This is a genomic window from Photorhabdus noenieputensis (assembly GCF_018448935.1).
GTDB classification, from domain to species: Bacteria; Pseudomonadota; Gammaproteobacteria; order Enterobacterales; family Enterobacteriaceae; genus Photorhabdus; species Photorhabdus noenieputensis.
On sequence record NZ_RCWC01000001.1, the window covers coordinates 173,015 to 230,685 of the forward strand.

The 57,671-nt window shown below is 43.4% G+C and carries 37 protein-coding genes, 1 other RNA gene and 1 pseudogene (1 of these 39 cut by a window edge); 34 read left to right on the plus strand and 5 right to left on the minus strand.

What is annotated here, in order from left to right; translation table 11 throughout:
- A protein-coding gene (gene mscS / locus EAE91_RS00810) for a small-conductance mechanosensitive channel MscS (protein ID WP_214086844.1) crosses the window boundary here: on the plus strand, positions 1 to 40 show its final stretch. 833 nt of this gene lie to the left of the window's left edge; only the last 40 of its 873 coding nucleotides appear in the window; its start codon lies beyond the left edge, outside the window; the stop codon is at positions 38 to 40.
- A gap of 111 nt (positions 41 to 151) precedes the next feature.
- Here mscS and EAE91_RS00815 read toward each other — a convergent pair whose 3' ends face one another.
- On the minus strand, positions 152 to 532 hold the full coding sequence (locus EAE91_RS00815) for a hypothetical protein (RefSeq protein ID WP_214086845.1): 381 nt from the start codon (positions 530 to 532) through the stop codon (positions 152 to 154).
- A 235-nt stretch (positions 533 to 767) separates the two neighbouring features.
- On the opposite strand from EAE91_RS00815, the gene argO reads away from it, so the two are divergent.
- A complete protein-coding gene (gene argO, locus EAE91_RS00820) occupies positions 768 to 1,391 on the plus strand; it encodes an arginine exporter ArgO (protein WP_214086846.1) in 624 nt (207 codons plus the stop codon).
- Between the two features lie 113 nt (positions 1,392 to 1,504).
- A complete protein-coding gene (locus tag EAE91_RS00825) occupies positions 1,505 to 2,227 on the plus strand; it encodes an oxidative stress defense protein (protein WP_214086847.1) in 723 nt (240 codons plus the stop codon).
- Here EAE91_RS00825 and EAE91_RS00830 read toward each other — a convergent pair.
- Positions 2,224 to 3,126: a LysR family transcriptional regulator ArgP gene (locus EAE91_RS00830; RefSeq protein WP_214086848.1), complete on the minus strand. Its 903-nt coding sequence runs from the start codon at positions 3,124 to 3,126 to the stop codon at positions 2,224 to 2,226. The two genes, EAE91_RS00825 and EAE91_RS00830, sit on opposite strands and share 4 nt — an antisense overlap.
- A 403-nt stretch (positions 3,127 to 3,529) precedes the next feature.
- Between EAE91_RS00830 and EAE91_RS00835 the strand changes: the two genes are divergently transcribed.
- The 4 genes from EAE91_RS00835 (at position 3,530) to serA (ending at position 6,787) form a co-directional block, all read left to right on the plus strand.
- The gene (locus EAE91_RS00835; RefSeq protein ID WP_214086849.1) at positions 3,530 to 4,084 is read left to right on the plus strand and encodes a hypothetical protein; all 555 of its coding nucleotides are present in this window, start codon (positions 3,530 to 3,532) and stop codon (positions 4,082 to 4,084) included.
- 188 nt (positions 4,085 to 4,272) lie between these two features.
- Positions 4,273 to 4,434, plus strand: coding sequence for a hypothetical protein (locus EAE91_RS00840; RefSeq protein ID WP_214086850.1), 162 nt, complete (start codon positions 4,273 to 4,275; stop codon positions 4,432 to 4,434).
- Positions 4,435 to 4,612: 178 nt separating this feature from the next.
- Entirely contained in the window at positions 4,613 to 5,272 is a 660-nt protein-coding gene (gene rpiA, locus EAE91_RS00845) for a ribose-5-phosphate isomerase RpiA (RefSeq protein WP_214086851.1), read from the plus strand.
- Positions 5,273 to 5,545: 273 nt separating this feature from the next.
- Positions 5,546 to 6,787 carry a phosphoglycerate dehydrogenase gene (serA, locus tag EAE91_RS00850; protein WP_214086852.1) on the plus strand — a complete coding sequence of 414 codons (1,242 nt, stop codon included), beginning with the start codon at positions 5,546 to 5,548 and terminating at the stop codon, positions 6,785 to 6,787.
- Positions 6,788 to 6,959: 172 nt separating this feature from the next.
- Here serA and EAE91_RS00855 read toward each other — a convergent pair whose 3' ends face one another.
- The 3 genes from EAE91_RS00855 to zapA all read right to left on the minus strand — a co-directional run bounded on the left by EAE91_RS00855 (position 6,960) and on the right by zapA (position 8,219).
- Positions 6,960 to 7,556, minus strand: coding sequence for a 5-formyltetrahydrofolate cyclo-ligase (locus tag EAE91_RS00855; RefSeq protein ID WP_214086853.1), 597 nt, complete (start codon positions 7,554 to 7,556; stop codon positions 6,960 to 6,962).
- 36 nt (positions 7,557 to 7,592) lie between these two features.
- Positions 7,593 to 7,779: non-coding RNA, 6S RNA (ssrS, locus tag EAE91_RS00860), on the minus strand.
- 110 nt (positions 7,780 to 7,889) lie between these two features.
- On the minus strand, positions 7,890 to 8,219 hold the full coding sequence (gene zapA, locus EAE91_RS00865; protein WP_036781297.1) for a cell division protein ZapA: 330 nt from the start codon (positions 8,217 to 8,219) through the stop codon (positions 7,890 to 7,892).
- A 185-nt stretch (positions 8,220 to 8,404) separates the two neighbouring features.
- Here zapA and EAE91_RS00870 point away from each other — a divergent pair, with 185 nt between their 5' ends.
- From EAE91_RS00870 to EAE91_RS01000, 27 genes and pseudogenes are all read left to right on the plus strand, one after another.
- Positions 8,405 to 8,980, plus strand: coding sequence for a YecA/YgfB family protein (locus tag EAE91_RS00870; protein ID WP_214086854.1), 576 nt, complete (start codon positions 8,405 to 8,407; stop codon positions 8,978 to 8,980).
- Between the two features lie 46 nt (positions 8,981 to 9,026).
- A complete protein-coding gene (gene pepP / locus EAE91_RS00875; protein WP_214086855.1) occupies positions 9,027 to 10,343 on the plus strand; it encodes a Xaa-Pro aminopeptidase in 1,317 nt (438 codons plus the stop codon).
- 7 nt (positions 10,344 to 10,350) lie between these two features.
- The gene (gene ubiH, locus EAE91_RS00880; RefSeq protein WP_214086856.1) at positions 10,351 to 11,529 is read left to right on the plus strand and encodes a 2-octaprenyl-6-methoxyphenyl hydroxylase; all 1,179 of its coding nucleotides are present in this window, start codon (positions 10,351 to 10,353) and stop codon (positions 11,527 to 11,529) included.
- A gap of 38 nt (positions 11,530 to 11,567) precedes the next feature.
- Positions 11,568 to 12,800, plus strand: a complete 1,233-nt coding sequence (gene ubiI / locus EAE91_RS00885; RefSeq protein ID WP_214086857.1) for an FAD-dependent 2-octaprenylphenol hydroxylase — start codon at positions 11,568 to 11,570, stop codon at positions 12,798 to 12,800.
- Positions 12,801 to 13,158: 358 nt separating this feature from the next.
- Positions 13,159 to 14,253 (plus strand): glycine cleavage system aminomethyltransferase GcvT, encoded by a 1,095-nt coding sequence (gene gcvT / locus EAE91_RS00890; protein WP_214086858.1) that lies wholly within the window; start codon positions 13,159 to 13,161, stop codon positions 14,251 to 14,253.
- Between the two features lie 121 nt (positions 14,254 to 14,374).
- The gene (gene gcvH / locus EAE91_RS00895) at positions 14,375 to 14,767 is read left to right on the plus strand and encodes a glycine cleavage system protein GcvH (protein ID WP_214086859.1); all 393 of its coding nucleotides are present in this window, start codon (positions 14,375 to 14,377) and stop codon (positions 14,765 to 14,767) included.
- An 87-nt stretch (positions 14,768 to 14,854) separates the two neighbouring features.
- Complete coding sequence (gcvP, locus tag EAE91_RS00900; protein ID WP_214086860.1) at positions 14,855 to 17,731, plus strand: aminomethyl-transferring glycine dehydrogenase; 2,877 nt, start codon at positions 14,855 to 14,857, stop codon at positions 17,729 to 17,731.
- A gap of 573 nt (positions 17,732 to 18,304) precedes the next feature.
- Positions 18,305 to 18,664 (plus strand): POTRA domain-containing protein, encoded by a 360-nt coding sequence (locus EAE91_RS00905; RefSeq protein ID WP_214086861.1) that lies wholly within the window; start codon positions 18,305 to 18,307, stop codon positions 18,662 to 18,664.
- On the plus strand, positions 18,616 to 27,648 hold the full coding sequence (locus EAE91_RS00910; protein WP_214086862.1) for a two-partner secretion domain-containing protein: 9,033 nt from the start codon (positions 18,616 to 18,618) through the stop codon (positions 27,646 to 27,648). Before EAE91_RS00905 ends, EAE91_RS00910 begins: the two co-directional genes overlap by 49 nt.
- Before the next feature lie 9 nt (positions 27,649 to 27,657).
- Positions 27,658 to 27,975 carry a MafI2 family immunity protein gene (locus EAE91_RS00915; protein WP_040154251.1) on the plus strand — a complete coding sequence of 106 codons (318 nt, stop codon included), beginning with the start codon at positions 27,658 to 27,660 and terminating at the stop codon, positions 27,973 to 27,975.
- A 59-nt stretch (positions 27,976 to 28,034) separates the two neighbouring features.
- Positions 28,035 to 28,361, plus strand: coding sequence for a DUF637 domain-containing protein (locus EAE91_RS23980; protein WP_244868582.1), 327 nt, complete (start codon positions 28,035 to 28,037; stop codon positions 28,359 to 28,361).
- Between the two features lie 77 nt (positions 28,362 to 28,438).
- Positions 28,439 to 29,316, plus strand: a pseudogene (locus EAE91_RS23985) (cytidine deaminase-like fold-containing protein).
- A complete protein-coding gene (locus EAE91_RS00930; RefSeq protein WP_214086863.1) occupies positions 29,313 to 29,723 on the plus strand; it encodes a DUF6911 family protein in 411 nt (136 codons plus the stop codon). Before EAE91_RS23985 ends, EAE91_RS00930 begins: the two are co-directional and overlap by 4 nt.
- A gap of 24 nt (positions 29,724 to 29,747) precedes the next feature.
- A complete protein-coding gene (locus tag EAE91_RS00935; protein WP_214086864.1) occupies positions 29,748 to 29,954 on the plus strand; it encodes a hypothetical protein in 207 nt (68 codons plus the stop codon).
- A gap of 2,115 nt (positions 29,955 to 32,069) precedes the next feature.
- Positions 32,070 to 33,503, plus strand: coding sequence for an NAD(P)/FAD-dependent oxidoreductase (locus tag EAE91_RS00940; RefSeq protein WP_214086865.1), 1,434 nt, complete (start codon positions 32,070 to 32,072; stop codon positions 33,501 to 33,503).
- Positions 33,500 to 34,351: a HemK/PrmC family methyltransferase gene (locus tag EAE91_RS00945; RefSeq protein ID WP_214086866.1), complete on the plus strand. Its 852-nt coding sequence runs from the start codon at positions 33,500 to 33,502 to the stop codon at positions 34,349 to 34,351. The genes EAE91_RS00940 and EAE91_RS00945 overlap by 4 nt, the downstream gene beginning before the upstream one ends.
- Before the next feature lie 24 nt (positions 34,352 to 34,375).
- A complete protein-coding gene (locus tag EAE91_RS00950) occupies positions 34,376 to 35,650 on the plus strand; it encodes an 8-amino-7-oxononanoate synthase family protein (protein ID WP_214086867.1) in 1,275 nt (424 codons plus the stop codon).
- A 62-nt stretch (positions 35,651 to 35,712) separates the two neighbouring features.
- Positions 35,713 to 36,054 (plus strand): chorismate mutase, encoded by a 342-nt coding sequence (locus EAE91_RS00955; RefSeq protein ID WP_244868584.1) that lies wholly within the window; start codon positions 35,713 to 35,715, stop codon positions 36,052 to 36,054.
- Complete coding sequence (pabB, locus tag EAE91_RS00960) at positions 36,035 to 38,104, plus strand: aminodeoxychorismate synthase component I (protein WP_214086869.1); 2,070 nt, start codon at positions 36,035 to 36,037, stop codon at positions 38,102 to 38,104. The genes EAE91_RS00955 and pabB overlap by 20 nt, the downstream gene beginning before the upstream one ends.
- A complete protein-coding gene (locus EAE91_RS00965) occupies positions 38,101 to 38,982 on the plus strand; it encodes a prephenate dehydrogenase dimerization domain-containing protein (RefSeq protein WP_214086870.1) in 882 nt (293 codons plus the stop codon). The genes pabB and EAE91_RS00965 overlap by 4 nt, the downstream gene beginning before the upstream one ends.
- Before the next feature lie 21 nt (positions 38,983 to 39,003).
- Complete coding sequence (locus tag EAE91_RS00970) at positions 39,004 to 40,536, plus strand: MFS transporter (RefSeq protein ID WP_214086871.1); 1,533 nt, start codon at positions 39,004 to 39,006, stop codon at positions 40,534 to 40,536.
- A gap of 1,098 nt (positions 40,537 to 41,634) precedes the next feature.
- Positions 41,635 to 42,879 (plus strand): hypothetical protein, encoded by a 1,245-nt coding sequence (locus EAE91_RS00975; protein WP_214086872.1) that lies wholly within the window; start codon positions 41,635 to 41,637, stop codon positions 42,877 to 42,879.
- A 1,069-nt stretch (positions 42,880 to 43,948) separates the two neighbouring features.
- Positions 43,949 to 45,244, plus strand: a complete 1,296-nt coding sequence (locus tag EAE91_RS00980) for a hypothetical protein (RefSeq protein WP_214086873.1) — start codon at positions 43,949 to 43,951, stop codon at positions 45,242 to 45,244.
- Positions 45,245 to 46,214: 970 nt separating this feature from the next.
- Positions 46,215 to 47,522, plus strand: coding sequence for a hypothetical protein (locus EAE91_RS00985; protein ID WP_214086874.1), 1,308 nt, complete (start codon positions 46,215 to 46,217; stop codon positions 47,520 to 47,522).
- A gap of 225 nt (positions 47,523 to 47,747) precedes the next feature.
- Positions 47,748 to 52,913: a type I polyketide synthase gene (locus EAE91_RS00990; protein WP_214086875.1), complete on the plus strand. Its 5,166-nt coding sequence runs from the start codon at positions 47,748 to 47,750 to the stop codon at positions 52,911 to 52,913.
- A gap of 811 nt (positions 52,914 to 53,724) precedes the next feature.
- A complete protein-coding gene (locus tag EAE91_RS00995) occupies positions 53,725 to 55,050 on the plus strand; it encodes a hypothetical protein (protein WP_214086876.1) in 1,326 nt (441 codons plus the stop codon).
- A gap of 469 nt (positions 55,051 to 55,519) precedes the next feature.
- Positions 55,520 to 56,842 carry a collagen-like protein gene (locus tag EAE91_RS01000; RefSeq protein ID WP_214086877.1) on the plus strand — a complete coding sequence of 441 codons (1,323 nt, stop codon included), beginning with the start codon at positions 55,520 to 55,522 and terminating at the stop codon, positions 56,840 to 56,842.
- Positions 56,843 to 57,671: the final 829 nt, after the last annotated feature.

Genomic DNA, 57,671 nt, shown 5'->3' on the forward strand with positions numbered 1-57,671 from the left:
TCAGAACCAAGCTATGGCGCGGAATAAGATGAGTGATTAGTCAGAGGTCATTGGATAATAACCATCTGATAGTGTGAATGGAATGTAAATTTTCACCGGTAAATTAGCGCCGCGTTATTCATAGCGCGGCGCTCTGTTCTCCTGACTTATTTTATTGACATAAGGTATTAAAGTTGTTTTTGATGAAATCATCGTTGATATCTTCTGTCAGTGCTATTTTCTTGTTATCAGATAAGCAAAGGACAGCGGATGAAACATCTGAAGTATGGAAATTAATATCAGCAGTGACTATCCCATCACCTTTTTCACCTTGTATTTTTAGAATAAAACGTTCACAGCCTTTTTTACACAAGAAAGGCTGATAATGACTGAGCTCTACGTCTGTAATATTTGCTGTACCAATATAATATCCAATTATTTCATAGTGGTTTAATGTCTTTTCAACATCATTTCGCAGCAAATAGTAGTTTCTGATAGTAAGAGTAGCAATAATAATGATGACTAATAGCATGAAACCGGTAATTTTTTTCAAAATAATCTCTTCCTCTTATTTTCATGGCATTGATAGATTCATTAACGCTTTTAGTGTGTATTAGCTTGATTTTCTTTGAATTAATCAAATGGTTTTCCTATAAAAATCTGCTTTTTGGTTGGTTATTAAAATTTCTTATGATCAATTAGAAGCATTTATTTCCTCTAATGAGCTATTCTTCTTAATATTCTGAACATTGAAATAGCAAAGTGAATAATTATTGAGGAGTTTTTTTATGTTATCGACATTTGTGCAGGGTTTTTTTCTTAGCGCAGCAATGATTTTGCCTCTTGGTCCACAAAATGCCTTTGTTATGCAACAAGGTAGCAAGAGACAATTTCATTTGATGAGCGCAACTTTGTGCGCGATCAGTGATGGTTTTCTGATTGGTGTCGGTGTATTTGGTGGCAGTGCATTACTTAGTCAGTCAACTTTACTCTTGCAATTTGTCACCTGGGGGGGTGTTGCTTTTTTATTCTGGTATGGATGGGGGGCTTTACGTGTAGTTTTGTTTGCCAATATTGAACAAGTGCAGGCGAGTAGTACAGCAAAAAACCGTTGGCGGGTCATTGCGATTATCTTTGCGGTCACTTGGTTAAATCCGCATGTTTATTTAGATACCATTGTTGTTCTGGGTAGTATTGGTGGTCAGTTATCTTCCGAACTCAGGCCCTGGTTTACTTTTGGTGCGGCAAGCGCTTCTGTTAGTTGGTTTTTTTCTCTGTCATTGCTGGCCGCATGGTTTTCTCCTGTGCTAAATAAGCCGCTTTCTCAGCGGATTATTAATGGGTTTATCTGTGTCATTATGTGGTATATCGCATGGCAACTTGCTAAGCAGGGATTACTAATTTCTGATTGAGCTGGACACTTCTTTGCATGCAGTCTCTGTGTTAGTGTTTTATTCATCCCATATATATTTCGGTTTTTCCGTGGGATGAACATTTTCTGTAACAGGTTTTCTTCGGAGGTTGTGTGAAATTGAAATCATTAGGGTTGGCCGCCATGTTAAGTGCCGGGGTGCCACTTGCTGCACAGGCTGCTGATTTACCCGGAGTCCCTCATGTTATTACTTCTGGTAATGCGGTAGTGAAAGCTGAACCGGATATAGCAACATTGATGATTAACGTCAATATTTCTGCTAAAGATGCATCTGGGGCTAAAAAGCAGGTTGATGAGTTGGTTGCTAAGTATTTTGATTTTCTGAAAAAGAGCGGTATTGAAAAGAAAGATATTAATGCCGCGAATCTGCGTACTCAGCCTGATTATGAGTACGATAATGTATCTGGCAAATCGGTGCTGAAAGGCTATCGTGCGATCCGTTCAGTGGAGGTGAAGGTTCGTAAGTTAGATCAACTTAATGATCTGCTAGATGGTGCATTAAAAGCGGGTTTGAATGAAATAGTATCTGTTCAGTTTGGGGTGGACAATCCGCAAAAATATCGTGATGAAGCCCGCCAGAAAGCCATTGAAAATGCGATTGAACAAGCTGATGCATTGGCGAAAGGCTTTAATAGCAGTGTTGGTTCGATATACAGTATCAATTACCGAGCGCCAGAGGTAATTGACCATATGAAGTATCGCAATGCTGATGTGATGATGGCGGGAGGTGCTGCTGCTGGAGTGGGTGAAACTTACCAGCAGGATAGCATCAATTTCAGCGATCAGGTTGATGTTGTGTTTGAACTAAAACCTTAATCAGTGTCATCTTGTCTTAACATCTGACGCCCAAATTTCAACAGGGCGTCAGTCACTTTTTTCATAGTCCTGCTTTCCGGTGCGAAACGATGCCAATAGAGCATCCGGCGCTGACATAGACCCGGTGTCAGGTCAATCAGTTCACCATTTTTCAATTCCTGATCAATCTGTAAATGGGGGATCATACAACAGGTGGAACCCTGCTTTGCCAGTTGTACAAAGGCTTCAGATGAATTGACGATATGACATGGAACGCTACCCGGAGACAACTCGAAATTCTGTTGTAAAAATGCCTGATGCATATCATCCAGATGGTCGAATGCAACCGCAGGGGCTTTTAGTAACGCCGAACGGGTAACGCCATTTGGGAAATAACGGGCAGCAAATTCTGGTGAGGCGACAAACAGATAATCCAGTGCGCCTAATTTATCGACCAGACAACTGGGTAAGGGTTGTGGTTGAATACTGACCGCACCAACGACTTCACCTCTTCTCAACTGTTCCTGAGTCCGAGTTTCATCTTCAACTTGAATATTGAGTCGGATAGGCAAATCAGAGAGTACCGGGTGTAGTGCCGGTAACAGCCAGGTTGCTAAGCTGTCAGCGTTGACGGCCAGTGAAAGCAGCAATGGAATATCTGTACCCTGTTCATCGCCTAGCCATTGTTCTTCCAACAACTCTACCTGATGTAATAGAGCCAGTAATTTTTGTCCTTGTTCGGTGGGGCGCGGAGGAACGGTGCGTACTAGCAGAGGTTGACCGAACAGATTTTCCAACTGTTTGATACGTTGAGAAACTGCGGATTGAGTGATACAGAGTTTCTGGGCAGCACGCTCGAAGCCGCGTTCTCGGATCACCGCATCCAAGGCTTGCAGTGTTCGGTAGTCAGGGCGTTTCATTGTAGAAAGATTCTCCACTTATTTTGCTGAGTAGCACTATTTATTTTTCTGAATATCACTATGCCATATTTTCTTGATGGATGAGGCAATTTATCTGGTGGGTCGTAAAATCCTACCTTCCAGAAATTACTCATGTTATACCCAATTTGGATAAATTTTTGTTGGTTAGTCGCCTTTGGGAAGGTGGTTCCATTTTTGAAGACTAAGTTTGTTGATGTGGTTGAATAGGCGATATGCTCAGGCGAAAGCATCGGGTGAGGCTGTTTTTGTTAGCTTAATAGTTAATTTTTGATTGAACTCGGGATTGTTTACATGTTTCGCTTAGGTGTGGCTTTTTTATAAAGTTGTTCAAAAAGCGTGACTTTGGGCTATTTAATAACAATGTAAGTAAGGTTGTTTTGTTATGCTGTCGCTGAAGCATGTTGCACAATTAACATACAATACTTTGCAGTTATATATGGATCAGAGAGGAATAGATTTGGCGGTTGGTCCTATCTCTGACAGCGACGCAAATATGCTAACAGGAGCATATGGTGAGCTAAACTGGGACTATTATATTACAGAGGTTGGTAATCGACATGATTGTTTCAGCTTATGTATAAAATTTGTCATATCAAGGGAAAATCTCCAAATTGAATCTGCTCCGGCTGGAGTCGCTTTGTCTACATATGATTTGAATGATAAGAGTTTTAACATTCATGTATTGGAAAATTTTGTGAAGGATATAGAAAATCATCCATTGCATCGGAAGATGCTTTTGTATACTCTGTATGCAACATTGATTTTTATGGATATGTCTGGTGGTGAAGACATCAGGATTCATGAACCCGTTAGGGATAAAATAGCTTACTATCGTTCGTTTGGTTTTGAGTTAGAGCGCTGTGGATATGTAATGTCGTGTGATATTAAGACATTAACGGCAAAATTGAAAAGTAGGTCTAAGGAGTTAGCTTTCTGACATCTCTGCGTTTCTATGCTCGTTATAGTGCCCAAGTAGACTAGGTAGAACGAACCGAGTGTAAAATAGCTATTTTGTTCATTTGGATTTGTTGCGATGGTCATAACCAAGAGATTTTGTCGGGAATTTTTTGTCCTGTATGACGAAATCAGTTCAGTAATGTGAAGTTGTTTTATGAGGTGTTGCTAATGAGAACACAAAAAGAACCGATGTTCGATACCATTCAAACGTATAAAAAAGCTGGAGAGACCTTGGATTTTCTCATGAAAGTAGGTCCGGTTTTGGAAGAACATGCACAGGCACCAAGCCAAGAAAAGCAAGGTCGTCGTCGCAACAAAGAAGCAGCATAAACATCACTTTTTTGTCGCCCGCCGCCATATGGATATGGCGGGTTTTTGGCGTCATTTAATCTTATATTTCCCGTGACTTATCCTATCCAACTTTAATTGAATTGCGGTTTCTTTGTTGTCATCAAAGTTTATACTAGTCGAGGTCTTTCCTTGTAACTGATATAGGCAATGAATTGATATGACTCAGGACGAACTAAAAAAAGCAGTAGGTTGGGCAGCACTCGAATTTGTTACGCCAGGAACAATTGTGGGTGTGGGGACAGGTTCAACGGCTTCACATTTTATTGATGCCCTCGGTTCCATTAAAGATCAAATTGAAGGGGCAGTATCCAGCTCTGAGGCTTCTACTGAGAAGTTAAAAAGCTTGGGAATTCCTGTATTTGATTGTAATGAAGTGGATTCCCTTGATATCTATGTTGATGGTGCGGATGAAATCAATGGCAATATGCAGATGATTAAAGGTGGTGGAGCTGCATTAACGCGTGAAAAAATCATTGCTGCAATAGCAAAAAAATTCGTTTGTATTGTTGATGCTTCTAAAAAAGTTGATGTATTGGGTAAATTTCCTCTGCCGGTTGAAGTGATTCCAATGGCTCGCGCCTATGTTACTCGTGAATTGGTTAAGTTAGGGGGAGCACCAAAATATCGTCAGAATGTTGTGACGGATAACGGCAATGTGATCCTTGATGTGCATAATCTAGCCATACTCAATCCTGTTGAGTTAGAGAATAAAATTAATCGCATCTCCGGCGTGGTGACTGTGGGCCTATTTGCTAACCGTGGTGCGGATATTATATTGATGGGAACACTTGATGGAGTGAAAACCATCACCCAATAATATTATTCATAGAGGGCGGAGTTCTTCGCCCTTAAAAATTTTTTCACTTTTAAAATAGGTGAAGAATTTAGTGATATATTTCATAGCCATGATTGTTATTTAATCTAAATCCTGATTTTGTTCTTTTTCAGATCATTTTATTCCGCATAATAACTACTTTATTAAGATTTATGTGACGGGAATAGCAATCGTTTATATTGCTGTGTTCGTTTTTTTTGTTATGTTGAGAGAATGAGTCTTAAATGTAACGAAGCGTAACAATAGGCAGGATAAATGGTTAAGGTATCTCTGGAAAAAGATAAGATTAAATTTTTGCTATTGGAAGGTGTGCATCAGAGCGCGGTAGAAAATCTGCGGGCAGCCGGTTATAGCAATATCGAATATCATAAGGGAGCATTAGATTCTGAAGAGTTAAAAGAGGCAATTCGTGATGCCCATTTTGTTGGTATCCGTTCCCGCACACAACTGACCGAAGACATTTTTCAGGCAGCCGAAAAATTGGTTGCTGTAGGTTGTTTCTGTATTGGCACTAATCAGGTTAATCTGAAAGCGGCTGCGAAACGTGGTATCCCTGTCTTTAATGCGCCATTTTCTAATACCCGTTCTGTTGCTGAAATGGTCCTTGGTGAATTGTTGTTATTGCTGCGTCGTATCCCTTTAGCAAATGCGAAAGCTCATCGAGGGGTATGGGATAAGCAGGCTAAGGGCTGCTATGAAGTGCGTGGGAAGAAACTGGGTATCATCGGTTACGGCCATATTGGCACTCAGCTTGGTATTCTGGCTGAAAATATCGGTATGGATGTCTACTTTTACGATATTGAAAACAAATTGCCATTAGGTAATGCCCATCAGGTACGTCATTTGTCAGAATTACTGAATATGAGTGATGTGGTTAGTTTGCATGTACCGGAAACGCCATCAACTAAAAATATGATTGGTGCAACCGAACTTACCCTGATGAAACCGGGTTCTATCTTGATCAATGCTTCACGTGGGACGGTGGTGGATATCCCGGCATTATGTGATGCGTTGGAAAGTGAACATCTGTCAGGGGCGGCTGTGGATGTGTTCCCTGTTGAACCGGCAACCAATAATGATCCGTTTGAGTCACCGCTGTGTAAATTTGATAATGTGTTGCTGACGCCACATATTGGCGGCTCTACTCAGGAAGCGCAAGAAAACATTGGTTATGAAGTAGCAGGAAAGCTAGCGAAATACTCTGATAATGGTTCTACCTTATCAGCAGTAAACTTCCCAGAAGTGTCTCTTCCTGTTCATGCTGATGATACCAACCGGTTTTTGCATATTCATGAAAATCGTCCGGGTATATTGAACAGTATTAACCAAGTGTTTGCTGAACAGGATATCAATATTGCCGCTCAGTATCTGCGTACCAGTGGGGACATGGGTTATGTGGTTATTGATATTGTGACTGAAAACCCGGCTCAAGCTGAAATGGTATTTCAGAAACTGAAAGCACTGCCGGGTACTATCCGTTCTCGTCTGCTTTACTGATTATACCCGTTATCTTTCAAGTTGCCTCTTTGTTGGCTGCGCTCACTCACCCCGGTCACATAGTTTGCTATGCTCCCGGGGATTCGCTCCTTGCCGTCGCGATGCATCTTGAAATCCATAGGGTATATTTTGATATGTCAAAAATGGGTGCTTTGTGTGAGGCACCCATTTTTTACTGCCATTGCCAGATTTTTTCAGGTGTGATGATTTCTGGTAATGGGATATCCCATTCGGCTGTTGGCAGTGTATCAACTAACTGGCAGTTATGTGCCAAACCTATCGGATAGAAGTTTTTCTGTTGCCACTGGCTCAGTGTACGATCATAAAAACCACCACCCATGCCAAGCCGCTGCCCTGTGCGGTCAAAAGCAACCAGTGGGACCATCATAATATCCAGCTCTGATAATGGTAAAACCTGTTCAACATTCAGTGGTGGCTCTTCTATATTGAAGCGGTTTCTGACAAGCGGGGTATTGGGTTGATAGTTTAAAAACAGCAGATGGTGATGACGGAAAGGATGTAATACGGGCAGATAGATCTGCTTATTTTGTTGCCAGAGTTGGTTAATCAGTGGGCGGGTATCGAGTTCACCATCAAACGAAAGAAATAGCGCGATTTTGTTGGCTTGGTGAATTCTGGGGTGGTTGATTGCTCGCTCAGCAGCCTGTCTTGCAAAAAACAATTGTTGTTCAGGGGTGAGTTCACGGCGTTGCTGGCGTATTTTCTTTCTAATGCTTTGTCTGAGTGATAATAGAGACTTTGATTGCATAGAACCTGCGTTGGATAGCAGCAGCGATTAAGGTTGAGATTCTCCAAGATGCCGTTACAGGTAGTAACCCTTGAACCCTTGGTTCAAGGTGAACGCAGCGTCGCAGCTTTAAGGCTTCTCGGCCGAACCGAGCATGCACACCAGACTACGGAGCACCACATTCTATAATGTATGAAATATCGGCTCAGGGGACTTTCCCCGTTCACGAACATCTCAGAGAAATTTATTCAGCGCTTGTAAGCAACTTTGTGACACCTATTGTATGAAACTAAATACAGAAAGCAACTAATTCTCGAATGATTCACTCACTAATGTATGATTTATCAATAGAATTCATTCATTTGGCGAAATGGTGCTCTCTGTGATGCGACCTTGTTCCACTAATGCTTGTTCTATAGTCTGTTGGAGCATCTTTATTTTCTGTTCCATATTATAGGCATAGTCACGGGTTTTCACTTTTTCTTGTGCCAATTCGTGACAGATATTCAGTGCCACAATAAAAATCAGTTGTTCAGTATTGGTTACTCTGGTGCGCTCTTTTAAATCTTCTAAACGTTGCTCAAGTTCCACAGCCGCAGCCAGTAATGCTTCTTTTTGCTCTGATGGACAATTGACACGTAGTGACCGCCCAAAAATCTGGATATCTACCGGTTGTGCAGACATGACCCCTTCCTGACTTATTACTGCGCGTCGGTTTTAATTCTGGATTGTAGAATTGAAACCGGCGCCAATCATTGTAACGCGATACCGACAGGCAACTAACGATTAGCTAGGTTGTTGTCTGGTATAGCGACTCCCCTTGGTGGTAGCATAGCATGAACTTACACCGTCAACGATGACCAATACACATGTCTATACAGAATTCATTACCAGATTATCAATCTTTTGACGAAATATTGCATCAACAGTCAGTGGCGCTGACAGCAGCGGAGATGCATGGGTTGATTAGCGGCCTGCTGTGCGGCGGTAATCGCGACAGTAGTTGGCAGGTCTTAGTTCATGACTTAGCGAATGATGGGTTAGCTTTTTCCCATCCATTAGCTCAACAATTGCGTGAATTACGTGAAATCACATTTGAATCATTGGATGACAGTAATTTTGCATTCAGTTTATTGCTGCCAGATGAGGACGATAATGTGTTTGAACGAGCAGATGCATTAGCGGGATGGGTTAACCATTTTTTACTGGGATTAGGTGTTGCTCAACCGAAGTTCGCGGATAGAAAAGAGATCGGTGAGATTATTGGTGATTTGCGCAATATCGGTCTGCTTGGTTATGAAGAAGGTGATGATCAAGAAGAGTTGGCCCAGGCACTGGAAGAGGTCCTTGAATATGTGCGAGTGGCCGCACAGCTTTGCTATATCGCCTTTACTGAACCTAAAACCGTTTTAATTGCTAAAAACGACAAACCAACATTGCATTAATTGGTGTTTATTGAACGCAAAATAATTATCAGTCGCAGGAGAGGGTATGATCAAACAAGAATATTTATCCCGCCGTCAGGCTTTACTGGCAAAAATGGCTCCGGCCAGCGCAGCGATTATTTTTTCTGCCCCGCCTGCGCCACGAAATTCAGATAATGAATATCCCTATCGTCAGCATAGCGATTTCCTTTATTTGACCGGGTTTAATGAACCGGAAGCGGTGCTGATATTAATTAAGAGCGATGATACACATAATCATAGTGTGCTTTTTAATCGAGCGCGTGATTTGACTGCGGAAATTTGGTTTGGTCGCCGTCTTGGGCAAGAAGCGGCCCCGGAAAAACTGGGTATTGATCGCGCTTTGCCTTTTGATGATATCAAAGAAGAGCTTTATCTGTTACTGAATGGTTTGGATGTGGTTTATCACGCACGAGGCGAATTTGCCTACGCAGATGAAATTGTCTTCCATGCGCTGGATAAATTAAGAGAAGGCGGTCGTCGTAATCTTTCAGCGCCTTTAACGATAACTGACTGGCACCCTTGGGTACATGAAATGCGGTTGTTCAAATCTAAGGCAGAAATTGAAGTTATGCGCCGGGCAGGTCAAATCAGTGCGCAGGCCCATATGCGCGCGATGAAAGTTTGCCGCCCAGGAATGTTTGAATATCAATTGGAAGCTGAAATTCATCACGAATTTACTCATCAGGGGGCTCGCTACCCTGCTTACAACACGATTGTAGGGAGCGGTGAAAATAGCTGTATTCTGCACTACACCGAGAATGAAAGTAGGATGAAAGAGGGGGACTTGGTGTTGGTTGACGCAGGTTGTGAATATCTGGGTTATGCCGGAGATATTACGCGTACTTTCCCTGTCAATGGCAAGTTTACCCGTGCTCAGCGTGAAATTTACGATATCGTCCTGAAAACACTCAATGTCTCATTGGAATTGTATAAGCCGGGGACCAGCATCAACAAAGTCACAGAACATGTCGTTCAGATTATGGTGGAAGAGTTGGTGAAACTAGGCGTTATGCACGGTGAAGTTGAACATTTAATCGAAACTAAAGCTTATCGCCAGTTCTTTATGCATGGCTTAAGTCATTGGTTAGGGTTGGATGTGCATGATGTTGGTGACTATGGTGTAGAGCGTGACCGTATTTTGCAACCAGGAATGGTATTGACTGTTGAGCCGGGGATTTATATTGCACCGGATGCAGATGTACCGATGGAATATCGTGGTATCGGTATCCGTATTGAGGATGACATTTTGATCACTGAAACAGGTAATGAAAACCTGACAGCCAGTGTCGTTAAAGAAGCTGATGAGATTGAAGCTCTGATGGCGGAAGCAAAACAGGGTTAAGTTAAGAATGAACGTGATTATCGTTGGTGGAGGCATGACCGGCGCGACGCTTGCGCTGGCGATATCTTCCCTGAGTAAGGGGCAGATTCATGTGTCCCTGATTGAAGCAGCAGAGCCGGAGCAGAAACATCCCGGCTTTGATGCCAGAGCGATAGCACTGGCTTATGGTACTTGTCAGCGTTTACAACAGATTGGCGTTTGGTCTGCTCTGGAAGATTATGTGATACCAATAACTCACGTTCATGTTAGTGATCGTGGTCATGCAGGGTTTGTGAACCTTTACGCAAAAGAATATGGCATTCCAGCTCTAGGTAATGTTATCGAATTGTACGATGCAGGGCAGTGTTTGTTCAAATTACTGAAAAATGCGCCTGGTGTAACGCTATATTGTCCATCCAAGGTTATGGCTGTTGAAAGAACCCTATCATCGGTCGCTGTCACTCTGGACAGTGGTGAACGTCTGCAAGGCGAGTTGCTGGTAGCGGCAGATGGCAGCCATTCTGCCATTGGTCACGCTTGTAATATTCAGTGGCAGCGGCGCGCTTATGAACAGGTTGCCGTGATTACCAATGTACTGACTTCAGAGCATCCGCGAGGCAGTGCATTTGAACGTTTCACAGAACATGGTCCACTTGCTTTGTTGCCAATGTCTGGGGGGCGGAGTTCGCTGGTCTGGTGCCATCAGTTGGCGCGGAAAAAAGAGATAGCGAGTTGGAATAATGAGCAATTTCTTAAGCAGTTACAGCGAGCATTTGGCTGGAGACTGGGGAAAATATTGGAGACTGGTCAGCGTCATCGCTATCCATTGGTTCTATCCACTGCAAATCAACAAATTAGCCACCGATTAGCATTGGTGGGAAATGCCGCGCAAACATTACATCCGATTGCCGGTCAGGGTTTCAATCTTGGTATGCGAGATGTCATGACACTGGCTCAGATTGTTTCTGCGGCTTTTGCTGCGGGTCAGGATATTGGTACTTACCCGGTTTTGGCTAACTATCAACAGCAACGGGTTTTAGATCGGGAAAACACCATCGATATTACCGATGGATTGATACGGATATTTGCCAATCGTTATTTTCCATTACAAGCCGGGCGTAACTTCGGCCTGATGGTGATGGAAAAATGCTCTCCTATGCGGGATATACTGGCCCGTCAGACTCTGGGTTGGGTCGCCCAAAGATAACCGCAGATTAAGCAGACAAAATAAGAGGACGTTATATTATGCAATCATTTGACGTGGTTATCGCTGGTGGCGGTATGGTTGGTTTAGCGCTTGCCTGTGGCTTACAAGGCAGTGGCTTGCGGGTGGCTGTAGTGGAGAGCTATCCGCCTACTCATCCCGTTACTGCTGGAGAAGAGTATGCTTTGCGGGTTTCTGCGATTAATGCAGCCAGTGAGCGCTTATTACAGCATCTTGGTGTGTGGCAACAGATCTTGGATATGCGCACCAGTCCTTATCAGGAAATAGAAGTTTGGGAGCGGGATAGCTTTGGCCGTATTCAGTTCAGCGCGGCTGAATATGGGTTGGAATATCTTGGTCATATCATTGAAAACCGAGTTATTCGTGAAACATTATGGAAAAAAGCGGATAGCTTATCTGATGTGACCATTTTGGCACCGGCGGCTTTGAAACAGGTTGCCTGGGGTGAAAATGAAGCTTTTATGACTTTATCCGATGGTCGCATGTTAACTGCCCGTTTAGTGGTTGGTGCTGATGGCGCTCATTCATGGTTGCGTCAACATGCTGATATCCCTCTCACATTTTGGGATTATGAACATCATGCATTGGTAGCCACTATTCGCATCGAAGAGCCGCATGGTCGGGTTGCCCGTCAGGTCTTTTATGGTAATGGTATTTTGGCGTTTTTGCCCCTTGCCGATCCTCATTTGTGTTCTATCGTCTGGTCACTACCGGGTGAAGTTGCCGAACAGTACAAACAGCTTGATCATCAGCGTTTCAACCAGCAATTGGCGGTAGATTTTGATCTGCGCCTTGGTCAATGTGAATTGATGGGTGAACGTCTGACAATTCCACTAACCGGTCGCTATGCCCGTAATTTTGCGGCTCATCGTCTGGCCCTGTTGGGAGATGCCGCTCATACTATTCACCCATTGGCAGGTCAGGGAGTGAATTTGGGCTTTATGGATGTCGCTGAATTGATAGGTGAATTGCGTCGTCTGCATGGTCAGGGAAAAGATATTGGTCAGCACTTTTATTTACGTCGCTATGAGCGCCGACGTAAACATGGGGCTGCGGTGATGCTGGCTGGAATGCAAGGTTTTCGTCAATTATTTGATGGCAATAATCCAGCGAAAAAACTTTTGCGGGATGTCGGGTTATCTCTGGCAGATAATTTACCGGGAGTTAAACCTAAATTACTTCGTCAGGCAATGGGTTTGAATGACTTGCCGGATTGGCTCTGCTCTGAATCCCATTCGGCTGAAAAAATCTAATTTAGCCTCTGCTTATCGATAACTTTTTCTCATATCTTGCTGAAATATGAATAGGTGATTTTATTCATATTTCAGTTAGCTTGTAACAGAAAATGGGTGTTTTCTAAAGTTAATTGTTAATTTTGAGTATTATGACTCATTTTAATAGTTGAAAATTCTGCATACTCATAACACGTTTTTTGATGGTCACTGGATTGAACCCTATTTTTACTTATGGTTCATTTTGGTTTTCAGTGATAACTTTCATTTTAAGATATCGTTTGCGTCGCGTTTTTTAGCCGCTTTTTGTTCATGATTCACAGTATCTGTCGGTTAATACGCGGTATGTTTTCATGTAGGAAATGAAAAGAGGGAAATAATGGCAAAACAAACCCCATTGTATGACCAGCATCTGGCTTGTGGTGCACGTATGGTAGATTTTCATGGCTGGATGATGCCTTTGCATTATGGTTCACAAATGGATGAGCATCATACTGTCCGCACTCATGCCGGTATGTTTGATGTTTCCCACATGACGATTGTGGATCTGCATGGTACTGGTTGCCGTGATTTTCTGCGTTATTTGCTGGCAAATGACATTGCTAAACTGACAGAAAAGGGTAAAGCCCTATACACCGGGATGCTTAATGCTTCTGGCGGTGTAATTGATGACCTGATTGTTTATTACCTTAGCAATGATTTTTATCGATTGGTGGTCAATTCTGCGACTCGTGAGAAAGATCTGGCTTGGATTAATGAACATGTAGCCAGTTACCAGGTTGATATTCAGGTTCGTGATGATCTGGCATTAATTGCGGTTCAGGGGCCTGAAGCTCAGGTAAAAGTGCAGTCTCTATTGAATGATGAACAAAAACAGACTATTGCCGGAATGAAACCTTTCTTTGGTGTGCAGGCGGGGGATCTGTTTATCGCAACAACGGGTTATACCGGTGAAGCGGGTTATGAAGTGGCATTACCAAAAGAGCAAGCAGCGGATTTCTGGCAAAAATTGCTGAGTGTCGGCGTAAAGCCTGCGGGATTAGGTGCGCGTGATACGTTACGGCTTGAAGCCGGTATGAACCTCTATGGACAGGAAATGGATGAAACCATTTCTCCCCTTGCGGCTAACATGAGTTGGACAATCGCTTGGAAACCGGAAGATCGCCAGTTTATCGGTCGTGAAGCGCTAGAAAAACAGCGTGAAGAGGATACTGAGCAGTTAGTTGGCTTGGTGATGAGAGAAAAGGGTGTGTTACGCGGTGGTTTAATAGTTAGTTTTACTGATGAGATGGGTGCCTTACATTCTGGCGTTATTACCAGTGGTACGTTCTCTCCAACATTAGGATTCAGTATTGCCCTTGCCCGTGTGCCGCAGGGAATTGGTGAACAGGCGGTTGTCCAAATCCGCAATCGTGAAATGCCGGTTCAGGTAGTCAAACCTAGCTTTGTACGGGCGGGTAAACCTCTCGTATAGTCATTTTTATCGAATAATAACTTGATGAGTAAATAGCAATTTATCCCAGTAGGCATGATTGGTGCAGGAGCACAACATAGCCTAATAGGGGTAGATTCTAGGATTGAAGGAGATGATGGTAATGAGTAATGTACCCGCAGAATTAAGATATGCCCAATCACATGAGTGGGTTCGTGCAGAAGGTAATGGTGAATACACGGTAGGCATTACCGCGCATGCACAGGAGCTGCTAGGCGATATGGTTTTTGTTGATTTGCCGGAAGTAGGTAATGAAATCAATCTTGGTGATGATTGCGCGGTTGTTGAATCAGTGAAAGCGGCTTCCGATATCTATGCACCACTGGGTGGTGAAATTATTGCCGTTAATGAAGCGCTAAATGACTCGCCTGAATTGGTTAACAGTGAGCCTTATAACGAAGGTTGGCTGTTCCGTATTAAAGCCTCTGATGAAAGTGAACTTTCGGGTTTGCTGGATGCCGAAGGATATCAGGCACTTCTGGACGAAGAAGAATAATATGCTTACCGTCGCCCTGTTTCACATTGTGAGCAGGGCGTTTTTATTTGTATGCCATTTCTGGCCGGCTTCAGGAATTAGTAACAAATGACCCAGACATTAAGCCAACTCGAAAATCAGGGCGAGTTTATCCGCCGTCATATTGGCTCTTCCGCCGAACAGCAAAAAGAGATGCTGGCGACAGTGGGGGCGAGTTCCCTCAATGATTTAACACAGAAAATTGTTCCCCGTGATATCGCGTTGCCAGAGCCGCCCGATGTTGGCGGTGGTGCGACTGAACAGCAAGCACTAGCTGAACTGAAAGCGATTGCCAGCCAAAATAAACGTTACCAATCCTATATTGGTATGGGGTATGTGCCTGCGGTGCTTCCACCGGTTATTTTGCGTAATTTATTAGAAAATCCTGGCTGGTATACCGCTTATACACCTTATCAACCAGAAGTTTCTCAAGGTCGCCTTGAATCACTATTGAATTTCCAGCAAGTGACGATCGATTTGACGGGGTTGGATATTGCTTCTGCTTCTCTGTTGGATGAAGCTACCGCGGCGGCTGAAGCAATGGCAATGGCAAAACGTACCAGCAAGCTGAAAAATGCTGACCGTTTCTTTGTTGCTGATGATATCCATCCTCAAACATTGGACGTTGTTCGTACCCGCGCGGAAACCTTTGGCTTTGATGTGATTGTGGATAAAGCAGAAAAAGTCTTGGAGTTGGACGGTGTATTTGGTGTGTTGTTGCAACAGGTTGGTACAACAGGTGAAGTTCATGATTATGCTGATCTGATCGCACAACTGAAACAGCGCAAAATCATTGTCAGTGTTGCCGCTGACTTGATGGCGTTGGTGCTTTTGACCGCACCGGGTAAACAAGGGGCTGACATTGTGTTTGGTTCTGCCCAGCGCTTTGGGGTACCAATGGGTTATGGCGGTCCCCACGCAGCATTTTTTGCCAGCCGTGATGAATTCAAACGTTCTATGCCGGGACGTATTATCGGCGTTTCCCGTGATGCGGCAGGTAATGTGGCGCTGCGCATGGCAATGCAGACCCGTGAGCAGCATATCCGTCGTGAGAAAGCGAATTCCAACATCTGTACGGCTCAGGTGTTGTTGGCAAATATCGCCGGGATGTATGCGGTATATCATGGTTTGAAAGGACTAAAACGCATTGCAGGCCGTATTCATCGTCTGACTGACATTCTGGCGGCCGGGTTACAGAAAGCTGGATTTACTCTACGTTACAAAACTTGGTTTGATACGTTGACGGTGGAAGTTGCTGATAAAGCGGCGGTATTGGCCCGGGCAGACAAAGCTGAAATCAATTTGCGTACCGATATTTATGGTGCGGTGGGTATCACATTGAGTGAAGCTACCTGTCGTAATGATCTGATTAAATTGTTCTCTGTGCTGACAGGCACGGATGACAAGCTAGATGTCGAAGCACTGGATCAAGAGTTGATGACGGAAAGTCACTCCATTCCTGCATCCATGTTGCGCAGTGATGAAATTCTTCTGCATCCAAATTTCAACCGCTATCACAGCGAAACGGATATGATGCGCTATATGCATCGTCTTGAGCGCCGAGATTTGGCACTGAATCAGGCCATGATCCCATTGGGTTCTTGCACCATGAAACTTAATGCTGCGGCAGAAATGTTACCGATCTCTTGGCCTGAATTTAATGAACTACACCCATTCTGTCCGCCGGAGCAAGCGCAGGGTTATCAGCAAATGATCAGCCAATTATCTCACTGGCTGGTGCAACTGACGGGTTATGATGCTGTTTGTATGCAACCAAACTCCGGCGCGCAGGGTGAATATGCGGGTCTGCTTGCTATTCGCCGTTACCATGAAAGCCGTGGAGAAGGGCATCGTCATATCTGTTTAATCCCAAGCTCTGCACATGGCACCAACCCGGCTTCTGCTCATATGGCAGGTATGACAGTGGTGGTGGTGAGTTGCGATAAAGAAGGCAACATTGATCTGGCGGACCTGCGTGAAAAAGCGGAAAAATCCGGTGGCGAGCTTTCCTGCATCATGGTGACTTATCCATCAACCCACGGCGTATATGAAGAAACTATTCGTCAGGTATGTGAAATCATTCATCAGTATGGTGGTCAGGTTTACCTTGATGGTGCGAATATGAACGCGCAGGTTGGTATCACCGCGCCAGGTTTTATCGGTGCTGATGTTTCACACCTCAACCTGCATAAAACATTCTGTATTCCACACGGCGGCGGTGGTCCAGGAATGGGGCCGATTGGCGTAAAAGCCCATTTAGCGCCGTTCTTACCGGGGCACTCGGTAGTTCAAATGGATGTCCTTACTGAACAGAGAGCTGTGTCTGCGGCACCATTTGGTAGTGCTTCTATTTTGCCGATTAGCTGGATGTATATCCGTATGATGGGTTCACAAGGATTGAAACAGGCAAGCCAGACGGCGATTTTGAATGCTAACTATATTGCTGCCCGCCTAAAGAATGATTATGACGTGTTGTATACCGGTCATAATGGTTATGTGGCGCATGAGTGTATTCTGGATATTCGGCCTTTGAAAGAAGAGTTTGGTATCAGCGAGATGGATATTGCTAAGCGCTTGATTGACTACGGCTTCCATGCGCCAACCATGTCATTCCCGGTTGCTGGCACGCTAATGGTGGAACCTACAGAATCAGAAAGCAAAGTAGAAATTGATCGCTTTGTGGATGCTATGCTGGCAATTCGTGCTGAAATTGGCAAAGTGGCAAAAGGCGAGTGGTCGTTAGAAGATAACCCATTGGTCAATGCGCCTCACGTACAAGCTGAACTGGTTTCTGACTGGAGCCATAGTTACAGCCGTGAAACTGCGGTTTTCCCAACCCTGGAAACCAAAGCCAATAAATATTGGCCTGCGGTTAAACGCCTTGATGATGTTTACGGTGATCGTAACCTGCATTGTTCTTGTGCACCTGTCAGTGATTATCAATAATCACTAATAAAATAGTCAACGTCAGTATAATAACTGGCGTTGCCATTATCTGTATTTATTGGCGAAGTCGATTTAAATATAAAATTATTTTATATATTTAATGGCTTTTTCTCCCGAATTTCACATGCTATTTCTAACCTAATAATATCTTCCATTATTGCTATTGTTATTTAATAAAATGTTTTTATTGATATTTTATTTAAATAAATTTTTATGGTAATGATATTTCATTAATAAAAAATTGAAACTATTATCAATATAATAATTTATTATTATTGTATGATATTCGCAATCCTTAGAAATTTCATGAATTAAGTTTTCCTATGAGTGTCTCTGCTGTTGAAACAGGGAAACACGGTGAGTAGTACGAGAGTGATTCTTTTCCTTCTATTCTGTCACCATTGAGTATCTCCAGTCTTACCGCGATTTTCTGGCATTTAATATATCAAATTCTCCATTAGCAGGATTAAAAACCCGGACGCTGATCACATTTTATACTAATGATTTGGACGGACAAATAATTAGCCATTAGAATAGTTTAATTATGTCACTATCAAATTATTAATATTTTCTATGGAAAGATTATCGCTTTATCACCGCAGTCTGGCAGCACTTACCCTGCTGGCAATATCCGAATGGACACATGTTTCAACATCGGGTGCATTGGGATCTACTTGTCACACTATTCACCGTATTGAATTTGCCGGGGCGGAAAGTTTGTCCCGGTCAGACCAAGAACACTCGATGCATCCTTATTTATCCGCAGGGTTAACTTTGCAGGATATCAACGCATGGGTACGAAAAACCGCTAATACCTCATTGGGTAATTTATTAGTCAGCATTACTGACTTTGACACATTTAAATTAAGAAAAGGGATAATACGATGGATAAACTCCACAACTCGATGGCCAGGGTCACGAGTTATCTTTTAATTTACCTGACGGCAATCCAGCCGTTGCACCCGGCTATGGCTGTCGGCATCACACCGGATAACAACCGCACACAAGTACAAAATCAGGGCGATGTACCGGTGGTGAATATCGCCACGCCGAATGATGCGGGCATATCCCACAACACCTACCAAGAATTCAATGTTGCCACTCAGGGGACCGTACTTAATAACGCGACACAGGCGGCTCAATCACAACTGGCAGGACAACTTAACGCGAACCCTAACCTAAAAGGTAAAGCGGCGGAACTGATTATTAACGAAGTCACCGGCAGTGGCCGCTCTGACCTACAAGGCCAGTTGGAAATTGTTGGTAATAAAGCCAACGTGATGATTGCCAACCCTAACGGCATTACCTGTGATGGTTGTGGTTTTATTAATACCGCCAGCGCAACCCTGACCACCGGTAAACCCCAATTTGATAAACAGGGCGCACTGGAATCACTGGAAGTGAAAAAAGGCCAGATTACCATTGGCGGCAAAGGGCTGGACGGCAAGACGACGGATTATGTCGATATCATCAGCCGGGCGGCGGAGTTGAATGGAAAAATTCAGGCTAACACTCTGTCGCTGACTCAGGGGGCTAACCGTATTAGCTTGAAAGACGGCACGGTTAAACCTATCGCCGGAGAAGGGGCAAAACCACAATTAGCGGTTGATACCAAAGCTTTAGGCGGCATGTATGCCAATAAAATCCGACTGGTTGCCACTGAAAAGGGAGTTGGGGTTAATCTCACTAATCTGACCACAACCCAAGACGATATCAGTTTAACTGCCGAGGGTAAAATTACCTTGGGGAAGGTGCACGCCAAGACGGACATTAATATCAATAGCAAAGCCATTGAAACGGTGGCACAAAGCCATGTGCAGGCGGGTCAACATCTGAGATTGACCACTGAAACATTGCGGAATCAAGGTCAAATCCGTGCGGGTGGTGATGTCACGATTAAAGCGACTCAACTTGATAACATAAACCCGACTAAGCAAAGTCACCCTATTATTACCGCGAATAAAAATAACAACATTACCGCTAACGAGATAAATAATGTTGGTGAATTAAGCGCGGGACAAAATCTCACCCTGACAGGCAAAAATTTTTCAACCAAAGCGATAAAAGATAGTCAGCAGAATATCATTGGTAAACTGAGTGCCGGTGGGGATTTGACGGCTGTCTTTAAAGAGGGATTTAGTTTTGATTTTGATAAAGAACATTTTAAAGCGGGAAAGAGACCCACTGATCTGGCATTAATCACCGGGAAAAACATTTCTCTCACTGCCCGAGATTTAGCAAATCGCGCGTCAATGAGGGCAGAACAAAACTTAACCGCTGACGCGGAAACAATCTATTTAGGCCAGGGGAATTTAAAAGCCGGGAACCATGTCGTGTTGAATGGAAAATCACATCTTGATGTGAATGGCTATGATATCTCCGGTCGTGATGTGACCTTGCTTGCTGGTCGGGGGATGCTGTCTATTGTCTCTGGAGACGACTATACCTCGGAAGGAATAAGGGTATTAACCACGCTTTCTGCTGATAACATATTACGTATTATTGCCGATGGTCCTATTGATATTGCAGATACCCTGATTAACCGGGCGAAAAATATCTTTTTGGCCACCAATGATAAGCTTGAGATTTATGCCTCTGGTGATTTAATTGATGAGCAGAGTCCACTCAATGATAGCGCTAAACAAGAATTAATTAATCAGCGTCTGCGCCAGCTTAGCCAATTGCAAGCGGATGAAAATATTGAGATCCATGCAGGAAAGATTGTCGATCTGAGAAGCATTTCCTTGACGGCAGGGAAGGATATCACGCTGACCAGTGGCGGCATACTTGATGTGAGTAAAATCACGGCAGAGAACCCCTATGAATATTCAAATGAGCATGGAGATGACTATGAAAAACATGATGAATATGAAAATGCCGATGACGAGGAAGACGAACAATCCTACTCACAACTTCAATTACCGATAGCGAGCAGTATTATCACTGCCGGCAATAACTTAACCCTTAATGCTGGCGGTAATATTATTGATACTGAGGCAACGTTATTGGCAAAAGGGACGACTGCCATCACCAAAAACAACGCAGAGTTGCATTCACCGACAGGGAGGTATAACTCAGTTGAAGGTAAATATACGCCGGTGACTTCTGCACTGATTGCACGTGCGTTAAGTCATGCTCCTCAACTGACTATAAACTCCTCAGAAGTAGAAGGAGAAGTTCCGGGGATTAAACTGGCGGATAAACAAACCCGGATCACATCGAAAAACAATCGCCCTATTATTCATATTGCGGCACCTAACGCCCGGGGTGTTTCACATAACCGCTATCAGGAATTTAATGTTGGCACTTCGGGACTGGTATTGAATAACGCTACTCATGATACACAGTCTCTACTGGCGGGAAAAATTGGCGCGAATCTTAACTTCAACGGTAAATCGGCCGAGCTGATTATTAATGAAGTGGTGGGGACTTTAGCCTCAAATCTGCAAGGGCTGTTGGAAGTCGCAGGGCAGAAAACCAATGTTTTCATTGTTAACCCGAACGGCATGACCTGTAATGGCTGTCGCTTTGTTAATACCCCGGCTGTCACCTTATCGACCGGTAAACCGGTGTTTGATAAAGATGGTGCGTTAGCGGCCCTGGAAGTGAAAAAAGGCGCTATCACCTTGGGTGAAAAGGGACTGGATGCAACGGCGCAAGATTCTATCGATGTCATCAGCCGGACCACTAAGCTTAACGGCAAACTACAGGCGAAAAACCTGACATTGACACAAGGCCCCAACCGGATTGATTTCAAACGCGGGACCCTTGTTCCTATTGCCGATGAAGGTTATACCCCTTGGAACGCGATTGATACCGGGTTATTAGGGGGAATGTATGCCAATAAAATCCGTCTGGTGAGTACCGAGCCGGGTAAGGCTGTCAATCTGACCAACCTGACGGCAACCCAAGGCGACATCAGTCTGACGGCGGATGGCAAGGTGACTCTGGGGGATGTACAGGCCAAAACGGATATCACCGTTAACGGTAAAGACATTGACATGGCGAAAAAAAGTCATATGCAAGCCGGTCAACATCTAATATTGACAACCGATACATTGCAGAGTTGGGGACGAATTCGTGCCGACGGTGATGTCACTATTAAAGCGAAAACCTTGTCTTTAGATGGGGGAAATATCACCGCCGGGAACCAGGTTCTGCTACAGGGAAAGAACAGTTTTACGGTGCGTGGCACGGATATTTCAGGTCATGACATTACCTTAATTTCCAGCGGTGGTGGTATTTCTGTTTCATCTGGAGGCGATAATTCCACTGCGGCAGGTACACGGGCATTATCCACTATTTCTGCGGTTAATACGTTGCGAATTCTGTCTGAACAGGGAATATCGCTTTCAGATACGTTAATTAACCGGGCAAAAAATATCTTTTTAGCAGGTAATGGTTGGGTTAATACTAATCAGCATTTGGCAGCGGATGAGAATATTGATCTTCACGCTGGAGGGGGGATAAATTTGGATGGGATTTCCCTGACCGCCGGGAAAGATATTACCGTGACCAGTGGTGGCTCGATTAATATTGGCAAGGTCACCGCCGGCAACAATTTAGCGCTGATTGCCGACAGCAATATAACAGAGACAACATTATCGGCAGAAGGAGCGACCACTGTCGCCCAATATAGTACCGCGTTGCACTTAGCCGACGGGAAATATACCCCGGTGACTTCGGCGTTGATTGATCTTGCATTAAGCAATGCCCCACAACTGACCATCAATATCCCAGAAATAGCTGGTGGAATACCCGGGATTCAACTGGCGGATAAGCGAGCGCGGATTGCTGTGAGAAATAACCTGCCTATTATCCATATTGCGGAGCCTAATTCTCAAGGTATTTCACATAACCGTTATCGAGAGTTTAATGTTGGGGCAGCCGGGCTGGTGCTCAATAATGCTACCGAAGCTAGCCAATCCGTACTGGTGGGACAAATTGGGGCAAACCCTAACTTCAATGGTAAATCGGCTGAGTTGATTATTAATGAAGTGGTGGGGACCTTAGCCTCAAATCTACAGGGCCTGTTGGAAGTGGTGGGGCGAAAAGCCCCAGTCTTCATCGCTAACCCGAACGGCATAACCTGTCATGGTTGTGGCTTTATCAATACCCCGGCTGTCACCTTATCGACCGGGAACCCGGTGTTTGATAAAGAGGGTGCATTAGCGGCTTTAGAAGTGAAAAAAGGCACTATAACCTTTGATGAAAAGGGGCTGGATGCAACGGCGCAGGATGATGTTGATATTATCAGCCGGGCGACGGTACTTAACGGCAAAGTGCAGGCGAAAAACCTGACATTGACACAAGGGTCCAACCGGATTGATTTCAAACACGGGACTCTTGTCCCTATTGCAGGCGAAGGTAATACCCCTTGGAACGCGATTGATACCGGGTCATTGGGGGGAATGTATGCCAATAAAATCCGTCTGGTGAGTACTGAGGCGGGTAAGAAAGTTAACCTGACCAACCTGACCGCAACGCAAGGCGACATTAGTTTGACGGCGGATGGCAAGGTGACACTGGGAGATGTACAGGCCAAAACGGATATCACCGTTAGCAGTAAAGACATTAAAACGGCGGAACAGAGCCATGTACAGGCAGGGAAAGATATCACGCTTGCCGCGAACACGCTGAACAACACCGGTAAGATTATCGCAGAAGGTGACATGCGGTTATTTATCGACCATTTATACAATCAGAATAAGGGGCTGATTCAGGCAAATAACCATCTCTGGTTGCAAAAAGACGCGAGCGGTAATTTAAGCACTGAAATTAACAACACTTCAGCGACGCTAAAAACCAATAGCGGCGATATTATTATTCGCACAAAAGCGTTAAATAATGACAGGGATGCTAGCGTCGCTGCGGGAATGAACGCTTATATCAATGCGACAAAGCTGGATAACAGCCAAAGCCAGTTTCATGCGAAAAAAAATCTCATCTTAACCGGTCACGACTTTAACCACGGGATGGACGGTAAACTTTCAGCCGATCTAAATGTGGTGGCCGATTTTATTAATCAATTCAACGGAACGGCATTCATACTGGCGAAAAATATTCTGCTTCATGCCGGTGAAATTATCAATATAGGCCACCTCAAAGCGGACAATGATCTGTCCGTCATCGCTGAACGTAGAATGAATGCCCGCCAAAATACACTGGAAGCAAAGAGAAATCTGACTTTGATTGCGGGCAAAGATATTGAGGCATTTCAAGTCGGGTTGAAGGGAGAAAATATTGAACTGCTTACGCACGAAGGCGACATCCGTATGTGGGGGGACGGTTCGCGTATTTCGGCCAGCGACAATTTGCGGATATTCGCGGATCACAAACTGGATCTCTATGATCTTTTGTTCGATAAATCAAACACGATAACGTTAAACGCGGGTCATGAAATTGATGTCAGTCAGATTAAATTGGCCGCACAGAAAAATCTGACACTCATTGCGGGCAAAGGTATCACTGCCCGTGAAACCGGGCTGAAAGGGGAAAATATTGAGCTTCTCGCGCGTGAGGGTGACATTAGGCTGCCGATGGGAGTGGAGGATTCTTCTCATATTTCGGCCAACAATAATGTGCAGATGTTTGCGAGCAACAAACTGGATCTCCAGGGGGTTTTGTTCGATAAAGCCAACACTATGACGTTAAACGCGGGTCATGAAATTAATGCCGACCGGGTTAAATTAGTGGCAAATAAAAATCTGACCTTAATTGCGGGCAAAGATATCACCGCCCGTCAGGCAGAATTAAAAGGGGAAAATGTTGAACTTCTGGTGCGTGAAGGCGACATCCAAATGGGAAGGAATCGGCCTTATGAGTTATTAGCCTCAATTTCGGCCGATAATCATTTACGGATTTCCGCAGGTAACGATCTGGATCTTTCCGGTACCCGGTTGGATAAATCACACAATCTGACATTAAGTGCGGGTCGTAACCTGAATGCCAGTCGAAGCCAATTGAACGCGGCGGGCAATATTAATCTGTTTGCGGGAAATGATTTAATGTTGCGGCAAGCTAGTATCCGGGCGGGGCAACAAGTCATGCTCAGTGCGGGCCGCGATATTGATATATCTCGCCCCAATACGCCAGAGAGCCTGTTTTATTTATCCGAATTAGATGGATTAGACAAATTCTCTGAATTAGGCACGCAAATTACCGCGGGTGATCACCTGCAACTCAGTGCAGGGGAAGATATCGCGGGTATCGCGAGATTAACATCGACTAAAGGAAATGTCTCGGTTAACGCTGGCCGGGATTTACTGTTCTCTGCCCGGAAATATTCGCCGATTAATGATGGCGATAAACAATACCTTTATGCCGCCAGCGCCATCAACGCGGCCCAAAATCTCACATTAGTTGCGGCAGGCAACCTATTGACATCCGGGGCCAGCTTGACATCCGGCAGTGATATGCAGCTCTCCGCAGGTGGGAATGTTCGTTTTGAATCGCGACAAGAATTTATCCGCGAGGGGAATATTGAGCGCTTTACGCAACATGCCAGTCGGCTGAACAGTGGTGGCGCATTAACTATCCGCTCTCAGGGCAGTATTTTATTCCAGGCGACGGAGTTAATCGCCAAAGGGGTAATGGATATCGCGGCAACAGGCGGTTTTCTCTATGCGCAAGCAATGGAAGAAGTCTATAGGCGGGAAGAAACAGAGAAAAGCTGTAAAGGTTTGGGGCCCATAAAATCGTGTAAAGTTTTTGGGTCTAAAACAGAACATAAAATACAAATCAAGAAGACCAACAAAGTCACGGAATTTACGGCCGGGGGTGATATTAACCTGATGGCCAAAGATGAGGTGACATTAGAAGCGAGTCGGATAGAAACCAGTAAAAACGCGAAAATCACCAGCCAGACAGGGAAAGTGAACTTCAAGGCGATGCCCAATATTGATTTTGAGCAGACCATCACGACATCAAAAGGCTTTTTTATTACACAGCGCGATAAAGGTCATCGTGAGGAGAGCTGGATAATTCCGTCCGTGCATGTTGGCGGTACGCTGACGGTGGATGCGGCGAAAGGCATCAATGCGGATGTGAAAGTGAAAGAGGGGCAGTTACTGGAAGACGCATTAGGGGTACTGGGTAACACCCCGGGTACGGAATGGTTAAAAAACCTTCAAGGCCGCAATGATGTCCAGTGGAATCAGGTTAAGGACGCTTACAGTAGCTGGGACAAAAAAAGCGAAAGCTTAAACCCCGTAGTGGGTGCGGTGATTGCGATTGCGGTCGCGGCGGTCACGGCGGGTTCGGGTCTGGCGGCCTGGGCGGGAAGTGGTGCCGTGGGGGCGACAGGGGCCACGGGAGCTACGGCGAGCGCGGTTTATGGGGCGGCTTATGGCGGAATGATAGGGTTGACCTCGCAGGCGGCGGTGGCCTTAGTTGAAAATAAAGGGGATCTCACCAAGACACTGGCCGCCTTAGCGAAGCGCGAAGCCGTCAAATCCCTCGTGACCCAAATCGCCGTGGGTGGCGCATTAGGGGGCTTAGACCACACGATGGGCTGGGGAAAATTAGTGGAGGGAAAAGGCGTTGTCGATCCGATAAAAGCGCAGCTTCCCTTATTGAGTAATCAGAATTGGAGTCAGGTGGCCCAGCGTGTTGCGACGCAATCCATCGTGAGCTCAACAATAGGGACGGCGATTAACGGCGGCAGTTTTACGGATAACCTGCAAACCGCGTTGTTGAGCAATATAGGTAACCAGATTAATGCGGAAGGTGCCAAACTGATTGGTGATAATGGGGAGATTCTGGGTCATTCAGGCAAGATATTGAGCCATGCGGTTGTGGCAGGTATTAGCGCTGAAATCGCCGGTGGAGATGCCAAAGGGGCGGCTGTGGGTGCGCTGGCGGCTGAATTAGCGGCAATCACAATGGAAAGCAGGCTATTCGAACCGGCGTATAAAAATGAAACCGAGCGACAAATCCATAAGCTTCAGGAAGCACTGACGGGTAATGAAGCTAAGGCTCAGACGGCTAAATTTATCGGGGCATTGTCAGGCGCACTGATTAGCCATACCCCGGAAGGTGCTTACAGTGCAGCAAACAGCGCAGAGCTTGTCTACCGTAACAACATGACTGAGCACATGCTGTATCAGTTATCGGTAGATAATCAAAAAGACATCTTAGCGGCAGGAAAAGGGGATAAAGCTGCGGAAGAGCGCGTCATTGCGCGGCGGAATGCCGCGATTGCCGTCACCGCAGTGGCGGCAGGCGGTTACGCGCTGGTTTATGGCGGTCAGATATTGATTGCGGGTTCGGCTGAAATAGCAACGGCAGGGCGTGTTGCGCTTGAAGGCTGTAAAACGAATCCGGCGCTGTGCCTGAATAACGTAGGTATTTTTGTAGCTGATGCGGTTGCGCCAGAAGCGGCAGTTGGGACCGGTGTTTTGGCTGCGGGAACGGTAAAGGTATTAGGTAGCACCAAAGAAGGTGCTAAGGATTTGGCAGAAGGATTGAGTCATACCTCAAAACCGCTGTTAAAAAATGCTAAACCTGATACTGATGCCGTAGCTAGTTTGGTGAAGAATGTATCTACAAAAGAAACCATAGCCCCGAAAGTTACAGCTAAATTAGAAGTGAATGAGAAACAAGGTACTAAAGGTTTGCCAACCCCTCAGGGATTATCAAAAGAAATTCATCTAGGGCAACAAGGAAAACACATTATAGGACATAACAACTATATTCCTGGACGTTCTCCATTAGCAGAAGGTGTAGACCCTCAAAAATTACTTAATGGTGTTCACTCAGGTGAATATCCCATCATACGGATGACTCCACGTAATCAACCTATTGTTAATTTTGGTAAACCAATAGGGAAATATGAAGGACAGCCAACAAATTATGGCATTATTCATTATGGAAAAAACGGGGCGCATATTGTTCCAGCTAACCCTATTCAGCATTGAGGTTTTTTTATGATGTTAAAAACTATACCAGACGAGTTGTTTATATGGGTGTCAAAAGCTCTTCTTGGAGAAATTTATCCGGCTATTAGAGCAATAGCCGTTGGATTCAATAATGAAGAGAATCTCCTAACATTAAGATATTATCTTGATCGTGAACCGACAGAAGAAGATTACGAAAGTTTAGATATAGTCATAGCGAATATTTTAGCTCACACATCATCTAATAACGATATTAGAGGTGTAAACGATGAGGTAGTTTTCTCTACAAAACCATTTAGAGATCTTGATAGCTTAAGTGGTTTTATATACATAAGAAGAGAATATTAGAGGTTAATGTAGGTATCGCGATTAACGGCAGCAGTTTTACGGATAATCTGCAAACCGCATTGTTGAGCAATATAGGTAATCAGATTAATGCGGAAGGTGCCAAACTGATTGGGGATAATGGGGAGGTTTTAGGCCACTCAGGCAAGATATTGAGCCATTCGGTTGTGGCAGGCATTAGTGCTGAAATTGCTGGTGGGGATGCCAAAGGGGCGGCTGTAGATGCGCTGGCGGCTGAATTAGCGGCAATCACAATGGAAAGCAGGCTATTTGAACCGGCGTATAAGAATGAAACAGAGCGACAAATCCATAAGCTTCAGGAAGCGCTGACGGGTAATAAATTAAGGCCCAGACCGCTAAATTTGTCGGGGCGTTGTCAGGCGCACTGATTAGCCATACCCCGGAAGGCGCTTACAGTGCGGCGAACAGCGCAGAGCTTGTCTATCGAAATAACATGACTGAGCACATGCTGTATCAGTTATCGGTAGATAATCAAAAAGACATCTTAGCGGCAGGAAAAGGGGATAAAGCTGCGGAAGAGCGCGTCATTGCGCGGCGGAATGCCGCGATTGCCGTCACCGCAGTGGCGGCAGGCGGTTACGCGCTGGTTTATGGCGGTCAGATACTGATTGCGGGTTCGGCTGAAATAGCAACGGCAGGGCGTGTTGCGCTTGAAGGCTGTAAAACGAATCCGGCGCTGTGCCTGAATAACGTGGGTATTTTTGTAGCTGATGCAGTTGCGCCAGAAGCGGCAGTTGGGACCGGTGTTTTGGCTGCGGTAACGGTAAAAGTATTAGGTAGCACTAAAGAAGGTGCTAAGGATTTGGCAGAAGGATTGAGTAATACCTCAAAACCGCTGTTAAAAAATGCTAAACCTGATACTGATGCCGTAGCTAGTTTGGTGAAGAATGTATCTACAAAAGAGGCCATAACCCCAGTAGTTACAGCTAAATTAGAAGTGAATGGAAAAATATTTACTGATACGAATCAAACAGCAAGAGCTTCTGAACAGGCAAATGCGAAACAAGGTACTTTAATTGCTGACAGAATTTTGGCAAAAAAATAGCTAAAGGTAAAGAATTACCAAACGGTAATATGGCAACTGCTCATGCGGAGATCGGTGCCATCCAACAAGCCTATGATGCAGGTGTTTCAAAAGGTGCTGATTTAAAAATAACAGTAGTAGGAAAAGATGTTTGTGGTTATTGCAAAGGGGATATTGCAGCAGCAGCCGATGTTGCAGGTGCAAAATCAGTTACTGTCAATGCTGTAGATGATATAACTGGTTTACCGAAAACATATATTTGGCAATCAGGAATGAAATCCTTACGGGAGGTTAAATGAATATAGATATGGTTATTGGGGGATTTAGTCTTACATGTTTAGGAGAGAGAGAGCAGCTCTCCCCGGTTATAAAACCTTCTGAACAGGACCTATGCCGATTGTTAGAATATATGCGTGATAGAACCGGTGTATTGACTATAAGGAATAATTTCGCTGATGAATCAGGCCCTTATCAATTATCGTTGTATTCACAAGATAATAATTACCTATTATTATTAAGTGAGTTTGATATAGAAGGTGAACATAATGTAAGAACACCAAATAATGACAATGCCTCTGGAAATTGCGTTGATATTTTAGGTGAAATGCATAGTGATAAAACCTTAGTTCAAAATTTCGATTTTATATATCGCGTATTTAAAGAATTTTTTAACACCGGCAATGTATCAAAAGAACTTCTAAATTAAACAACAATCCCGGCACTATGAGCTGTGCCGGGGCTAAACGGTTCAACGCTCACGCTGTGCCTGAATAACGTAGGCATTTTTGTTGCTGATACGGTTGCGCCAGAAGCGGCTATTGGGACCGGTGTTTTGGCTGCGGGAACGGTAAAGGTATTAGGTAATACCAAAGAAGGTGCCAGGAATCTGGCAGAAGGATTAAGTCATACCTCAAAACCGTTATTCAGAAATTACTGATGCCGTAGCTAGCTTGATCGAAAATGAGAAGTTGTATGTTGGAAAGGGGGCGATTAACCAACAATACCTTACAGAAATGTCTAAGAATGGTGTCAAATTTTCACCTGAAAATGTCTTAATAGCTGATGGTAAAATAGTGTTTCTTGAGAAAGGTAATTCATCTGCGGGGTTTCAATATATTGTCGGTTAATTAGCTTTTCTTTAATGCTTAATAACGTTTCATTCTATCAACAAAGATTAAAAGTTTTTAGGATTAATAAGTCAGAAATATGATAACGGGTAGACAGGTATTTAACCGTTAACAGCGAGTGAAAACAACTCGTAAAAATAATGATATTAAATTGATTTTAGCGTTAAATCACACTGACGGTATAAAAATAAGAATGGTTTAAATTAAACAGTAAAAAAGAGATGTTATTAGATGGGCTAAAACAGTGTAAAGCTGGTTTAAGCTATCACGGTTTTGTATAATCAATGTAAAATAATAACGCTGAAAGTAATTTAATTCGTATGCCGTTAAATCATTTATTTGAGGATTTTGTTATTCATATTTTTCATGATTGATGATTTAATTGATTTATGAAAAGGTTTATTTCTTGGTTGAAGGCATTATTAAAGTCGATTCCTTTTGAGAAAAATAGATTATCTGATTAACTTATTCATATTTTTATTTATACGTTTTTCCCAGGAAACATAAGTATTAATAAAATAAATTTTTTTCATTTTTTACTGACGGTTTTATAATAGGTAGGTTTTAGGCTGTTATTAAAAATCATTGCCTTAACTCGTGGGTAAATCGGTATAAAATTTTAACCATAGTTTTAACCTTTTTTCGCCTGTTTTTTATTAATCTTAATCATCATGGCATATTGTGTTTTATGTTTAAAAAACATAATTATACTCGCTTTTTATCTTTATAAATCAGCCAGTAAATAACCTGATGATGTAAAGATACTCTTTCGAATAATCACGTTTTTTCAGGGTTTAAATTCTGCAAAATTAAACCGTTTTATCCATTTTTTTATTATGTTATTTTAATGGTCTGCTGCGTAAAATGAGGGAAATAAAGCTCTTGAATATCAGACTGTATGATAAAAAGGCGTTTACGATCGCCAAGAAAGTGAATAATGTTAAAAATATAATGTGGTTGTTCTTTTTTCCTGATTTTAAAACCACTCTGACAGATAAAAGCGGATTTTCCTAACACCTATTTTATTACATTGGAATAAAGGTATGGTTAATTATTATCTTAATGAGTGAAAATTGCTACAGCCATTTGCTTTCAAATAAAATGAAAAGTGGTAATCCATATGATTTAACCTGAGCAAATTAAATCGTTGGAGTCAATACAAAACGCGATACTGAAAAATTAAGTGATAGTCGAGACGCTAAAAGTCAATAATCTGAAAGATGGATGTTCAGCACGTGTACATTGATCATAAATAATCACTAATATTATAGTCAATAAAGATATAATAACTTATGTGTTTTATTCATCTATATTAGTGAAAGTTGATGGAAAATATAAATTTAAAAAAACACCTTTGTTGAGAATTTTTGTTTTTTTATTGAAGAATAAAAGGTATTTAGAATATTGTTCCCCGTAACAATTTAAATATAAATTGTTTTTATTTCATACTGAAAGTATTGATATGATTTTTTTGTTTATAATATAAGACTAAATTTATTTGACAGTTTTCTATTTGATGATTATTGTTCATCCCTGATTTACAGATGTTATTTAAAATACAATAATATCTCTTGTTATTATTTCCTTTAAATATAAATGGAATTTTGTGGTGTTGTTTAATTTATTGTTTTTATTGTAACTTTTTATTTTCACAAATTAATTAATATGGGTGATTGTATTTATTTGATAATGAATTGAAACTATTTCCAATGTGATAATTTGTTATTACATATTTGTTTTTAAATTTAGTGTAAATCTGAACGTGATTCGTCATTTTAATTACTGATGAATGTATGATTATTTTTTTACAATTGATATAAAGCAGTAAAAATATCCTCACTATAATGAGGGTGACAATTATTTGTCCGTTGTTGTTGACAAAATATTTAAAATAAATTGGCCACAGGCCATATAGGAGTAAATAAGTGAAATACGACTTTATTGTCGTTGGTTCAGGGGCAATTGCAGGTTCAATCGCCTATGAGCTGGCAAGTAGAAATTTTTCAGTTTGTAGGGTTGGAGAGACCGATCGAACTAATGCAGCCTCCAAAGCTGCCGGTGCAATGAACGGTTGTTTTGGCGAAATTACCAGTGGCTTATTAGCGAGTGAACACGGTAAGTTGAAATTGAATATGGATTGTATCTCCAAAGAGCTTTGGCCAGCCTGGGCGCAACGGTTAGCCGACGCTTCCGGTGATACCCGATCACTGTTCACCGCTCAAGGCACTCATGTGATCCTCAACACTGCCGGGATGGAAGAGGTTGACACTATCAATTATGAAGCTATCGAGCAAACCTTGATTGAGTATGCGGCTCCTTATGAAACCGTTGATCCGCGTGAAATTGAGTGGTTAAAGCCCAACGATTTAGTGCGTCCGCTGCGTGCTTTGTACATCCCCGATGAACATGCGCTGAACTCGCATTTATTGCTAGAAAAGCTGGATGCGGCATTGGTGGCTGAGGGTGGGGTTCTGAAAGCAGAGAATATTAAATGTGTGCTAATCGAAGAGGGTGTAGCCACTGGCGTTGAATTGCTGAGTGGCGAGCGTTTAATGGCAGATAAAGTTGTTGTGGCTGCCGGTGCGCACTCGTTGGATCTGTTATCAAATATACCTTCGATTGTTCGCCAAATTCCGCCAATTTTTGCCGGCTATGGGGTATCCGTTCTGGTCAAGATGCCAAAAGGCAGAGAATTGCCGACCTCAGTCATTCGTACCCCTAACCGGGCATTTGCCTGTGGCCTGCATTGTGTGCCACGTGGTGATGGTGTGCTGTATCTTGGCGCGACCAATATTCTGTCTGAAAAACCACGTAGTCAGGCGCTGATTTCTGACGTGCAGTTCTTGTTGGATTGTGCATTAGATCAGTTGGATATTAATTTACATGATGCTGAAATCCTTTCAATCCAGGTTGGTAATCGGCCAATCCCGGCTGATGGATTCCCGTTGATTGGTGAATGTGGCGTGAATGGTCTTTGGCTGGCTACCGGTACTTATCGCGATGGCTTACATCAGTCACCATTATTGGCGGATTATATCGCCAACGCTTTGACGGGAGTAGAAAATACACTGATTAATCTTGATGATTTCAATCCAGTTCGTCCTCCGTTGGTGGGTTTCTCCCGTGAAGTAATGGCTAAAGAGACCGCCCAACAAATGTTTGCTACCGGTTATGAATATCGTTGGGATATCAAACCTTACTGGCTGCCACTGCTGAATGAAGGGATGATGCGCAATTATCAGAACTTAATTGAGTCTCTTCATCCTCAGTTCACTCCGCCGCCGGAGCTGGTCGCTTTCTCTCATATTTATGAATCCATGCGTGAACGGTTACGTAGTTATTATGAGGCATGGTCATGAGTTTTTCGCTGAAAGATCAAGTTGTCATTGATAACGCCAGGAAATTACTGTCAGAGGCCGGGGTTTGGGATGTGGAAACTGATCTCACGTGCCTGATTGACCGTTATCTGGAAAGACGTTGTAAGGACCGCGCCCGTGATGAATTTATGCTTGCGGTTCATGAACGCTGTAACCGGATACCTCTTGGGCATATTGTCGGTACTGCGGATTTTGATGGATTGCCTCTGACGGTGGGGACGGGGGTATTTATTCCACGTCCTCATAGCCAGGTTATTCATAAATGGTTGGAGAATGAATATCAAGCGCCTCACGGGGCAGTGGTTCTGGACTTATGCTCCGGCAGTGGTGCTATCGGTTTAGCCATTGCTAAACGTCGCCCGGATTTAAAGGTCACTTGTGTCGAATATGATGATGTGGCTTTTCAATACCTGACGCGTAATCTCTATCGGTTGGCGAATTGGGCGATTAAAGCCGATGCATTAAAAGCAGATTTACGGGATTGGCAAGCGTTTTCCCAATTTAACGGATCGGTAGCGTTGATTGTGGCTAATCCACCTTATGTGCCGGAACAGCAGGAGATATTGCCGGAATGGGAAGAGCATCATCCTTATGCGTCGGTGTATTCGGGGGATGATGGGCTTGATTTAACTCGGTTAATTATCAAACAAGCTAAACAGCTACTGCAATCAGAGGGTTGGTTGGTTCTTGAACATGGTGAAAGCCAGGGAGAGAGTGTCAGAGCGTTATTTGCAGATGCTGGTTTTTCCTCGGTACGAACCATTATTGATGAAGATATTTCTGACACAACGGGCAGTTCGGTAATCACTGTTGGTTGTAAGCTCATTTGAATTTAGACAGTTGGAATCTAAATAATGAATGTAAAACACAAGCAGGATTGGATGACAATTCGCCGGTCACGGACAACCGGAGCTTTAGCACAGGCTATCGATGAAGGTTTGACCAGCTTCACTGTCGTAGAGCGTCAAGGTAAGCAAATTACTACAGAGGAAGGAAACGTTTTTACTGAGTTTGTTTCCTGCTCTTATTTGGGATTAGAACATCATCCTGCCTTAATTGACGCGGCAAATCAGGCAATGTCTCGCACAGGGATACATTTGTCATCGTCCCGTGGTGCGATGCGGCCACAATATTTGGGGCAATTAGAGAAACTGTTGGCAGAGATTTATCAGGGTGGTTCCGTTGCTGTGTTTACTTCCACCAGTAATGTTCACCTTGGTGTATTACCGTTATTGGGTAGCGGCTCTTTACCTGGCTATCCCCTTTCCGGGCCTGTACATTGGTTGATGGATAAAACTGCTCATGCATCTATGCAGGTGTTACGCGGCATTCTCGAACAGTTCGGTCCGGTATCGCGGGTTGATAGCGCAAACGCACAATCAGTACAGCAAGCTTTACAGAACTGTAAAGAGAATCAGCGGACGTCTATCCTGCTGATTGATGGTATTGGTTCAATGAATGGTTTAATTCCGGTTGCGGAATTAACTCGACAATTGGCCGCTGCTGGAGGCTATGTCTATGTAGATGATGCTCATGGTATTTCCATTATGGGGCGTCATGGTGCGGGTTATGCCTTTGCTGCGCTTGACCATATTTTGCCATCCAACTTCATACTTGCAGGTTCATTATCCAAAGCATTTGGTGGTGCCGGGGGTTTTGTGGTGGTTGCCGGTGCCGATGATGTTGAAGTGATTAGTACCTTAGCGAATCCTCTGGTTTTTGGTCATTCGATCATGGTGCCGATGTTGGCCGCTAATGTTGCCTCAGCAAAACTTCATCTCAGCCTTGAGATAGAAATCCGGCAGGAGCAATTATGGAAAAACATCAATCTGTTTGATTCTCTGATGGGTAACCATTTGATGAATACGGGTGTTCAATCCCCCGTTCGTGGCGCTTTATTTGAAAATGAAGCAGAAGGGCTTGAAGCGGCTCGTTTACTGCGTGACAACGGCATCTTATTATTCCCGGTGTTTTATCCATTGGTTCCAGATGGCAATGCGATGTTGCGTTTCGCCTTCTCTAGTGAGCATAAGACTGATGAAATCAAGCATTTAGTAAATACCTTATTTGAGATAAGGGAAAAAGGGCTGAATTGGGTTGAACCACAGGCTGTGGTTCCACAGATATAAATGACACCCGCTTATCGATTAAAGAAGATAATTGAAATGAATCAGTGACGAAGATTAAACATATGACTCAATCAATAATAAATAAGCAGGATATATTACAACCTTACAGGGAATCTCTGGATGTTATTAATATGCAGATTTTGGCGCTGCTTTCTGAGCGTATGAAAGTCTGCATGAAAATCGCCGAGGTAAAGGCGGAACAGGATATTCCGATGATGCAGCCACAACGTATTACCTCGTTATTGGATATGTTGCGGGATAAATCAACAGATTTTGGGTTACGGCCTGAATATACTGAATCACTATTTCAACTGGTTATTGAAGAAACTTGCCGTCGAGAAGAAGAGCTGATTGACCAGTTGTTACACGAGAAAGTAGAGAATAATGAAAATACTGCTCATTGATAATTATGATTCCTTTACGCAAAACATTGCTCAATATCTGTATGAAGTGACGGGCAGTGTGCCGTCTGTAGTGACAAACTCTTTGACTTATGAAGAGTTAACGATAGACGAATATGATGCGGTAGTCCTTTCTCCAGGGCCAGGACATCCGGCTGAAAGCCGTGATTTTGGTGTCTGTGCTGAGGTTATTGCACGTGCCAAAATTCCGCTGTTGGGTATTTGTCTCGGCCATCAGGGGATTAGCCTGGCATTTGGCGGGTGTGTAGAACATGCCCCCAATCCGGTACATGGCTATCGCAGTCGCATCAGTAACACGGGAGAAGGATTATTCCTGGGTTTGCCTGAGCAGTTTGAAGTGGTCAGATATCACTCATTGGTATGTACCCGTCTTCCTGACAATCTAAAATGTACTGCCTGGACTGATGATGGCTTAATTATGGCAATTGAGCACACCGAAAGGCCGATCTGGGGTGTCCAATTTCATCCTGAATCGATTGATTCTGAATATGGGCGTGAGCTACTCAGTAATTTCGTGCGTATAGCGGAGACGTATAAAGAGAATCACAAACAGGAAGTTACCGCTCAGAATATATGCACTTATGTTAATGAGGTCTATCTTGCGGTAGGTGGAAGACAATATCTCAATCTGAATTATCGTGAATGTAAGGAGATGGTCGATCCTGAATCCTTGTTTATTCAACGTTATGGTAATGATACGCATGCTTTCTGGCTTGATAGTGAAAATTCCGACAGACCTAATGCTCGTTTCTCAATGATGGGAAGCGGTAATGAACAGGGCGCTGTCAGACTTGAATACAGTGTACAGACTGAGAGTTTGCGTTTGACTGGTCCTGATGGCGAGAGGATTGTTCAGGGAGATTTTTTCTCACTGATGTCTGAATTGCTGGGTTTTGTGGAAATTTCGACACCAGAATCGATGCCATTTGTATTTAAAGGCGGCTTTGTTGGTTATTTAGGATATGAATTAAAGGCGCTGACAATTGGCAGCAATAAATACCGTTCAGAACATCCTGATGCCAGCTTAGTATTTACTCCGCATTTTTTTGTCTTCGATCATCAGCAGAGTAAACTTTATGAATGCCTTATTACACCAGCAGGGCAGCCACAAAATTGGCCGCCGGAACTTTTAGTTACCAATGTAAAAAATACCGGTGAAGTGATACCTGACTTTATTCCTGGTGCTGTTGATCAGAGCAAAATTTGTCTGGAATATGGCGCTCAGGAGTATATGGATAAAATCCAGAAATCACTTCAATACATCACAGATGGCGAGTCCTATGAAATCTGCCTGACGAATAGGGCCAAGATGGCTTATTCAGGGCATCCATTGGACGCTTATCGGCGTATGCGTTATGCCAGTCCTGTACCTTATGGCGCTTATCTGGCATGTGGGGATTTTTCTGTACTCAGCGCATCACCAGAAACGTTTTTACGTATTGATGAGACCAGAAATATTGAATCCAGACCGATTAAGGGGACCCGGCCACGAGGAAAAACGGCAGCAGATGATCAGCATTTGCAGAGGGAATTGAGTCAGTCCCCTAAAGATAGAGCAGAAAATCTGATGATAGTGGACTTGGTGCGCCATGATCTTAATCAGGTATGCCGTCCAGGCAGTGTGCATGTACCTGAATTATTTAAAGTTGAGAGCTTCTCTTCTGTACATCAATTGGTTTCGACCATTCGCGGTGAGTTATGCGAAGAAACGTCATCAATGGAGGCTATCCGAGCATGTTTTCCAGGAGGATCAATGACCGGAGCACCGAAGAAGCGCACGATGGAGATTATTGATTCTTTAGAGTCATCGGCTCGCGGTGTTTACTCCGGTGCGCTTGGATGGTTATCTTTCAGTGGTGAAGTGGAATTGAGCATTGTGATACGTACGGCGGTATTACATCAAGGGTGTGCTGAATTCGGCATTGGGGGGGCAATTGTTGCTCATTCTGATCCTTATGGCGAATTTGAAGAGACATTGGTTAAAGCGAGTGTGCCATATTTCAGTTTTAGTCATATGGCGGAGGATATGTGAGTAACCATAAAGTGGTCATTCTTGGTGGGCAAGGCGCTATTGGTTCTTTATTGAGTCGCCTTTTTACTCGCTGTGGTCACATAGTATACAGTGTTGACAACCGAACGCAGGGAGTGCGTTCTCATCATTCTCATTACTGTCAGATTGATATCTTAAACCCGGCTGCTGATGCTGGAGAGGTTTTTAGTGGGGCAAAGGGGGTAGTCTTTGCCTTACCGGAAGCCGTTGCCATACAAGCGTTGCCTTGGGTGTTGTCTGCTATTGGTGATGATGTACAGATTGTGTCAACCTGTTCAGTTCAGGCCCCTTTCTATTCTGCGTTAAGAGCTGCCGCCCCCGGGCAGCCTTTTATTGGTGTTAACCCGATGTTCTCGCCATCTTTGCCGGAGCAAAAAAGGCCAGTTGCAGTCATCCTCGATAACTGTCATGTTAGTGAACATTGGATTGAGCGGGTATTGATGCAGGCTGATATGCGTATCAGTAGGATGATGCCAGAGGAACATGATCGGGTTATGGCGCTTTGTCAGGCTTTGCCTCATGCCGCGATACTGATTTTTGGCTTAGTGCTGGCGAAAAGTCCGTTAGATATTCGAACCTTGGCAACTATTGCGCCACCGCCTATGCGTACAATGCTGGCGCTGTTATCAAGGATCTTACGTAATCCAATAGAAGTGTACTGGGACGTTCAATATGAAAACCCGATGGCTGTCGCACCGCGTCAGGAGTTGCTGCATGCCATACAACAGTTAAATTCGATAGTACAGGCTGGCGATCAAACTGAATTTGGCAATAACCTCAGAGATATTGCGCAACAACTGGGGGAACAGCTCGATATCAGTGCTGCTGATTGCCAGCATATTTTTTCAACGCTTGAATGATATAGGAAAGGAGTTGAGGGGATGTCGTTAAATAGAGTTGCTGAGGCTAACGGGCGGGCAGGACTCAGAAATTGGCTGGGATTACTGATATTGATGTTACCAGTATTATTGGTGACGGTGGACAATACGATCTTAAGCTTTGCTTTACCAAAAATTGCGGAAGCTCTGGGGCCCAGTGCAAGTCAGCAATTATGGATAATTGATGCTTATTCATTGGTATTGGCTGGTTTATTGGTATCAATGGGCAGTATTGGTGATCGTGTTGGCCATCGTTCATTACTGTTATTTGGATCTTTGGGATTCACGGTTATTTCGGTGTTCACTGCACTGTCAACTTCACCTGAACAGTTGATTATAGGGCGAGCCGTACTTGGATTTTTTGGTGCGATGCTGATGCCTTCTACTTTGGCTTTGATAAGCGTTCTTTTTGAGGATCGTGAGCAGCGTCGATTGGCTGTTGCTATTTGGGCGACAACATTAACTATTGGTTCAGCTTTAGGTCCTGTAGTGGGGGGTGTTTTATTACAATTCTTCGATTGGAGTTCAATTTTCCTCTTGGCAGTACCGGTATTAGTACCATTGCTGATTTTCGGACCGATGTTATTGCCTGAGTCCGATAAAAAACAGACTGGCATTATCGATGTGTATAGCGTGCTGTTATCGATCGTTGCTATGGGTGGTATTGTTTATGCGATTAAACACCTTGCCAGTGATGGGTTTGAAATAAGTGTAATACTCGAACTGTCGGTTGGTCTTATTGCTGGCGTGCTATTTGTTCGCCGACAACAGCGTCTGCCTGTGCCATTGATGGATCTTTCCCTATTCCGTAATGGTATGTTTACCGGTTCGGTTATTGTTAACTTACTGAGTTTGGCATTGTTGGTTGGTTTTGTCTTTTTTGCCACACAGGTCTTGCAAATCGTGCTCGGTATGGAGCCGATTTTGGCTAGCCTGGCACTGGTTCCCGGACAAATAATGGCAATTGTTATGGGCATGGCGATAGTACCCATTGCTCAACGGGTACCGGCTCATTATCTGGTGCCAATTTTGCTGAGTATTGCAGGTATTTCATTTCTTCTGGTCGCGAGTATCGGCAGTGATTTAGTCACTTTGATTGTTGCTTTCGCATTATTAGATATTAGTGTGGGGGCAATTGCTTCGGTGTCTAACGATTTGGTGCTTTCGTCAGTACCCTCCTCTAAAGCAGGGGCGGCATCATCAATAAGCGAAACGGCTTATGAAGTGGGTGTTGTACTTGGTACGACGATTCTGGGGGGATTGGTCACGGCTTTCTATCGTATAACATTAGAATTGCCGAATGAGGTCTCTCAGGAACAGGCTGGATTGGCTTTAGAGACGTTAGCAGGAGCTTACGTTGTAGCGAATTCATTAGCTGAATCAGAGGGGCAGAAACTGATGACAGCGGCGGCGGAATCATTCACCAGCGCTATTCATACGATGAGTTGGTTGACAGCGGCATTGACTGCGGGGGTGGTATTGCTTACATGGCGTTTGCTGAAAGCGCCGCAGAAAGAACAGGCGCTTGAGTACTGATAGTTTTAGGTGCAGCCATTGGAGATGGCTGCATATTGTTTTGAGTAGTTATCCGCAATGATTACATGTCCTGAAAATAACATCTCACTCCTCACTATTCCTTGTACTTCTAAAGTGCTAAATAAATATGATAAATAGAGTAATTAATGAGTGGAAATAAGTTGTAATTTATGATGTTTATTGATTTGACAATATTAACTTAACCACATTAAAAAAGTTTTCTCAAATAAAATATTTTTCATGGCAGCACTGTAATGATAATAATTATTGCTCAGACTCTATTGTTGATTCAGTTATTTTGATTTTCTCATTATTTTATTATGGCTATTTCATTGGCTTTTTTGGTGTTTAAATGTTTATTTGTAAAGTGAGTGTATTTAAAAGTTGAAGTTTGTTTGTGAAAAATATTCTTATTGTAAAGAGGGACTGTTTTTCATCTTTAATTTAAATCATATTCATAATTTCAATATTCAATAATATCTATAGGGTTTTATTTTGTTGTGATTTTTAAATGTAATCTATTTATTGTTTTTATTTGTATTTTCTAATAATACCTAATGAGATAAATATGAAATTGAAATTTTTAATTAACACACATTAAAAGATAGCGATATATCACAGAAATATTCTCTTTAATTAATGAAAAAAGTGGGGAATTACATTAATATTTTAGATTGTGTAATTTAAATATTGTATCCAATCACTTTCTGTAAAGTGAATAAATATTTACCTAATTAATTCTCATCGTAATTATTTTTCTGGCATACCCGCTATCGAAGTGTCTATATCTTTTGCCAGGAAAAACGGATGTTTTCGCTACGGCTAATCTGGTTATTAGCCAAAAGCAAGATTTTGATTATTAACAGTTTATACCTTATAGATTTCAAGATGCATCGCGACGGCAAAGGAGTGAATCCCCGGGAGCATACAAACTATGTGACCGGGGTGAGCGCAGCCAACAAAGAGGCAACTTGAAGGATGACGGGTATAGTGACATTACCGGTAGTGATGACAGTAGATACTTTGGAACTTGGCTGACTGGATAACGGATATATGAAGTTATCCTAAATGTATAAACTTAAATTCAGAGGAATTCTCATGGATAAAATAAGAACGTTTTCTGAGACTTTGGCAGTATTACATCAACATCACCATCTGTTTGGTATAGAACGACAGCCAAAGCAACTTAAGACCTCCGACTTTGATGGGCCGGTAGTATTTTCTAACGATCAGAAAATGGCTACTGTGCCGCCTGCATTTTTTACGGTACAAACGATACAAGAGCTGAAAGCACTCGGTGGTGTGCCTGACAGCCATTATGGCTCTGGAAAAATGGAACCCCATCATCCGTTACCTGAACCGTTTTCTGCTGAACGACTGGCAGACGCCTCTGGTAATCATATTGATTTATGCAAAGCCTTTCGTGCCTATATCTATGGTGATTCTGCTTTGGTCAGAGACTATGAGGAGATCCTTAATGCTAAGCGTTTTCCGATGAACATTGCGTTCTTCGGTGGCGAAGAACTCACAATATCCGCAGATAAGCCATTGATTATTGAAGATAAAGATTGCTATGGTGAACCTGTTGTCTTGGTGTACGACCAGATAACCATTGAACCAGGAGGTCAAATTATTTACTGCACTAATGGTAAGGTTAAAGCTAATGCTATTGTAGGTCATGGAAGTGCTCAGAAGCCTGACCTTATCAGTAAAGGCAGTAATGGAATTGATGGTTTTGATGGTGAGTCAGGGCGCAATGGGCTTAACGGCAGAGATGGTGTTGCTGGCATAGATAAGGCATACGGCTGTGCTGTTGAATCCACCGCCGGTACTGATGCAATTGACGGCTCTTCCGGAGGATTAGGGATGGGCGGAGGAAGTGGTGGAAATGCAAATGACATAGTTATTGATGTTCAACTTCTTACTGGGCCAGTAAATGTGTTGTCGATAGGTGGCAGTGGTGGAAATGGCGGTAATGGTGGCAATGGCGGCAATGGAGGGACCGGGGGCAATGGAGGTAATGAAGTAGGCAAATGTAGTGCAGGGAGTGGGGGAAACGGGGGTAATGGTGGAGATGGAGGGCATGCGGGCAATGGAGGGAAAGGTGGAGATAGTGGTAACGTATATATTTATTTTCCTGAAGGTCAGCCAGTAATTAATGCCCGGTCATATGGAGGTAATGGCGGTAATGGAGGGAAAGGCGGGAGAGGTGGAGAAGGCGGGAAAGGTGGAGCTGGCGATAGTAGTCAGCCGGGAATATCTGGTCAAGATGGTATTGATGGAAAATCAGGGGGGGTAGGTGTAGCTGGCAAGATATATGTTAACGGTAATGTACAGGGTTAATCCTTAGGGGCGCAATAATCGGGCTGGTTTGAACGGCGGTAATTGAGCTGACGGTTTGGCGTTGAGGAGTAAATATAATAATTTTTTTGCAAATGATTAATCGAAGTAAGAAATATCGATGTGAATCGGCAGCGGGTCTGATGATTTATGAAATTGGAAGCTTTGTCCGACAGAACCGGGTAACCGTCACCATGTTAAATTGCCGATTTGCCCGTATTGAACTACAACAAGATGTGCAGCTATTGCTGATAGCTGCACTATACCCGTCATCTTTCAAGTTGCCTCTTTGTTGGCTGCACTCACCCCGGTCACATAGTTATCTATGCTCCCGGGGATTCGCTCCCTTGCCGCGCGATGCATCTTGAAATCAATAGGATATATATCATGATAATTATTGCATCATGATAATTGTTGATTTAGTTATTTTTATTTGCTGATTATTTTACTAATATTTTTTATTGAATTTTTGTCGGTCATTTGAGCGTTTATTTGTCAAGCTATCTTATTTTAAGGTTGAGTTTTATTTATAAAAAAAACCTCCTTCGGTAAATAAAAGCTATTTTCTATCTTTAATTTAAATCATATTCATAATTTCATTATTCAATAATATCTATGGATTTATATCTTATGGTGATTTTTGAAAAATAGAATCATACTTATTGTTTTATTTGTATTTTCTAATAATACCTCATGAGATAAATATAAAATTGAAATTTTTAATTAACATCTATTAAAAGGGAGTGATGTATCACAGAAATATTTTCTATAATTAATGGAAAAAAAGGGGGTTTACATTAATATTTTAAATTGCGTAATTTTAATATCGTATCTAATTTATTTCTGTAAAGTGAATAAATACTTACCTAATTAATTTTCATGGTTATTATTTTTCTGGCATACCTATTGTTGAAGTGACCATATCCTTTGCCAGAAAAAATCGATATTTTTGCTAAGGCTAATCTGGTAATTAGTCAAAGGCAAAATTCTGACTATTTAGTCATTCAGTACCCAAATGGACAACGGATATGTGAAGTTATCTTAAACAACGTATAAACTCAGGAGAATTCCCGTGGATAAAAGAAAAACTGTTGCTGAAACTTTGGCGAAATTACATCAGCATCATCATCTGGTTGGTATAGAACGGCAGCCAAAGCAACTTAAGACCTCGGATTTTGACGACAAGGTAATATTCTCTAACGATCCAAAGACAGCTACTGTGCCACCTGCATTTCTCACGGTACAGACAATACAAGAGATGAAGGAACTCGGCGGTGTGCCTGACAGTGAGTATGGCCCCGGCAAAATGGAGCCTCATCATCCGTTACCTGAGCCGTTTTCTGCTGAACGACTGGCGGATGTCATGGGGTATCATATTGATTTGTGCAAAGCTTTTAGGGCCTATATTTATGGTGATTCTGCTTTAGTCAAAGATTATGAAGAAATGCTCAATGCGAAGCGTTTCCCGATGACGGTTGCATTATACAGTGGAGAAAAAATCACTATTACCGCCGATAATCCATTGATTGTTGAAGATAAAGATGACTATGGCGAACCGGTTGTTTTGGTATATGACGAGATAATCATTGAACCGGGAGGTCAAATTATTTACCGCACTAATGGTCGGATCGAAGCTAACACTCTTGTAGGGAATGGAAGCTCTATAGATCAAGGCATTATTAATAAAGGCAGTCATGGTGCCAATGGTGTTGATGGTGCAATGGGATCTCGTGGAGCTACCGGCAGCGATGGTAGTGACGGTATAGCGGATAAATATGGCTGCTTAATTGACGCTACACCAGGTTCTAATGGGGCTCCTGGTTCTGCCGGAGCACCTGGGGGGAATGGTGCTCCGGGTGGAGGAGCAAATGACCTAACTATTAATGTTCAACATGCTACTGGGACAATAAGGGCGGTAACGGTAGGTGGCATAGGTGGAAATGGCGGTACCGGGGGGCTTGGTGGTGCCGGGGGGCAAGGTGGAAATGGGGGGAGTTCAGGACCTTTGAAAAATGGAGAAATCAGGAAGTGTCTTAGTGCGGATTCGGGAAATGGGGCAAATGGAGGAGATGGCGGAAATGGAGGGAATGGGGGTAAAGGTGGTGACAGTGGCAACATATATGTTAATTACTCTGACGGTGACCCAATACTTGAGGTTGAGTCATATTGTGGTTTTGGCGGGGAAGGCGGGAGAGGGGGGTTGGGCGGAATAGGTGGGTATCCTGGAGATAACCCTATGCCACACTTTCCTAAAAAAAGTGAAAAATATGGGTTCAGTGGTAAAACTGGTCTTGTGGGAGAATTTGGCGATGACGGTGCCACTGGCAAGATATATATCAACGGTAAAGAAAAAAAACCTAATCATTAGTGGTGCGGTAATCAGGCCGGTCTGAGCTAATACATATACCTTATGGATTTCAAGATGGATCGCGACGGCAAGGGAGTGCAACCAACAAAGAGGCAACTTGAAAGATGACGGGTATAAATGAGGGGGAGATGAGGTCAGGTCTTGGTTTTGCTTATCGAATTAGCCGAGAAATCTCCCCATGATATTAATCTGCCTTGTGGCCTGACTCAGTTATTTTGATTTACTTCGTGATTTCATTAAGACTATTTTATTTACCTGTTGAAGAGGCCATTTAAAAATTGAAGGTTGTTGGTAAAAAATTTCTTATAGATAAGAATTATTTTTTATCCTTTATTTAAGTTATATTCATAATTTCATTATTAAATAATATCTATAGATTTCTATCTTGTTGTGATTTTTGAAAAAATACAATCATATTTATTGTTTTCGTTTCCTAATAATAACCAGTGAGATAAATATAAAATTGAGATTTTTGACTGGCATACATAAAAAGATAGTGATGTATCACAGAAATACTCTCTTTAATTAATGAAAAAAATGGATAATTACATTAATATTTTAAATTGTGTGATTTAAATGTTGCATCCAATCACTTTATACCCTATGGATTTCAAGATGCATCGCGACGGCAAGGGAGTGAAGCCAACAAAGAGGCAACTTGAAAGATAACGGATATAAATGCTTACCTAATTAATTCTCATAGGAATTATTTTTCTGGCATACCTGTTGTTGAAATGTTTATATCTTTTGCCAGAAGAAATCGATGTTTTCGCTATGGCTAATTTGGTGATTAGTCAAAGGCAAAACTTTGACTATTTAGTGCCTATCCCAATAGGCGTAATTGTTGCAGGCCGTTAGTCATTCAGTACCACGAACGGTAGTAATAACAGCATATATTCTGGAGATTGCCCAAATGAATAATGGATATATGAAGTTATCTTAAACAACATATAAACTCAGGAGAATTCCCGTGGATAAAAGAAGAACTGTTGCTGAAGCTTTGGCGGTATTACGTCAGGATTATAATCTGATTGGTGTAGAACGGCAGCCAAAGCAACTTAAGACCTCGGATTTTGACGGCAAGGTAATATTCTCTAACGATCCGGAGACAGCTACTGTGCCACCTGCGTTTTTTACGGTACAAACCATACAGGAGCTGAAAGCGCTCGGGGGTATTTCTGACAGTGAATATGGCCCTGGCGGAATGGAGCCTCATCATCCGTTACCTGAACCGTTTTCTGCTGAACGACTAGCAAATGTTACCGGTTATCATATCGATTTGTGTAAAGCTTTTAGGGCCTATATTTATGGTGATTCTGCTTTGGTTAAAGATTATGAAAAAATTCTTAATGCTAAGCGTTTCCCGATGAAGGTTGCGTTATACAGTGGCGAAAGAATTACTGTTACCGCAGGTGCGCCATTGATTGTTGAAGATAAAGATGATTATGGCGAACCCGTTGTCTTGGTGTATGACCAGATAATCATTGAGCCGGGAGGTCAAATTATTTACCGCACTAATGGTAAGGTCGAAGCTAACACTGTTGTAGGGAATGGCAATGATAAAAAGCAGAGCATTATCAGTAAAGGTCTTGATGGAGCCGATGGTTTTGGGGGCGAACAGGGAAGTAATGGAGTGAATGGCAGCAATGGTTATATTGGTTCAGAGGATAAACACGGTTGTTCTGTTAAATCCACACCAGGTACTGATGCAACTGGCGGTTCTTCTGGAGCACAAGGGATGGATGGCAAAAGGGGGGGAAGTGCAAATGATGTCATTATTGATGTTGAACTTTTTACTGGAGTAGTCAATGCGGCATCGATAGGCGGTAAGGGTGGGAATGGTGGATATGGCGGTAACGGGGGGAATGGAGGGAATGGGGGAAATGGAGGAGATGCAACAAAAAAATGTATTGCTGGATATGGAGGCAGGGGAGGAGATGGCGGACATGGAGGGGATGGGGGGAATGGGGGTAAAGGTGGGGACAGTGGTAACATCTATGTCAATTTCACTCAGGGTCAGCCAGTAATTAATGCTCTGTCATATAAAGGTTATGGCGGACATGGAGGGGGAGGTGGTAAGGGAGGAATAGGCGGAATAGGTGGGTCAGGTGGCGGTAGTAGTGGTGAATTAAATAGTGAGGGTCATGACGGAGTATCTGGTGACGCTGGTGCTGATGGAAAATCCGGCGATGCAGGTACTGCTGGCAAGGTATATGTTAACGGTAATGCACAGAAGCATGGTGATAATCAGGCTTTAGACTGGTTAGACTATAAATAAGGGAGAGAGGGGGTCAGAGCTTTGGTTTACATTTTGCCAAAGAGAATTTGAATGATATGGCAATAATGGCCGAATACGGGTATCACGATTAATCATTGATAATACTTGGCTTACCACCTCATCCGCCGAAATGTATTCCTGGTCCGACTGAATGGTGTTAATGAGTAAGCGCGATAATCGGGTAAGTAACAGATCGGAGTAAAGAATCCCACTATGGATATCAATATGATGAGAAGTGACAATATGCCGATTGCCATTATCGGTATGGGTTGCCGTTTTCCGGGGGGCGTTAACTCCCCAGAAGAATTTTGGCAACTGTTGTGTGGTTCAAGTGACGCTATTACCCCAGTACCTCCCGAACGTTGGTCAACTCAGGTTTATTATTCTCGGGATCGCAATCTACCAGGGCGAATGGTGGCGCGAGAAGGAGGATTTATTACTGATATAGCCGGTTTTGATGCAGCGGCGTTTAGTATCAGTAGTACAGAAGCGCCTTTTATTGATCCACAACATCGTCTGATGTTGCAGGTAACCTGGGAAGCGCTGGAGCGTGCAAGAATACCACCAAAATCGTTGGCGGGTCAGGCGGTTGGTGTCTATATTGGTGCCTTCACTCATGATTATTTGCACCTGCAATTTACTGATTTGCGTCAGATGACGGGTTATACCTCAACTGGCGTAATGGGAACCATGTTGTCAAACCGTATTTCCCATGCGTTTGATTTTCAAGGGCCATCTTTGACCATCGATAGCGCCTGTTCATCGTCCTTATTGGCGGTACACTTGGCTTGTGACAGCTTGCGGCGGGGAGAGTCGCAATTGGCACTGGCAGGTGGCAGTCAGTTAATGCTGATCCCTGATTTTTCGATAGTGGAAAGCCGTACTGGTTTTCTGTCACTGACCAATCGTTGTCACAGCTTTTCAGCTAACGCTGATGGTTATGTGCGTAGTGAGGGGGTGGGCGCTGTTTTGCTGAAACCCTTGAGTGCGGCTTTACAGGATGGTGATCCCATCTTGGCAGTGATCCACGGTTCGGCCGCAAATCAGGATGGCCGTACTCCCACGATGACCCAACCAAGTGGCGTGGCACAGCAGCGGGTGATTCGGGCCGCCTGTGCTCAAGCCGGGATTTCGCCAGAAGAGATTGATTATATTGAGGCTCATGGTACTGGAACGGCGGTCGGTGATCCGATAGAAGCAGAAGCTTTGGGGCTGGTATGTCGTCCAGAACCGGCAGATCGTCCATTATTGATCGGTGCGTGTAAATCTGTGATTGGTCATACAGAAGCCGCGGCGGGCATTGCCGGATTGATTAAAGCAGTATTGTGTTTACAGCGCAGGCAAGTGCCGGGCAATTTACATGCCGATCCGCCCAACCCCTATATCCGTTTTGCGGAATTAGGATTGCAGGTTCCACGGCAGTTAACGTCATTGCCTAAAGGCAGAATTGTCGCGGGGGTGAATTCTTTTGGTTTTGGCGGGACGAATGTCCATGTGGTATTGAGCAATCATGTGGCCCCTTGCGTACAACTTCGCGAGACCGAAGGGCAGGCTTTCATGTTGCCATTGTCTGCCCAGTCTGAATTTTCCCTGAAACAACAAGCACAGCGTATTGCCGATTTACTACAGCAGCAGCCAGAGATTGCTCTTGATGATCTATGCTACAGTTTAGCGATGACTCGTCACCGTTTCCCGCTGCGTAAAGCCATAATATTTAGTGACCGAAAGCAGTTGCAACAACAGTTAACTCATCTGAGTCTGCCGCCGAAGCATAATAATAGAAAGGTAGATCATCTGGCTTGGGTGTTTCCTGGCGTTGGCGGTGAAGGTTGGCAGGAGGTGGTAGCCTGGTTTCAGCCATTTCCTGCATTTGCCGAGCAATTCAGGCGTTGCGAAGCCATTTGGGCTGAATTTTCTGCGCCGTCTCTACGTGCCGCATTACTTGTTACTGACGATTTAATGGCACCACCGGTGCAGTTTGCGGTACAGATATCTATGGTCGCTCAGTTGCAGCAGTGGGGATTCAGACCTGCGGCATTGCTGGGTCATAGTACCGGTGAAATGGCGGCTTGTTATCTGGCGGGAATTTATGATCTGACTCAGGCATTGACACTTTTATATCATCGTTATTACCACTATCGCGATCTGCAAAACGTCTTGGATCAGAAGGGAGGATTGTTGATGGTAGCGGCTGCGGTGGAACAGATACAGCCCTATTTGTCTGCCCATGACGTTGATCCCGCAGTAGTGATTGCCGGAAGAAATAGTGTCAATAGTTGTCTGTTATCGGGCCCGGTAAGTGGATTAACTGCCATTTCCCATCGTTTAAAACACCATCGTATCGCCAGTAGCCGCATTAACTATGGTATTGCTGCCCATTCCCCATTGCTGGAACCACTCCGGGCAGGGTTAATTGCCGATGCTGCGACTATTCCGGCCTCAAAACCTTTATTACCCGTGTTTTCATCAGTCACAGGGAAGGAAATTAATGATAAGTTGGGTCCTGAGCATTGGGCTGACAATATGATCGAACCCTTTCGTTTTGATGATGCGATGGAAAATATGCTGAAAGCAGGTTTCCACCATTTTCTTGAAATTTCACCCACATCCCTGTTGAGCGGTGGATTACAGGATTGGAGTAAACCTTATTGCGGCCAGGTGTTTGCTTGTCGAACCGGGCAGAACTGGCCACAGTTATTGGGCCAATTATTTGAAGCTGGTATGGAGCCTGATTGGCGGACTATCACACCTATGGCTCATTTAATCGATCTGCCAACGTATCCCTGGCATCAACAATCTTATTGGCATGAACCGAAAATCAGCCGTCGCCACCGGCTGCGCAAGTTGAGCGGGGTGTTATTGGGCGAAGCACAGCCAGGTAGTGACAGTTGGCAAGCTGAATTGGTTGTTGAACAGGTACCTTGGTTACTCGATCATGTCGTCATGGGAAATGCGATGTTCCCTGCTGCTGGCTATATCGAAGTCATGTTAACCGCAGCGCGTATCTGTTTTCCGGGTGTTGGATTGGCGCTGAATAATATTGTGTTGCAATCGGCTTTACTGCTGGAACCCGGTATGGAGTTCAGGCTAAAAACCCGCTTGGATCGTCAGCGCATGGAAGTGCGGATATACACTGCCGGTAATCTGGATGAAGATACCCAATACCAATTTGCAGCCAGTGCACAAGTGAACATTGTCGTGCCGGGCGCGACTGCCTGTGTTATCCCATCATCAGTTGTAAATGATCGCTATCTTGGTACGCAGAATCAGGAGGAATTGTATGAGGAGAAATTGTATCAGGCGTTTCAACACCTGCATTTTAGTTACAGCGGGGTATTCCGTACTCTGCGTCAGGCGATTATCGGTGAAAAGGAGACAATCTGTGAGGTTGAGTTGCCACTTACACCGGAGGGAATGAATTTCCATCCGGCGGCTTTGGATGGCATTTTCCAGTCGCTGTTGGCGATTCAGTCTGTTGGCGTTAATGCTCCAATCCCTGCCAGAGATTTCCGTATTCCGGTAACCATTCAGCATCTACGCATTAACGGTAAACTATCAGGTCGAGTAACAGTCCATGCTCGAATGACGGAGCAGACACAACAACAGTGGCTTGGTGATATCGATGTATGCACTGAACGCGGCATACTGATTTGCCAAATCAAAGGATTTTGCGTTCAGCTTGTCAGTAACGGGAGAAGCGATTTATTGCCAATACCTCACAATCTGGTGATAGGCCAACCCCTGTGGCGTGAAATGCCTTCTTGCCCATTGCTAGCACCTTTAGCACCATGTTTAGCACGATGGGCTATTTTTGGCGATGAAACTGTGTTGGCCGAGGAATTAGTGAGTGAATTGCAACGGCGTGGTGGATATGCCTACTTACGTTCCGGCCTGCCTGATAGTGAGCAGAAAGTTCAAGAGCTGGTTGATACTCTTCCTTCTGAGGTTGAAAGGATACTGATCCTCTGGCCGTTACATAATCCACGCAAGACCTATCATGCTTTGATCTATTTGTGTGCAGCATTGGCAGAACGAGCGGTGAAACCATGCTTGTGGGTCATAACTCGATATGCTCATCAGGTGACCGAACAAGATCTGCCTGATCCGTTTGCTGCGGCATTATGGGGAATGATGCGGGTTATTGGTCAACAGGAAGCAACTTCACTCTGGGGAGGGTTGTTAGATATTGACAGTACGACTACGCCAGCTCAGTGGTGGGATGCATTATTAACAGATGATGGTGAGGATCAATTAGCTCTGCGTTGTGATCAACGCTATGCGCTACGTCTTGTGCCATTGCCAGAAATACCGCCATTGTTGCCGTTGGTGCATTTTCGTCCTGATGGCAGCTATTTGCTGACGGGCGCTTTCGGGGGAATGGGACGTCAGTTGATTTCCTGGATGGTTAAGCATGGTGCTCGTCATTTGTTGTTGATCGGTCGTTGTCATACGCTTGATACGGATGATCAGATGCTACTGGAAATGCTACGTCAACAGGGGATTGAAGCAGAATATCTGCCGGTTGATCTGGGTGATGTAAAAATGACTAATAGTTGTCTGGCTCAGTATCGGCAACGGGCCAGTCAGCCGTTACGAGGCGTAATTCATTGTGCCGCGCATGTTGAAGCTCAAGGATATCGTGAACTGAGTACTCAGGCTTTCGACAGAGTCTTTGCCGCTAAAGCACTTTCTGCCTGGACACTGCATCAGGCATTAGCTGATGCGCCGTTAGAGCATTTCGTTATGTTTTCTTCAATAAGCTCATTATTGTCTTTGCCGGGTATGGGATCTTATGCAGCAGCAAATGCCATGCTGGACAGCTTGGCCTATTTGCGGCGTCAGCAGGGTTTACCTGCGTTGAGCCTTAACTGGGGGCCGTGGAAAGCAGGTATTGCTTTACGGGATAGTCGCATGCTCCCGGTGTCCGAAGACAATGGGCTGCCACTATTTAGCTTAGAGGAGGGATTAGCCACGTTAGAGCGTCTGTTTGCCCGCATTGAGCCGCAATTGGTGCCGTTCTTGGCTGATTGGTCAGTGTTACTCTCTGGTCCAATGCGCCATTTGGCATTATTTCGTGACATTCAGCAGGAAAGCGTAGCTCAGGCTTTACCAGCAGACACGGTGCTTGAGGTCAATAACTTGGATGATGTTGTCAGTTTGTTACAAGCTTTCTGCGGTGAGATTGTTGGGACGAAAGCTGAGGTTTTTCATCCGGATCAACCACTGACTGACAATGGGATTGATTCGCTGAATGGGGTGATGTTGGTGCAAAAAATTAACAAACAGTTACGCGTGGATATCCCATTGGAATTGTTGTTGAACAATAAGCCACTGTTGGAACTTGCATCGTTGATTACGTATCGATTGCAAGTTAAGTTAATTGCGAGATAGAAATAACCTGAGTGAACTGATCCAAAGTATTTTCTGAAAGCCCGACAGGGCTTTCAGGTTGTTGACTTTTAACGCCTTGACTATCATTGCCGAGTTTTTGCCAATGATAAAATAGGTAAAAACTTTAACCATCAAAGGTAAAAAGCAATGATTAAGGATTTTTTGCAGCGATGAAAAATCCGATGTCATACTGATATTAGAAGGGAAAACATCAGGAAAAACTCTTTATAAAAAGAAGATACAAAAAGAAGAATTATTTTCTACTCTTAATTTAAATTACGTTCATGATTTCATTATTTAATATTGTTTGTAAATTTTTATCCTGATTGTGATTTTTGGAAAATACAATTATGCTCATTGTTTTTATTTGTATTTTATAATAATACCCCGTGAGATAAATATAAAATTGAAATTTTTAATTAGTATCTATTAAGGGGTCGTGATATATCACGGAGATATTCGTCATAATTAATGGAAAAAGTGGTGAATTATATTAATATCTTAAATTGTGTAATTTAAATGTCACATTTAAATTGACTTCCATAAGTGAATAAATATTTACCTAATTAATTCTCGTCGTAATTATTTTTCTGGCCTGCCTGTTGTTGGAAGTGGCTATATCCTTTGTCAGAAAAAATCGATGTTTTCACTCTGGCTAATTTGGTGATGAGTCAGGGGAAAAATTCTGACTATTAGCGATTTAGTGACATAGCCGGTAATGATAGTAGTAGAGATGTGGGAACGTGGTCAGATGGGTAATTGATATACGAAGTTATTCTAACTGCATAGACTTAAACTTAGGAGAATTTTCATGGAAAAAATAAGAACGGTTGCTGAGACGTTAGCAATATTACATCAATATCACCATCCGGTTGGTCTGGAACGACAGCCAAAGCAACTTAAGACCGCCGACTTTGACGGGCCGGTAATATTTTCTAACGATCCGGAAACGGCTACTGTGCCGCCGGCATTTTTTACAGTGCAAACAATACAAGAGCTGAAAGCACTCAACGGTGTGCCTGACAGTCGATATGGTCCTGGAAAAATGGAATCTTCTCACCCATTACCTGAACCATTTTCTGCTAAACGACTGGCAAACGTCTCTGGTGATCATATTGATTTGCGTAAAGCTTTTCGCGCCTATATCTATGGTGACTCTGCATTGGTTAAAGATTATGAAGAAATGCTTAATGCTAAGCATTTTCCGATGAAAATTGCGTTATACAGTGGCGAGGAGATCACGATTGCCGCAAATAATCCATTGATTATTAAAGATAAAGAACAATGTGGCGAATTGGTTGTCTTGGTGTACAACCAGATAACCATTGAACCAGAAGGCAAAGTGATTTGCTACACCAATGGCAGGATTGAAGCGGATGTCATTCAAGGACTGGGAGGCAGGCCACTGCACTTAGTCAGTAAAGGGCGAGATGGAGAAATTGGTGCTCCTGGTGCAACTGGAAGTAGCGGATCGAATGGCGTTGATGGTTTACCTGGTCGTAAGAAAAAAGATACCTGTGTAACTCCCCCTACATCGGGTACCAATGGAACTAAAGGTTCTCCGGGAGCGCAAGGATCGGATGGAGAACCAGGTGGAGTGGCGGAGAAATTGAATGTCTCAACTACTCGTCTGGATGGGATTGTATATTTGGTGTCTGAAGGAGGAGCTGGGGGAAATGGCGGATGTGGTGGTGATGGTGGCGGTGGGGGGAACGGTGGAGATGGAGGCTTTTGTTATAATGGTGCCGATGGGGATTGTTCTGGTGGTCATAGTTACGTTACTACGGACCCACGGTATCTTTCTGGGCATGGAGGGGATGGCGCAGATGGAGGGGAGGGCGGGAATGGAGGTAATGGGGGGAATGGTGGAGATGGGGGTGACATAGAGTGTAACTATTCTACTGGTAATCCAGACATGAGTTATTGGTCAACACCAGGTTTGCCAGGGGATGGTGGTAGAGCGGGAAATGGAGGGAAAGGCGGTGATGGTGGTTCTGCGTGGTGTGATATTAAGGATAGAATTAGAAACTTAAGTTGTTCAGGAGTTCCTGGTAAAAAGGGGATTAATGGAAAGTCAGGGGGGCCAGGGATGCAAGGAAAGGGGGGACAGATATATATCAATGGTAAATTGTGTTGAAGGAAAATTGTGTTGAACGTTCCGTTTCCTAAACACAAACTAGTTTGGAAACGATAAATATAAAATTGAAATTTTCAATTAGCATTTATTAAAAGGTAGTGATATATCACGGAAATGTTTTCTATAATTAATGGAAGAAATGGTAATTTACATTAATATTTTAAATTGAGAAATTCCAATATTGCATCTAATTATTTTATGTAAAGTAAATAAATATTTACCTAATTAATTCTCGTCGCAATTATTTTTCTGGCCTGCCGGTTGTTGAAATGGTTATACCTTTTGTCAGAAAAAATCGATGTTTTTGCTCCGGCTAATCTGATGATTAGTCAGGGGCAAAATTCTGACTATGATCAATTTAGCGACATAACTGGTGGTGATAGCAGTAGAGACTTTGGAACTTGGTTAGATGGATAATTGATATATGAAGTTATTCTAAATGCATAAATTTAAACTTAGGAGAATTTTCATGGAAAAAATAAGAACGGTTGCTGAGACGTTGGCAATATTACATCAATATCATCATCCGTTTGGTCTGGAACGACAGCCAAAGCAACTTAAGACCGCCGACTTTAACGGGCCGGTAATATTTTCTAACGATCCGGAAACGGCCACTGTGCCGCCTGCATTTTTTACAGTGCAAACGATACAAGAGCTGAAAGTACTCAACGGTGTGCCTGATAATCAGTATAGCTCTGGAAAAATGGAATCCCATCATCCGTTACCTGAACCATTTTCTGCTGAACGGCTGGCAAATGTTCCTGATAATCATATTGATTTGTGCAAAGCCTTTAGTGCTTATATCTATGGTGATTCTGCTTTGGTCAAAGATTATGAAGAAATGCTCAATGCTAAGCGTTTTCCGATGAAAGTTGCGTTCTACAGTGGCGAGGAGATCACGATAAGCAAAGATAATCCGTTGATTATCAGAAATAAAGATAACAGCGACAAACTGGTTGTCTTGATGTATGACAAGATGACTATTGAACCGGAAGGTGAAGTGATTTGCTACACCAATGGCAGGATTGAAGCGAATGTCATTCAAGGGAACTCGTATCACTTTACCAATACAGCGGACTATGGAAAAGATGGTGCTGCTGGTACAAATGGAAACAGTGGAGCTGATGGCGCTAAGGGTAATCCTGGTATTCAGAATAAACATGGGTGTACAACGGACGCAGCGTCAGGTTCTGATGGAACTAACGGTTCTTCGGGAGCGCGGGGAGCAAATGGTGAGCCTGGTAAAGCGGGAGATAAACTAACTATCGCATGCCCTTATGTGAGAGGTACAGTAAATTTATGGTCGGCGGGAGGTAACGGAGGTAATGGTGGTGATGGCGGTCATGGAGGTAATGGTGGTAAGGGGGGAGATGGGGGTTATGGTAGTGTTGATAAGGCTGTTGGTGATCAGAATGATTATAATACTACCACCTCTCTGTGTAAGTCTGGGAACGGAGGGAAAGGAGGAGATGGGGGCGATGGAGGGGATGGGGGTAATGGAGGTTGTAGTGGGGATGGGGGGAACATATATTTTAGCTATTCCGAAGGCAATCCGCTCATTAAATGTTTAGCATCACCAGGTATTGCGGGAGCTGGTGGTAATCCGGGAATGAGAGGGAAAGGTGGTGATGGTGGCTCTACATTGACTAACTCTGGGGGTGGCGGTACAACGTCGAGTATTACCGGAGAATTTGGTCAAGCGGGTACTGATGGAAAGCGGGGAGAGCCAGGAGAGCAAACAGGAAATGTGGGGCAGATCTATGTTAACGGTAAGTTGCAAGATAGCCAATAAAGAAAGTTTATTTCCGTTTCCTAAACATCAACTGTTTGGAAATGAGTGAGTTCGGGTTTTCGTCTGTATCGCATTAGTTTATTGGATATGGTGATATTTAAACTTGTTTTACTTAGATATTAGAGAAAACTTATTGGCCAACAACACGCTATCTGAAATTTTCGATGATGCGAAAATACCCTGTTTTTTAAATAGGTTTATCAGCAACCTGATGTGTAGCCATTTCCAATGGCTACACTGTATCGGGATAATTATTGCTGATTCAGTTATTTTGATTTGCTGCTTATTTTCTTAGGGCTATTTTATTGACCTTTTTGTTGGCTGCACTCACTCACCCCAGTCACATAGTTATCTATGCTCCCGGGGATTCGCTCCCTTGCCGTCGCGATCCATCTTGAAATCCATAGGGCATATATTTTGTTGTGATTTTTTAAAATTAAAATAATATTATTATTTCCTAATAATACAATGAGGTAAATATAGAATTGGAGTTTTTAATTAGCATCTGTTGAAAAGTAGTGATGTATCACAGAAATATTTTCCATAATTAATGAAAAAAGTGGAGGTTTATATTAATATTTTAAATTGTGTAATTTAAATATTGCATCTAATGGCTTTCTATAAAGTAAATAAATACTTACCTGATTAATTCTCATGGGCATTATTTTTCTGGCCTGTCTGTTGTTGAGGTATCCATATTCTTTGCCAGAAAAAATCGATGTTTTTGCCCTGGCTAATTTGGTGATTAGCCAGAGCGAAATTCTGACTATTAACAATATTAGTGACATAACCGGTAGTGATAGTAGTAGGAACTTTTCAACTTGGTCAG

What these genes read in the sequence shown, in the direction of transcription:
- argO (WP_214086846.1), top strand. Translation starts at nt 768, where the DNA reads ATGTTATCGACATTTGTGCAGGGTTTTTTTCTTAGCGCAGCAATGATT.
- EAE91_RS00830 (WP_214086848.1), bottom strand. Translation starts at nt 3,126, where the DNA reads ATGAAACGCCCTGACTACCGAACACTGCAAGCCTTGGATGCGGTGATC.
- EAE91_RS00835 (WP_214086849.1), top strand. Translation starts at nt 3,530, where the DNA reads ATGCTGTCGCTGAAGCATGTTGCACAATTAACATACAATACTTTGCAG.
- EAE91_RS00840 (WP_214086850.1), top strand. Translation starts at nt 4,273, where the DNA reads ATGAGAACACAAAAAGAACCGATGTTCGATACCATTCAAACGTATAAA.
- rpiA (WP_214086851.1), top strand. Translation starts at nt 4,613, where the DNA reads ATGACTCAGGACGAACTAAAAAAAGCAGTAGGTTGGGCAGCACTCGAA.
- serA (WP_214086852.1), top strand. Translation starts at nt 5,546, where the DNA reads ATGGTTAAGGTATCTCTGGAAAAAGATAAGATTAAATTTTTGCTATTG.
- EAE91_RS00855 (WP_214086853.1), bottom strand. Translation starts at nt 7,556, where the DNA reads ATGCAATCAAAGTCTCTATTATCACTCAGACAAAGCATTAGAAAGAAA.
- zapA (WP_036781297.1), bottom strand. Translation starts at nt 8,219, where the DNA reads ATGTCTGCACAACCGGTAGATATCCAGATTTTTGGGCGGTCACTACGT.
- EAE91_RS00870 (WP_214086854.1), top strand. Translation starts at nt 8,405, where the DNA reads ATGTCTATACAGAATTCATTACCAGATTATCAATCTTTTGACGAAATA.
- pepP (WP_214086855.1), top strand. Translation starts at nt 9,027, where the DNA reads ATGATCAAACAAGAATATTTATCCCGCCGTCAGGCTTTACTGGCAAAA.
- ubiH (WP_214086856.1), top strand. Translation starts at nt 10,351, where the DNA reads ATGAACGTGATTATCGTTGGTGGAGGCATGACCGGCGCGACGCTTGCG.
- ubiI (WP_214086857.1), top strand. Translation starts at nt 11,568, where the DNA reads ATGCAATCATTTGACGTGGTTATCGCTGGTGGCGGTATGGTTGGTTTA.
- gcvT (WP_214086858.1), top strand. Translation starts at nt 13,159, where the DNA reads ATGGCAAAACAAACCCCATTGTATGACCAGCATCTGGCTTGTGGTGCA.
- gcvH (WP_214086859.1), top strand. Translation starts at nt 14,375, where the DNA reads ATGAGTAATGTACCCGCAGAATTAAGATATGCCCAATCACATGAGTGG.
- gcvP (WP_214086860.1), top strand. Translation starts at nt 14,855, where the DNA reads ATGACCCAGACATTAAGCCAACTCGAAAATCAGGGCGAGTTTATCCGC.
- EAE91_RS00905 (WP_214086861.1), top strand. Translation starts at nt 18,305, where the DNA reads ATGGAAAGATTATCGCTTTATCACCGCAGTCTGGCAGCACTTACCCTG.
- EAE91_RS00910 (WP_214086862.1), top strand. Translation starts at nt 18,616, where the DNA reads ATGGATAAACTCCACAACTCGATGGCCAGGGTCACGAGTTATCTTTTA.
- EAE91_RS00915 (WP_040154251.1), top strand. Translation starts at nt 27,658, where the DNA reads ATGATGTTAAAAACTATACCAGACGAGTTGTTTATATGGGTGTCAAAA.
- EAE91_RS00930 (WP_214086863.1), top strand. Translation starts at nt 29,313, where the DNA reads ATGAATATAGATATGGTTATTGGGGGATTTAGTCTTACATGTTTAGGA.
- EAE91_RS00945 (WP_214086866.1), top strand. Translation starts at nt 33,500, where the DNA reads ATGAGTTTTTCGCTGAAAGATCAAGTTGTCATTGATAACGCCAGGAAA.
- EAE91_RS00950 (WP_214086867.1), top strand. Translation starts at nt 34,376, where the DNA reads ATGAATGTAAAACACAAGCAGGATTGGATGACAATTCGCCGGTCACGG.
- EAE91_RS00955 (WP_244868584.1), top strand. Translation starts at nt 35,713, where the DNA reads ATGACTCAATCAATAATAAATAAGCAGGATATATTACAACCTTACAGG.
- pabB (WP_214086869.1), top strand. Translation starts at nt 36,035, where the DNA reads ATGAAAATACTGCTCATTGATAATTATGATTCCTTTACGCAAAACATT.
- EAE91_RS00970 (WP_214086871.1), top strand. Translation starts at nt 39,004, where the DNA reads ATGTCGTTAAATAGAGTTGCTGAGGCTAACGGGCGGGCAGGACTCAGA.
- EAE91_RS00975 (WP_214086872.1), top strand. Translation starts at nt 41,635, where the DNA reads ATGGATAAAATAAGAACGTTTTCTGAGACTTTGGCAGTATTACATCAA.
- EAE91_RS00990 (WP_214086875.1), top strand. Translation starts at nt 47,748, where the DNA reads ATGATGAGAAGTGACAATATGCCGATTGCCATTATCGGTATGGGTTGC.
- EAE91_RS00995 (WP_214086876.1), top strand. Translation starts at nt 53,725, where the DNA reads ATGGAAAAAATAAGAACGGTTGCTGAGACGTTAGCAATATTACATCAA.
- EAE91_RS01000 (WP_214086877.1), top strand. Translation starts at nt 55,520, where the DNA reads ATGGAAAAAATAAGAACGGTTGCTGAGACGTTGGCAATATTACATCAA.